General features: G+C 67.1%; 52 protein-coding genes and 1 pseudogene (1 of these 53 running past the window's edge). 18 read left to right on the top strand and 35 right to left on the bottom strand.

Annotated features, from left to right (window positions below; translation table 11 throughout):
• A protein-coding gene (locus IPF36_RS04200) for a response regulator (protein WP_195427380.1) crosses the window boundary here: on the top strand, window positions 1-2,684 show its 3' portion. Its footprint begins 1,162 nt before the window's first position; the window shows 2,684 of its 3,846 coding nt (coding positions 1,163-3,846); its start codon lies off the left edge, out of view; it ends in the stop codon at window positions 2,682-2,684.
• Between the two features lie 16 nt (window positions 2,685-2,700).
• Here IPF36_RS04200 and IPF36_RS04195 read toward each other — a convergent pair whose 3' ends face one another.
• From IPF36_RS04195 to IPF36_RS04165, 7 genes are all read right to left on the bottom strand, one after another.
• On the bottom strand, window positions 2,701-3,036 hold the full coding sequence (locus IPF36_RS04195; RefSeq protein WP_133093184.1) for a cupin domain-containing protein: 336 nt from the start codon (window positions 3,034-3,036) through the stop codon (window positions 2,701-2,703).
• A 122-nt stretch (window positions 3,037-3,158) separates the two neighbouring features.
• On the bottom strand, window positions 3,159-3,353 hold the full coding sequence (locus tag IPF36_RS04190; RefSeq protein ID WP_135702608.1) for a hypothetical protein: 195 nt from the start codon (window positions 3,351-3,353) through the stop codon (window positions 3,159-3,161).
• A gap of 104 nt (window positions 3,354-3,457) precedes the next feature.
• On the bottom strand, window positions 3,458-3,799 hold the full coding sequence (locus IPF36_RS04185) for a hypothetical protein (RefSeq protein WP_135702610.1): 342 nt from the start codon (window positions 3,797-3,799) through the stop codon (window positions 3,458-3,460).
• A gap of 192 nt (window positions 3,800-3,991) precedes the next feature.
• Complete coding sequence (locus IPF36_RS04180) at window positions 3,992-5,467, bottom strand: efflux transporter outer membrane subunit (RefSeq protein WP_135702612.1); 1,476 nt, start codon at window positions 5,465-5,467, stop codon at window positions 3,992-3,994.
• A complete protein-coding gene (locus tag IPF36_RS04175; protein ID WP_195427379.1) occupies window positions 5,464-6,354 on the bottom strand; it encodes an HlyD family secretion protein in 891 nt (296 codons plus the stop codon). Before IPF36_RS04175 ends, IPF36_RS04180 begins: the two co-directional genes overlap by 4 nt.
• On the bottom strand, window positions 6,351-6,569 hold the full coding sequence (locus IPF36_RS04170) for a DUF1656 domain-containing protein (protein ID WP_133093180.1): 219 nt from the start codon (window positions 6,567-6,569) through the stop codon (window positions 6,351-6,353). The genes IPF36_RS04175 and IPF36_RS04170 overlap by 4 nt, the downstream gene beginning before the upstream one ends.
• 28 nt (window positions 6,570-6,597) lie before the next feature.
• On the bottom strand, window positions 6,598-8,577 hold the full coding sequence (locus IPF36_RS04165) for an FUSC family protein (RefSeq protein WP_195427378.1): 1,980 nt from the start codon (window positions 8,575-8,577) through the stop codon (window positions 6,598-6,600).
• A gap of 204 nt (window positions 8,578-8,781) precedes the next feature.
• Between IPF36_RS04165 and IPF36_RS04160 the strand changes: the two genes are divergently transcribed.
• A complete protein-coding gene (locus IPF36_RS04160; protein WP_135702620.1) occupies window positions 8,782-9,687 on the top strand; it encodes a LysR family transcriptional regulator in 906 nt (301 codons plus the stop codon).
• A 28-nt stretch (window positions 9,688-9,715) separates the two neighbouring features.
• Here the strand turns inward: IPF36_RS04160 and IPF36_RS04155 are convergent, their stop codons facing one another.
• From IPF36_RS04155 to IPF36_RS04145, 3 genes are all read right to left on the bottom strand, one after another.
• A complete protein-coding gene (locus IPF36_RS04155; protein WP_135702622.1) occupies window positions 9,716-10,276 on the bottom strand; it encodes a hypothetical protein in 561 nt (186 codons plus the stop codon).
• 148 nt (window positions 10,277-10,424) lie between these two features.
• The gene (locus tag IPF36_RS04150) at window positions 10,425-12,767 is read right to left on the bottom strand and encodes a cytochrome P450/oxidoreductase (RefSeq protein ID WP_195427377.1); all 2,343 of its coding nucleotides are present in this window, start codon (window positions 12,765-12,767) and stop codon (window positions 10,425-10,427) included.
• A gap of 64 nt (window positions 12,768-12,831) precedes the next feature.
• Window positions 12,832-13,830 (bottom strand): tripartite tricarboxylate transporter substrate binding protein, encoded by a 999-nt coding sequence (locus IPF36_RS04145; RefSeq protein ID WP_135702626.1) that lies wholly within the window; start codon window positions 13,828-13,830, stop codon window positions 12,832-12,834.
• Between the two features lie 145 nt (window positions 13,831-13,975).
• Between IPF36_RS04145 and IPF36_RS04140 the strand changes: the two genes are divergently transcribed.
• Window positions 13,976-14,827 carry an IclR family transcriptional regulator gene (locus IPF36_RS04140; RefSeq protein WP_195427376.1) on the top strand — a complete coding sequence of 284 codons (852 nt, stop codon included), beginning with the start codon at window positions 13,976-13,978 and terminating at the stop codon, window positions 14,825-14,827.
• 101 nt (window positions 14,828-14,928) lie between these two features.
• Window positions 14,929-16,114 (top strand): annotated as a pseudogene (gene ampC / locus IPF36_RS04135) (class C beta-lactamase).
• A 79-nt stretch (window positions 16,115-16,193) separates the two neighbouring features.
• Here the strand turns inward: ampC and IPF36_RS04130 are convergent.
• From IPF36_RS04130 to IPF36_RS04120, 3 genes are all read right to left on the bottom strand, one after another.
• Window positions 16,194-17,978, bottom strand: a complete 1,785-nt coding sequence (locus IPF36_RS04130) for an acyl-CoA dehydrogenase (RefSeq protein ID WP_195427375.1) — start codon at window positions 17,976-17,978, stop codon at window positions 16,194-16,196.
• A gap of 229 nt (window positions 17,979-18,207) precedes the next feature.
• Window positions 18,208-19,215 (bottom strand): AraC family transcriptional regulator, encoded by a 1,008-nt coding sequence (locus IPF36_RS04125; RefSeq protein ID WP_167884538.1) that lies wholly within the window; start codon window positions 19,213-19,215, stop codon window positions 18,208-18,210.
• 129 nt (window positions 19,216-19,344) lie between these two features.
• The gene (locus IPF36_RS04120) at window positions 19,345-19,860 is read right to left on the bottom strand and encodes a MarR family winged helix-turn-helix transcriptional regulator (protein WP_135702632.1); all 516 of its coding nucleotides are present in this window, start codon (window positions 19,858-19,860) and stop codon (window positions 19,345-19,347) included.
• Between the two features lie 366 nt (window positions 19,861-20,226).
• On the opposite strand from IPF36_RS04120, the gene IPF36_RS04115 reads away from it, so the two are divergent.
• Entirely contained in the window at window positions 20,227-20,571 is a 345-nt protein-coding gene (locus IPF36_RS04115; protein ID WP_195427374.1) for a hypothetical protein, read from the top strand.
• 90 nt (window positions 20,572-20,661) lie between these two features.
• Here IPF36_RS04115 and IPF36_RS04110 read toward each other — a convergent pair whose 3' ends face one another.
• From IPF36_RS04110 to IPF36_RS04100, 3 genes are all read right to left on the bottom strand, one after another.
• A complete protein-coding gene (locus tag IPF36_RS04110; RefSeq protein WP_135702636.1) occupies window positions 20,662-22,041 on the bottom strand; it encodes an MFS transporter in 1,380 nt (459 codons plus the stop codon).
• A gap of 349 nt (window positions 22,042-22,390) precedes the next feature.
• On the bottom strand, window positions 22,391-22,915 hold the full coding sequence (gene uraD / locus IPF36_RS04105; RefSeq protein ID WP_135702638.1) for a 2-oxo-4-hydroxy-4-carboxy-5-ureidoimidazoline decarboxylase: 525 nt from the start codon (window positions 22,913-22,915) through the stop codon (window positions 22,391-22,393).
• 130 nt (window positions 22,916-23,045) lie between these two features.
• Window positions 23,046-24,002, bottom strand: a complete 957-nt coding sequence (locus IPF36_RS04100; protein ID WP_133094712.1) for a LysR family transcriptional regulator — start codon at window positions 24,000-24,002, stop codon at window positions 23,046-23,048.
• A gap of 411 nt (window positions 24,003-24,413) precedes the next feature.
• Between IPF36_RS04100 and IPF36_RS04095 the strand changes: the two genes are divergently transcribed.
• From IPF36_RS04095 to uraH, 3 genes are read left to right on the top strand one after another with little or no spacing between them, the layout of a single operon-like run.
• Window positions 24,414-25,754, top strand: a complete 1,341-nt coding sequence (locus tag IPF36_RS04095; RefSeq protein WP_195427373.1) for an MFS transporter — start codon at window positions 24,414-24,416, stop codon at window positions 25,752-25,754.
• Between the two features lies 1 nt (window position 25,755).
• Window positions 25,756-26,277 (top strand): hydroxyisourate hydrolase, encoded by a 522-nt coding sequence (locus IPF36_RS04090; RefSeq protein ID WP_135702640.1) that lies wholly within the window; start codon window positions 25,756-25,758, stop codon window positions 26,275-26,277.
• A gap of 27 nt (window positions 26,278-26,304) precedes the next feature.
• Entirely contained in the window at window positions 26,305-26,640 is a 336-nt protein-coding gene (uraH, locus tag IPF36_RS04085) for a hydroxyisourate hydrolase (RefSeq protein WP_135702642.1), read from the top strand.
• An 8-nt stretch (window positions 26,641-26,648) separates the two neighbouring features.
• Here the strand turns inward: uraH and IPF36_RS04080 are convergent, their stop codons facing one another.
• The 3 genes from IPF36_RS04080 to IPF36_RS04070 form a co-directional block, all read right to left on the bottom strand.
• Window positions 26,649-28,037, bottom strand: coding sequence for a hypothetical protein (locus IPF36_RS04080; RefSeq protein WP_195427372.1), 1,389 nt, complete (start codon window positions 28,035-28,037; stop codon window positions 26,649-26,651).
• 11 nt (window positions 28,038-28,048) lie between these two features.
• Entirely contained in the window at window positions 28,049-28,492 is a 444-nt protein-coding gene (locus IPF36_RS04075; RefSeq protein ID WP_135702646.1) for a DUF305 domain-containing protein, read from the bottom strand.
• Window positions 28,493-28,611: 119 nt separating this feature from the next.
• Window positions 28,612-30,138: a Fic family protein gene (locus IPF36_RS04070; RefSeq protein WP_195427371.1), complete on the bottom strand. Its 1,527-nt coding sequence runs from the start codon at window positions 30,136-30,138 to the stop codon at window positions 28,612-28,614.
• Between the two features lie 452 nt (window positions 30,139-30,590).
• Here IPF36_RS04070 and IPF36_RS04065 point away from each other — a divergent pair, with 452 nt between their 5' ends.
• The 3 genes from IPF36_RS04065 (at window position 30,591) to IPF36_RS04055 (ending at window position 32,429) form a co-directional block, all read left to right on the top strand.
• Window positions 30,591-31,397 (top strand): hypothetical protein, encoded by an 807-nt coding sequence (locus tag IPF36_RS04065; protein WP_135702650.1) that lies wholly within the window; start codon window positions 30,591-30,593, stop codon window positions 31,395-31,397.
• A 103-nt stretch (window positions 31,398-31,500) separates the two neighbouring features.
• Complete coding sequence (locus tag IPF36_RS04060) at window positions 31,501-31,956, top strand: antitoxin Xre/MbcA/ParS toxin-binding domain-containing protein (RefSeq protein WP_135702652.1); 456 nt, start codon at window positions 31,501-31,503, stop codon at window positions 31,954-31,956.
• On the top strand, window positions 31,953-32,429 hold the full coding sequence (locus IPF36_RS04055; RefSeq protein WP_195427466.1) for an RES family NAD+ phosphorylase: 477 nt from the start codon (window positions 31,953-31,955) through the stop codon (window positions 32,427-32,429). Before IPF36_RS04060 ends, IPF36_RS04055 begins: the two co-directional genes overlap by 4 nt.
• Before the next feature lie 53 nt (window positions 32,430-32,482).
• On the opposite strand, the gene IPF36_RS04050 is transcribed toward IPF36_RS04055, so the two are convergent.
• Window positions 32,483-33,559: a porin gene (locus IPF36_RS04050; RefSeq protein WP_133094702.1), complete on the bottom strand. Its 1,077-nt coding sequence runs from the start codon at window positions 33,557-33,559 to the stop codon at window positions 32,483-32,485.
• An 89-nt stretch (window positions 33,560-33,648) separates the two neighbouring features.
• Here IPF36_RS04050 and IPF36_RS04045 point away from each other — a divergent pair, with 89 nt between their 5' ends.
• Window positions 33,649-33,849 (top strand): hypothetical protein, encoded by a 201-nt coding sequence (locus IPF36_RS04045; RefSeq protein ID WP_195427370.1) that lies wholly within the window; start codon window positions 33,649-33,651, stop codon window positions 33,847-33,849.
• A 168-nt stretch (window positions 33,850-34,017) separates the two neighbouring features.
• On the opposite strand, the gene IPF36_RS04040 is transcribed toward IPF36_RS04045, so the two are convergent.
• A complete protein-coding gene (locus tag IPF36_RS04040; protein ID WP_133094701.1) occupies window positions 34,018-34,605 on the bottom strand; it encodes a hypothetical protein in 588 nt (195 codons plus the stop codon).
• A 137-nt stretch (window positions 34,606-34,742) separates the two neighbouring features.
• Window positions 34,743-35,012, bottom strand: coding sequence for a hypothetical protein (locus IPF36_RS04035; protein WP_195427369.1), 270 nt, complete (start codon window positions 35,010-35,012; stop codon window positions 34,743-34,745).
• A gap of 382 nt (window positions 35,013-35,394) precedes the next feature.
• Between IPF36_RS04035 and IPF36_RS04030 the strand changes: the two genes are divergently transcribed.
• From IPF36_RS04030 to IPF36_RS04020, 3 genes are all read left to right on the top strand, one after another.
• Window positions 35,395-35,766 carry a PHA-granule associated protein 4 gene (locus tag IPF36_RS04030; protein WP_133094699.1) on the top strand — a complete coding sequence of 124 codons (372 nt, stop codon included), beginning with the start codon at window positions 35,395-35,397 and terminating at the stop codon, window positions 35,764-35,766.
• Between the two features lie 145 nt (window positions 35,767-35,911).
• Window positions 35,912-36,340, top strand: a complete 429-nt coding sequence (locus IPF36_RS04025) for a GNAT family N-acetyltransferase (protein WP_133094698.1) — start codon at window positions 35,912-35,914, stop codon at window positions 36,338-36,340.
• 96 nt (window positions 36,341-36,436) lie between these two features.
• On the top strand, window positions 36,437-37,204 hold the full coding sequence (locus tag IPF36_RS04020; protein ID WP_133094697.1) for a ParA family protein: 768 nt from the start codon (window positions 36,437-36,439) through the stop codon (window positions 37,202-37,204).
• Between the two features lie 33 nt (window positions 37,205-37,237).
• Here the strand turns inward: IPF36_RS04020 and IPF36_RS04015 are convergent, their stop codons facing one another.
• Window positions 37,238-39,277 carry a transcriptional regulator gene (locus tag IPF36_RS04015; protein WP_368671110.1) on the bottom strand — a complete coding sequence of 680 codons (2,040 nt, stop codon included), beginning with the start codon at window positions 39,275-39,277 and terminating at the stop codon, window positions 37,238-37,240.
• Between the two features lie 102 nt (window positions 39,278-39,379).
• Between IPF36_RS04015 and IPF36_RS04010 the strand changes: the two genes are divergently transcribed.
• Both IPF36_RS04010 and IPF36_RS04005 read left to right on the top strand, forming a co-directional pair.
• On the top strand, window positions 39,380-40,621 hold the full coding sequence (locus IPF36_RS04010) for an MFS transporter (RefSeq protein ID WP_195427367.1): 1,242 nt from the start codon (window positions 39,380-39,382) through the stop codon (window positions 40,619-40,621).
• A 10-nt stretch (window positions 40,622-40,631) separates the two neighbouring features.
• A complete protein-coding gene (locus IPF36_RS04005; RefSeq protein WP_133094695.1) occupies window positions 40,632-41,462 on the top strand; it encodes an alpha/beta fold hydrolase in 831 nt (276 codons plus the stop codon).
• A gap of 24 nt (window positions 41,463-41,486) precedes the next feature.
• Here the strand turns inward: IPF36_RS04005 and IPF36_RS04000 are convergent, their stop codons facing one another.
• The 5 genes from IPF36_RS04000 to IPF36_RS03980 all read right to left on the bottom strand — a co-directional run bounded on the left by IPF36_RS04000 (window position 41,487) and on the right by IPF36_RS03980 (window position 47,267).
• Window positions 41,487-42,437 (bottom strand): GntR family transcriptional regulator, encoded by a 951-nt coding sequence (locus tag IPF36_RS04000; protein WP_195427366.1) that lies wholly within the window; start codon window positions 42,435-42,437, stop codon window positions 41,487-41,489.
• A 213-nt stretch (window positions 42,438-42,650) separates the two neighbouring features.
• Entirely contained in the window at window positions 42,651-43,628 is a 978-nt protein-coding gene (locus IPF36_RS03995; protein WP_133094693.1) for a tripartite tricarboxylate transporter substrate binding protein, read from the bottom strand.
• Between the two features lie 125 nt (window positions 43,629-43,753).
• A complete protein-coding gene (locus IPF36_RS03990; protein WP_135702667.1) occupies window positions 43,754-45,001 on the bottom strand; it encodes a CaiB/BaiF CoA-transferase family protein in 1,248 nt (415 codons plus the stop codon).
• A gap of 302 nt (window positions 45,002-45,303) precedes the next feature.
• Window positions 45,304-46,965: a cation acetate symporter gene (locus tag IPF36_RS03985; RefSeq protein WP_133094691.1), complete on the bottom strand. Its 1,662-nt coding sequence runs from the start codon at window positions 46,963-46,965 to the stop codon at window positions 45,304-45,306.
• On the bottom strand, window positions 46,962-47,267 hold the full coding sequence (locus IPF36_RS03980) for a DUF485 domain-containing protein (RefSeq protein WP_133094690.1): 306 nt from the start codon (window positions 47,265-47,267) through the stop codon (window positions 46,962-46,964). The genes IPF36_RS03985 and IPF36_RS03980 overlap by 4 nt, the downstream gene beginning before the upstream one ends.
• Window positions 47,268-47,642: 375 nt before the next feature.
• On the opposite strand from IPF36_RS03980, the gene IPF36_RS03975 reads away from it, so the two are divergent.
• A complete protein-coding gene (locus IPF36_RS03975; RefSeq protein ID WP_135702668.1) occupies window positions 47,643-48,173 on the top strand; it encodes a hypothetical protein in 531 nt (176 codons plus the stop codon).
• Between the two features lie 16 nt (window positions 48,174-48,189).
• On the opposite strand, the gene IPF36_RS03970 is transcribed toward IPF36_RS03975, so the two are convergent.
• The 7 genes from IPF36_RS03970 to IPF36_RS03940 all read right to left on the bottom strand — a co-directional run bounded on the left by IPF36_RS03970 (window position 48,190) and on the right by IPF36_RS03940 (window position 56,030).
• Complete coding sequence (locus tag IPF36_RS03970) at window positions 48,190-50,175, bottom strand: response regulator (protein WP_195427365.1); 1,986 nt, start codon at window positions 50,173-50,175, stop codon at window positions 48,190-48,192.
• Window positions 50,176-50,177: 2 nt separating this feature from the next.
• Entirely contained in the window at window positions 50,178-51,086 is a 909-nt protein-coding gene (locus tag IPF36_RS03965; RefSeq protein WP_195427364.1) for a sensor histidine kinase KdpD, read from the bottom strand.
• A 2-nt stretch (window positions 51,087-51,088) separates the two neighbouring features.
• Window positions 51,089-52,087, bottom strand: a complete 999-nt coding sequence (locus tag IPF36_RS03960; protein ID WP_195427363.1) for an ATP-binding SpoIIE family protein phosphatase — start codon at window positions 52,085-52,087, stop codon at window positions 51,089-51,091.
• Window positions 52,088-52,115: 28 nt separating this feature from the next.
• A complete protein-coding gene (locus tag IPF36_RS03955; RefSeq protein WP_063239230.1) occupies window positions 52,116-52,529 on the bottom strand; it encodes an anti-sigma regulatory factor in 414 nt (137 codons plus the stop codon).
• A complete protein-coding gene (locus tag IPF36_RS03950) occupies window positions 52,526-52,894 on the bottom strand; it encodes an STAS domain-containing protein (protein WP_195427362.1) in 369 nt (122 codons plus the stop codon). Before IPF36_RS03950 ends, IPF36_RS03955 begins: the two co-directional genes overlap by 4 nt.
• Window positions 52,895-52,908: 14 nt before the next feature.
• Window positions 52,909-53,763 (bottom strand): STAS domain-containing protein, encoded by an 855-nt coding sequence (locus tag IPF36_RS03945; RefSeq protein ID WP_195427465.1) that lies wholly within the window; start codon window positions 53,761-53,763, stop codon window positions 52,909-52,911.
• 185 nt (window positions 53,764-53,948) lie between these two features.
• Complete coding sequence (locus IPF36_RS03940) at window positions 53,949-56,030, bottom strand: 3-hydroxyacyl-CoA dehydrogenase NAD-binding domain-containing protein (protein WP_195427361.1); 2,082 nt, start codon at window positions 56,028-56,030, stop codon at window positions 53,949-53,951.
• Between the last annotated feature and the right edge of the window lie 81 nt (window positions 56,031-56,111).

Below are 56,111 nucleotides of genomic sequence, written 5' to 3'. Positions count from 1 at the left end.
CGCCCGCCATCATGCACCTGAAGGACCGCAACCACGCCTTCCTGGCGCTGAACCCGGCCACGCAGGCATTGATCGGACAGCCCGAGCGCGCGGCGCTAGGCCGCACCGACCGCGAATTGCCGGCGATGCCCGATGGCACGCAGGAGCGCTGGGATATCGAAGAGCGGGTGATGGCGAGCGGGCAGGCGGAGGAACACATCTACACGATGCAGGCGGCGGAGGGCGCGCGCGAACTGCAGGTGATGCGCTTCCCGGTGCGCAATCCGGCCACCAACGAAGTGGTCGGCGTGGGTTCGGTCGGCATCGACATCACCAGCCAGGTGCGGGCGCATCGCGAGCTGAAGGAGCTGTCGCAGACGCTGGAGCACAAGGTGTCCGAGCGCACCCGCGAACTCGCCATCGCCAACGCCGAGCTGGCCGAGGCCAAGCACGCCGCGGAATCGGCGGCGCAGGCCAAGGCCAGCTTCCTGGCCAACATGAGCCATGAGATCCGCACGCCGATGAACGCGGTGATCGGCATGGCCCATCTGGCGCTGGGCACGCAGCTCGATCCCAGGCAGCGCGACTATGTCGGGAAGATCGAGCGCTCGGGCCAGCACCTGCTTGGCATCCTCAACGACATCCTCGACCTGTCCAAGATCGAGGCCGGCAAGCTGGAAGTGGAAGAGATCGACTTCTCGCTGGAGCGCGTGCTGCGCACCGTGGGCGACCTCGTGTCGGAGCGGGCCGCGGCAAAGCAGCTCGAGCTGATCGTCGAGGTCGCCCCCGACGTGCCCGACGCGCTGCGCGGCGATCCGCTGCGCATCCGCCAGGTGCTGATCAATTTCACCACCAACGCGGTCAAGTTCACCGAGCGCGGCGAGATCGTGGTGCGCGTGGTGCGCGTGGCGCCCTGTGCCGGCGACGGCGACAGCAATGGCGACGGCAACCCGCCGCGGGTGCGGCTGCATTTCGCGGTGCGCGACACCGGCGTCGGCATCGCGCCCGCGGCGATCGGGCGGTTGTTCCGGAACTTCGAGCAGGCCGACAGCTCGACCACGCGCCGTTACGGCGGCAGCGGCCTGGGCCTGGCGATCAGCCAGCGGCTGGTGCATCTGATGGGGGGCACGCTGGGCGCGGACAGCACGCCTGGCGAGGGCAGCACGTTCTGGTTCGAGCTGTCGCTGCGGCCGGGCAGCCAGCGCGCCCCGGCGCTGCTGGTGCGGCCAGAACTGGCCGGACGCCGCCTGCTGGTGGTCGACGACCACGGCTACGCGCGCCAGGTCATCGCCGCGATGCTGCGCCGCTTCGGCTTCCGCGCCGACCAGGCCGCCTCGGGCGAAGCGGCGCTGGCGGCGATCCAGGCCGCGGATGCCGAGGGCGATCCTTACAACGCCGCCTTTATCGACTGGCGCATGCCCGGCCTGGACGGCATCGAGACCGCGCGCCGGCTGGCCAGGCTGGCGCTGCGCGGGCCGCGCCCGCGGCCGCTGATGGTGACGGCCAACGGCAGCGAGGCGGTGTTGCGCGCCGGCGAGCAGGGCGGCTTCGACGCGCTGCTGCTCAAGCCGGTCAGCCCGTCGGTGCTGTTCGATGCCACGCTGCGGGTGCTCGCCGCCGAACCCGGCATGCCGCCGCCGGCCGAGCCGGAGCGCGCGGCGCCCGGCCCGGGCTGGTCGCTGCCGCAGCGGCGCGTGCTGCTGGTCGAGGACAACGAAATCAATCGCGAGGTCGCGGTACACCTGCTGCAGCAGGCCGGCATTACGCCGGACACCGCCGGCAACGGGCGGGCCGCACTCGAGCGGCTGGCCACGCATGCGTATGACCTGGTGCTGATGGACATGCAGATGCCGGTGATGGACGGCGTCGAGGCCACGCGGCGAATTCGCGCCGATGCGCGGCTTGCCGCGCTGCCGGTGGTCGCCATGACTGCCAACGCCTTGCCCGAGGACCGCGAACGCTGCCTGGCGGCCGGCATGGACGACCATATCGCCAAGCCGATCAGCCCGCCGGTGTTCTTTGCCACCGTGCATCGCTGGCTGACCCGCGACGGCGAGGTGCCGGCCGTGGCGCCGAAGTGGCCGGCATGGCTTGGCGCGCTCGCCGCGACGGGTGTGCTGGATATCGGGGATGCGCTCGAGCGCGCCGGCGGGCAGCCGGAGACTTACCGGGGTCTGCTGGCGCGGCTGCGCGACCGATACGCCGATGCCGGCACGCAGCTCACGAAGCTCACGCATGGCCATACCGGCGAAGCCGCGCAGCTTGTGCACGAGCTGGCCGGCGTGGCGGGCAACCTGGGCGCGATGGCAGTGTCGCGCGCCGCCGCGGCGTTGGAAAGCACGCTGCGCGACGGCGGCGGTGATGAGGGCGGCGTCGCGCTGCAGGCTGCCGCGTTGCAAGCGGCGATGTCGGATCTCCTGGCGGCACTGCGCCTGCACCTGCCGGATGTAACGCCTGCGCCGCCATCCACGGTCCAGCCTTCCGCCGGATCCGCTGCGCGGGCGCTGATCCGGCTGCGGCGGCAGCTGCGCGAAGGCGCCAGCGAAGCCGGATCGACCCTCGCCGCGCAGCGCGCCGCACTGGACGCGGTGGTGCCTGCCGGCATGCTGGCCGAACTGGAAGGCGCGATCGGAGCGTACGACTACGCCACTGCGCTCGCGATCCTCGACGACGTGCTGCCCGTCACGGCATCTGGCCAGGGCTGATACCCGGCCCAGGCCGTCAGCGGCCGGCCGGCAGCACCATCGTCACCAGCACCGATGCATCGGTGTCGGCGGTCAGGTCATAGCGCACGCACGGGCCGACGTAGAGCAGGTCGCCCTGGCGCAGTCCGCGTTCGGCGCCGTCCACGCGCAGGCGGACTTCGCCTTCCAGGCACTGCACCGTCATCGGGCCGTCCACCGCATGGGGCGGCACATGCTTGCCCGCCTTCAGCACCAGCCGCATCACTTCAAGCGGGCCTTCCTTGAACAGGGCTTGGGTGACAGTCTGGTCCAGGCGCGTGCCCAGGGGCAGCACGCTGGCGATCTGTCCGGAAGCTAGGTGAGGGAGGGACATGCGCGGCTCCTCGCTGAAGTGGGGTCGTGGGGTCGTGTGCTATGTGCGTTGTCAGGCGCTGCTGGCTTTTGCCGCCAGCACGCCTTTCCAATCTAGCACCGGAGCGCGCGCCTCAGTAGCGTTCAGCGTGCCGCAGTCGGCGAAGCCGGGGCCGCCGATGCGGGCGCCGCGTGGGCGTTTTGTGCGCACGGAATCGCATGGCGGGCGCGTGCTTCGGCGCGGGCGCGCTCGATCACGGACCAGTCCGGGCCCGCGCTGGCGGGCAGGGATGCGGCAAGGGCGCCAAGGGCGAGCATGGCGATCAGGATGGCTTTCATGGGGATGTCGTCGAAGCGAGTGGGAGGCTTGGGGGGCTGGCCGAAAAGGTCCTTCCGGCCAGCAGTGCCGCCACGGCGAGCGCCGCGGCGGACGGAAGCAAGTTTCAGGCGGCGTGTGCCGGCGGCGCCGAGACGCCGGTGCGGTCCATGCCCGCCAGGTCCATGCCGGCGGCCGGCTGGTTGGCGCCGTCGGTGAACGGGTCGCGCCTGCCGTTGACATGCGCGCCGTCGGTGAACGGATCGCGCTTGCCGTTGACGTGCGCACCCTCGGTGAAGGGATCGCGCTTGCCGTTGTGCTGCAGGTTGTAGCCGTAGCGGGCGGCTTCGTCGGTGCCGTGGTCGCTCAGGCCTTGCGCTGCGGCCGGGCCGCAGGCGAGCATGCCGGCGCCGAGGGCGGCGATGGAGAGTGTCGTGGCAAGGAGGGCTTTGAGATCGTTGTTATGCATGTCTGCTGTGTCTTGGGTAAGGGGACGGCACGGTTTACGCAGCTTGCTGCGGTCCGTGCGGGGTGGGCGGATCTGCCTGCCCGCACGCCGTCCGTTTCGCCTTGTGGGCGGTGCCGGGCGCGCAACGCGCGGGGCACGGGACGAAGTGTAGTCACGCCGATCCATTCCGGTGATGATCTAAAAGGACAAAAGTCAGTCGCTTTTTTCATCGTTATGCGAAGCGCCTTCCGACGGTCCTGGCGAGGCTTTGCGGCCGGCCTGCCAGCCGCCGCCCAACGCGAGGAACAGGTCCACCTGGCGGTATGACACCTGTGCTTCGGCCGCGGCCAGCGCGGCCTCGGCATCGGCCAGCGCCAGCTCGGCGTCGAGGCGGTCGAGGAAGGGGATGCGCCCGGCCTGCTGCAGCCGCACCTGCTGGCGCGCGGCTTCGCCGGCCTGCTCGCGCGCGGCATGCAGCGCCTCGCGCCGCTCCAGCGCGCGGATATAGGCGGACAGCGCCGTCTCCGTTTCCTGCAGCGCGCGCAGCACTGTGCCGTCGAAGCGGGCCAGCGCGGCGTCGGCGGCCGCCTCATGGCCGTGGATGCGGTGGCGCACGCCGTTGGTCGGCAGCGACCAGCTCAGCAGCGGACCCAGGCTCCAGCGCGCCGTCGGGCCGCTGCCGAGGTCGCTGAGCACGCCGGTCAGGCCGGCGCTGGCGCCGATGCGGATCGACGGATACAGGTCCGCGGTGGCGACGCCGATGCGCGCGGTCGCCGCGGCCAGTTCGCGCTCGGCCTGGCGGATATCGGGACGGCGCCGCAGCAGCGCGGCACCGTCGCCTACTGGCAGCGGCGCGTGCAGTTCCGGCTCGGCATGGCACTCGACCTCGTCCGGCGCCAGCGCCGACGGCGCCTTGCCCAGCAGCAGCGCCAGGCGGTGATGTGCGGCGGCGCGCTCCGCCGCGAAGGCCGGCAAGGCGGCGCGCAGCGCTTCGGTGCGGGCGCGTTCGCGTGCCACGTGGGGCGGCTGCGCGCGGCCGGCGGCGACCAGCCGGCGGGTAGCGTCCAGTGTTTGCTCCTGCACCGCAAGCTGCTGCGTGGCCACGGCCAGTTCATGAGTGGCGGCGCAACCCTGCACGTAGGCGCGCACGGTCTGCGCGGCAACGCTGACGCGCACCAGGTCGAGGGTGGCTTCGCTGGCTTCGGCGCTGGCGAGCGCGGCCTCGTCGGCACGCGCCAGCTTGCCGAAGAAATCGACCATGTAAGACACGCCGAAGCCGAAATCGCCCAGGTTGAACACCGGCGGCTTGACCGTCTGCAGGAAGCTCTGGGCCGACAGCTGCGCGCGCGCCACGCTGGCGTCGACGCCGCCTTGCGGCAGGTTCTCGGACTCGACTTCATGCAGCAGCGCCACCGCGCGCCGCAGGTTGGCCGAGGCGGCGCGGATGTCGGTGTTGGCCGCCAGCGCCTGCCGCACCAGCTGGTCGAGCCGCGCGTCGTCATAGAGGCGCCACCAGTCGTCCGGGACCGGGCCGATGTCGACGCCATGCGCATTGCCGCCTTGCAGCGCGCCGTTGGCCTGCGGCGCCTTGAACGCGGCCTGCCCGGGCACGTGGTAGTCGGGGCCCACGGTGGTGCAGGCGCACAGGCACGCGGCCGCGCACGCCAGCCAGCGACGGCGCGCGCTCATGATCGTGCGGCGGCCTGGCGCCGGGGTTCGCGCACCGACACCGTCGCGGTACGGCCCGACACCAGCCTGACGTCGGCCGGAACGTCTTCCAGCACGATCCGCACCGGCACGCGCTGCGCCAGCCGCACCCAGTTGAAGGTCGGGTTGACGTTGGGCAGCAGGTTGGAGCCGGCACTGCGGTCGCGGTCCTCGATGCCGGCGGCGATGCTCTGCACATGCCCGCGCAGGTGCCGCGGCTCGCCCATGATATGGACGTCCACCGGGCTGCCGATATGGATGCGGTGCAGCTTGGTTTCCTCGAAATACCCTTCCACATGGAACGACGCCGCGTCGACCATCGACAGCACCGGGCGGCCGGTGGAGACGTAGTCGCCCAGCCGCGGCAGGCGGTCGTTGAGGTAGCCGGCCACCGGGCTGCGCACGCTGGTGCGCTCAAGGTTCAGCCGCGCCAGCCGCACCGTGGCCTCGGCCTGCGCCAGCGCGGCCTCGCCTTGCTCCACGCGGGCGCGGCCCTGTTCGGCGACTTCGCCCGCCACCAGCCCGTCGAGCGCCCGGTTGCGCGTGGCTTCGCGCCGCGCCTGGGCCAGCGTCGCGCGCAGCGTGGCGGCGGTGGCCAGCGACTGCTGCAGCGCCAGCGCGTAGCGGTCGCGGTCGATCTCGAACAGCACCTCGCCGCGCCGCACGTACTGGTTGTCGCGCACCAGCACGCGCGTGACCAGCCCGGAAACGTCGGGCGCGACCTGGACGATATCGGCGCGCACATGGCCGTCGCGGGTCCACGGGGCGGCCGTGTAGTAGTCCCACAGGTGGCGCAGCACCAGCACGGCGGCCAGCACGGCCAGCAGCGTCGGCAGCAAGGGAAGCAGGGGGCGGAGTCGGAGTTTCATGACGGCAGTCCCGGCACCGCGGCGAAGACTGCCGCCACGGCGCCCAGGACGATCACATAGAGGGAAAGGTTGAACAGCGAGCGGTGCCAGATATGCCGGTAGCAGCCCAGCGCCGCCAGCGCCATGCGGATCGCGGTAGCGACGGCGAAGGCCAGCACCATCAGCACCAGCACGCCTGGCACGAATACGCCATAGAGATCGATTTCACTGAGCATCGGGGAGCGGCAAGAGCGATGAGTGGGATCAGGCTGCGCGCGCCGGCGGGCACGCGGGCTGCAGCGTTACCTGCAGCACCACCAGCGCGCCCAGCGCACCGCTGTCCTGGCGTGGCAGCGCGGCGATGGCATCGGCGACCCAGCGCTGCAGCGCCGCCGGCGCCGCCACGGCATGGCCGCTGCGCAGCCGTGACCGGTAATGCCGCGCGACTGCCGCCAGCACCCGGCGCACCGGCTTGCGTGCCGCAAGCGGGAGGTCCGGCAGCGCCTTGTGCAGCGCCAGCGCGCAATAGCCGACCTGCAGCGCATGGAAGCCGTCGGCAGAGAGCGGGTCGCCAGCGACCCCCAGGCGCGGCACCAGCTGGCCGAGCCGGTCGAGCATGCGTGCGCCGAGCCCTGCGTCGCCATCAGCCGCGCGCAGCGTGGCCGCCCGCGCCAGGTCCTGCCAGCTCGCGCGCACCAGCCGGTGCGCTGCCGCGCGCGCGCCGAACGGGCGCACCGCCATCGCCCACAGCGGTGCGAACAGCATCGAGGCGGCACTCGCCAGGCAGGCATTGAAGGTGCCGAGGAAATCCGCGTCGAAGACTGCCTGCACATTGGCGAACGAGGCGGTGTTGACCGACAGCAGCATCGCGATCAGCTGGAAGCCCGGCCGCGCCACCAGCAGGCCGATGCCGAGGTAGGGCAGCGCCAGCATCGCCGCCAGCACCTCGAAGGTATGCGCGTGCGGGACCACCACGAAGAGGTAGCCCGAGGCCACCAGCAGGCACACCAGGCTCCAGCGCAGGAAGGGTGCAGCCATGCGGCGCGGTTCGTCGATGGCGGCAAAGAAGCAGCACGCGATCGACGCCACCGCCACCGCGCCGGCGCCGTCTTCCCAGCCCGAGAAAATCCACAGCAATCCGGCACAGAACACCGCCAGCCCGCTGGACACTGCGCCGAACAGCAGCATGCCGTGGTCATGGTGATGGCCGGCGCCGTCGGGTGCCTCAGGTGCCGGACAGCTGGTGGCGGCCGGCGCCTCGGGGCCGCGTTCTCCAATGCCGCGTTGCAGCGCCAGGCATTCCGCGTACAGCGGGCACAGGCGTTGCAGCTGGCCGGCGGCGGTCGTGGCGAGTTGCGCGGGCCAGCCGCCGTCCCCTGCGTCCAGGCGCCAGTCGTGCAGTGTCGGAGCCGGCTGCGCGGCACCGCTGTCCAGCCACGCGGCGGTCGCATCCAGTGCCTGCCGCAGCGGCGCCGGCAGGCCGCCGGGCAGGCCACGCAACGCCTGCAGCACGCTTTCCAGCGACGACAGCAACGGCATCAGCATGGTCATGCGCTGGCGCAGCGCGCGCGCATGGCGCAGCGTGCGGCTGCCTTCGGTGTCATAGGCGAGCTGGGTGATCAGCAGGTCCAGCGCCAGGATGTCGCTCGCAAGCCGATGGCGGCCATCGTCGGCGCGCGGACTGCCGCGCAGGATCGCCGCGGCCCAGCCGCTGGCGTCGGCAAGCCAGCTCTGCGCACGCGCGCGCAGCGCGGGCGCCACCTTGGCCGGGAACACGATCGACCCGACCAGCCCGGCGCAGACGATGCCGATCACGATCTCCTCGATGCGCGCCACGGCAATATCGAAGATCCCGGCCGGCTGGCTGACAGCCGGCAGCGCCACGATCGGCAGCGTGTACGCCGCCAGCAGGAACACATAGCTGCGCGGCGAGCGCTGCAGCAGCGACAGGTACACCAGCACGGTGATCCACAGTGCGATCGCACCCATCAGCACGATCGGCATGTTGACCAGCTGCGGCACGGTCGCGACCGCGGCGGTCGCGCCGAGCACCGTGCCGGCGACGCGATAGGCAGCCTTCGAGCGGGTCGCGCCGGTCAGCGGGTGCGAGACGAAATACACCGTGGCCATGGCCCAGTACGGGCGCGGCAGGCCCAGCGCCAGCGCGATATAGAGCGCCAGCATCGCGGCGGCGAATGCCTTCAGCGAGAACAGCCACTGTCGTGCATTCGGCCAGCTAGCCATGGAACAGGGTCTTGAAGACAAGGAGTTTGGGGGCGCGCAGCGCCGCCTGCCACTCCACGCTTCATGGCGGCGCAGTCGGGCAGGGGCGATGTGTGGAAGCGAAGTGTAGCCAAACCCTTGGCATTCCATTCATGATTTAATATTGGCTTCACCATTCGCTTTGTTCATGGATGCGGTGCCGCCACGGTCCAGCCTCAGATCCACATGCCTATCGATATCCGCGCGCTGCGCTATTTCGTCGAGACCGCGCGCCTGCACAGCTTCACGCAGGCGGCGGGTTCGCTGTTCGTCACCCAGTCGACCATCAGCAAGATGGTGAAGCAGCTCGAGGACGAGGTCGGGCAGCCGCTGCTGATCCGCGAAGGCAAGAGCGTGCGCCTGACCGACGTGGGGCGCGTGGTCTACGAACGCGGGCAGGAAGCGCTCGGCGTGGTCCACCGGCTGACGCTGGAGGTGGCCGACCTGTCATCGCTGGGCCGCGGACAGCTGACGGTCGGCATCCCGCCGATGGTCAACCTGTTTTTTTCGCCGGCGGTCAGCGCGTTCCGGCAGCGCTATCCCAACCTGCAGCTGACGCTGGACGAGCACGGCGGGCAGGTGGTCGAGCAACTGGTCGCCAGCGGCGAACTGGAGGTCGGCGCCACGGTGCTGCCCGGAGACAGCGGCCTCGCGCTGGAGACAAGGCAGTTCGGCCGGCACCCGATCTGGGCGGTCGGGCCGCGCAAGGCGAAGTGGGCGCGCGGGCGCACGGTCACGCTGGGCGCGCTGCGCGACGAGCCGCTGGTGATGCTGACCGACGACTTTTCGCTGACGCGCAAGCTCAAACAGGCCTTTGTGGAAGCGCGCATCGAGCCGCGCATCGTGGCGCGCAGCGGCCACTGGGATTTCCTGGCGTCGATGGCGGCGGCAGGACTTGGCACCACCTTCCTGCCGCAGCCGCTCGCCGAGCGGCTGCAGGGCCAGGACACGCTCGCCATGGCGCGCCTGACTGAACCGGCGATGGACTGGACCATGGCGCACATCTGGTCGCCGGGACGCTACCTGTCGCACGCGGCGCGCGCGTGGCTGGCGGTCTGCGATGAAGTCCTCGGGGAAGGAGGAAAGCGGTAGCGGCGCCAGTGTGTGCCTCAGTGCGCGCCTATTTGCGCCGGCACTGGTCCGGCGCGATATTCAGCCGCACCAGCGACTGCCGCCCCGCGGTGTAGTGGTACAGCAGCGTCACGCCAAGCTTGCCCAGCACCGGCACGTCCGGATTGCGGCAGATACCGCGCTCAAGGATCGGCTTGGCCGATGCCATGTATTCGCGCGTGCCGTCGCGCGTGGCATCCACGCCCGACACCTTGAGCTGGAACTCGACGATCTTGCCAGGCCGGGTCACGCAGCCCTCGAAGCGCGTGGTGTCGTCCAGGTCCAGCGGGCCGGCGCGCATCAGCTCCTGGCAGGCCATCCGCAATTCGCGGTCGGCATTGCCGGCCGTCAGCCGCGTGACGCCGGTCATGCCGGTCGGCTTGCCGCGCACGGTGCCGAGCAGCAGGGTGGCGAGGCCGGAAAGCTGCTGGCCCTCCACCGGCGGCGCTGCCGGCGCGGCGGTGGCGGCCAGGGATGTGGCCAGGAATGTGGCCAACGCGGCGGCCACGGAAACAAGGACCGGCAGGGAGCGGTGGGGCGTCGCCGTCGAGGCGGCTGGGGTAAAGCGCATAAAGGGGCAGGGTGGGTTAGTTTTTTTGTAGCCTGCTACTTTAGCCCCTGCCCCCTGTTGCCGTTGTCAGGCATTGTCCTACGCGCCACGGCGTTGGCGTCGTGCGACGGGCTGTCGGAAGCACTTTGTGCCGATGCGGTCGCCGCCGTCACAGCTCCAGCACCAGCCGGCATCCGCCGGCCGCACGCGAGCAGCACGCCATCATCCGGTCGTTGGCATCGCGTTCGGTGCGGGTCAGGACCACGTCGCGGTGATCGACCTGGCCGGCCAGCACGCGCACTTCGCACGAGCCGCACAGGCCTTCCTCGCAATCGCTCTGCACGTCGATATTGGCGCCGCGCAGCGCCGCCAGCAGGGTCTGGCCGGCGGGCACCTCCATGACCAGTCCGGAGTCCTTCAGCTCGACGGTGAAAGGCTGTTCCTTCGACGCGTCCAGCGTGCCCAGCCGCGACACGAAATGCTCGACCCGCAGCGCGTCCTCCGGCCACGCCGCGCAGGCATCGGCGAGCGCATCGAGCAGCCGTTGCGGGCCGCAGGCGTAGACGTGGGTGCGCGGCTGCGGCGTGGCCAGCATGGCGGCGAAGTCGGCGCGGCGGCCTTCGTCGCCGGCGTAGACATGCAGGCGCTCGCCATGCAGGGCCTGCAGCGCGTCCAGCATCGCCATCGAGCCGCGCGAACGGCCGCAGTAATGGATCTCGTAATCGATGCCGAGCTGGCGCGCGCGGCGCGCCATCGCGCTGACCGGCGTGATGCCGATGCCGCCGGCGATGAAGATGGCGCGCGCGCAGCCCTCGTCGAAGCGGAAATGGTTGCGCGGGCCGCGGATGCGCAAGCGGTCGCCCGCCGTAACGCTGCTGTGCACCCAGGCCGAGCCGCCGCGGCTGTCGGGCTCGCGCAGCACGGCGATTTCCAGCGCGGCGGCATCGTCGGGGTCGCCGCACAGCGAATACTGGCGCGACAGCCCGGTATCGCCACACTCCACGTCGATATGCGAGCCCGGTGCCCAGCGCGGCAGCGGCTTGCCGTCCGGCGCCGCCAGCCGCAGCCGTACCACGCCGGCGGCGGCGGGGGCGATGCTTTCCACCACCACGGTGCGCGCGCTGGTGTGCGCCGACGGCTCGCCGATGCGCACGGGCTGGCGCTGCGCCAGCAGCGCGGGGTCGCGGCGCTCCGGGTTCTGCGCCGGGTCCCATTCGACCAGCAGGTGCTCGGGGCCGCGGAACGACGTGTTGGGCACGTAGGTGAAGGACTGTTCCGCCAGCCGCATATGCGGGAGCCGGCGCGTCAGCTCTTCCAGGAAGATCTGCATCTCCATGCGCGCCAGGTTCTTGCCCATGCACTGGTGCGAGCCGTAGCCGAAGGTCAGCTGCTCGCTGGCGTTGTCGCGGCGGATGTCGAACAGGTCGGCATCGGCGAAGTGGCGCTCGTCATGGTTGGCCGAAGAGGTCACGATCAGCAGCTTGCTGCCGGTGGCCAGGCTGATGCCGCCTACCTCCGTATCGCGCGTGACCAGCCGGCGCCACGCCGCCACCGAGCCGTTGTGGCGCAGGCATTCTTCCACCGCGTTGGGGATCAGCGACGGATCCTCGCAGATCTCACGCCATGTGTCGGGATGCTGCAGCAGCAGCTTGATCGCGTTGGCCGAGGCATTGGCGGTGGTCTCGTGCGCGGCGACGATGCCGGCCATCATCATCGAATGCAGGTAGGAGTCGGTGACGACCTCGGGCAGTGCCTTCTGCTTGCGCAGGCCGTACTGCATCCAGCCCGGACCCGACGGGTCCTCGCGCATCTTGTCGAGGATGCGCCCCGCCAGCTGCCAGAAGTTGCCGACCGCATGCGCGACCGCGACCTGTTCATCTGGCCGGGGCCGTCCCCACGTGTTGACGGTATGGGCAATGGAGTACTGGCGCAGCAGGTCCATGTCTTCTTCGGGCACGCCGAGGAAATGCAGTGCCACCGTCAGCGGCACTTCCCACAGCATCTGGTCGACCAGGTCGGCGCGGCCGTCGTCGATAAATTGGTCGACGTATTCGCGCGCCAGGCGCCGCACCATCGGCTCGTGATGCGCCAGCTCGGCAGGCGTGAACGGATCCATCAGCGCGCGCCGGCGCGGCATGTGGGCCGGCTCGTCCTCGTTGACCAGCGTGCGGTTCATGGCATAGCCGTACGAGGCCAGCACCGCGTTGGCTTCATCGCCGGTGGGCGTGATCTTCTCCAGCGCGATCGACGGGCTGAAGGTGATGTTGTCGCGGAAGATCGCCTTGATGTCGTCGTAGCGCGTGACCACCCAGTAGCCCAGTTTGGGGCTGTAGAACACCGGTTCTTGCTCGCGCGACCAGCGCACGTATTCGGGCGGATCCTGCTGGTAGCCGTCGCCGAACGGATCGAACTCAGCCGCCTTGTGGCTGACCGGGCAGCCATTGGGGGCGGTGAAGTCGGAATGGTCGACGGGACAGCCGCCGCGCGCGGTATCGGGGGAGGGGATGGCCATGCTGCGTACTCCTGCAAAAACATTGCCGTCCGGGCGGGCCGGACGGCCTCAAAACGATACCCGCTCAGTTGTCCAGCGTGATCTTCAGGTCGCGGATCAGCTTGGTCCAGCGTGCCGACTCGGTGCGCAGCAGTTCGCTGAACTGCGCCGGCGTATTGCCCACCGGCTCCACGCCGAAGTCCACCAGCCGCTTGTTCACCGCCGGCTCGCGGATCGCCGCGACCACGTCCTTGTTCAGCGTGTTGATGACCTCCGGCGGCGTGGCGGCCGGCACCACCATGCCGACCAGCGCGGCAGCTTCGACGCGCGGATAGCCCAGTTCGGCGAAGGTCGGCACGTCGGGCAGCTGCGGCAGCCGGGTGGCATTGGCCACTGCCAGCGGCCGCACCTTGCCGCCCTTGATAAAGCCGGCGCCGGCGGCGTAGTCCACCATCATCGCGGCGACCTGGCCGGCGGCCACGTCGGACAGCGCGGGCGCGGCGCCGCGGTACGGCGCGTGCGTCATCGGCAGGCCACCGGCTTCGACCTTCAGCAGTTCCATCGCCAGGTGGTGCGGGCTGCCGGCGCCGGCGGAGCCATAGTTGACGCCGCCTTGCGTGGACTTCGCCTGCGCGATGAATTCCCTGGCGCTTTTCACCGGGCTGTTGGCGCCGACCACCAGGATCATCGGGAAGCGGCCCAGCAGCGTGACCGGCGCGAGGTCCTTGCCCGGGTGGTAGGAAAGCGTCTTGTACAGGACCGGGTTGAACACCAGCGTGCCGTTGTCGGCGGACAGCACGGTATAGCCGTCTGCGGCCGAGCGCGCCGTCTCGGCCGCGCCGATCGCCGTGTTGCCGCCGGGCTTGTTGTCCACCACGACCGGCTGCCCGACCTTGGCCGACAGGCCCTGGCCGATGGTGCGCGCGAGGAAGTCGGAGCCGCCGCCGGCGGCGTACGGCACGATCCAGCGGATCGGCTTGGCCGGGTAGCTGTCGGCGGCGTGCGCCGGCAGCGTGGACAGCAGGGGCAGGACGAGCGCGCCGAAAGCGGCGATAGCCAGGCGCGGCAGCAGGGGGCGGGGCATGTGGTTGTCTCCGATGAATTTCTGTTTTGCGTAAATCTTATACGCATTGCGTAATCATTGAATGAGGGTTAACCTGCAAGCGACCGCCCTACCGCCGCCAGACGAGGCGTGGCCTAATCTGCCTGCCTATGCCAACACCACTGCCATGCCCGCATCCCGCTCCAAGCCCGCCGCCCCCGAAACGCCTGCCGACGCCGCCTCGCCCCGCGCACGGGAGCGCCGCCAGCGCGTGCAGTCCGCTGTCACGGGCATGGCGGTGCTCAAGGGGCTGGCCAGATTGGGCGGGCGCGCCAGCCTGACCGCGCTGGCCGCGCATATCGACGAAAGCCCGGCCAAGGTGCATCGCTACCTGGTCAGCCTGCTGGAAGAGGGGCTGGTTGCGCAGGAATCCGGCACGCAGCAGTACCACCTGGGCTACGAGGCGCTGCAGATCGGCATGGCGGCGATGCGCCAGGCCGACCCGATCCGGCTGGCCGAAGCCTCGCTGGTGCGGCTGCGCGAGGCGCTGGAAGTGACGTGCTTTGTCGCGGTGATGGGCAACAAGGGCCCGACCATCATGCGTTTTGAAGAACCGGGCTTGCCGGTCACGGTGAACGTGCGCGCGGGGTCGGTGATGCCGCTGCTGTGGTCAGCCACCGGGCGCGTATTCCTGGGCCTGCTCGACGAAACCCGGGTGCAGGCGCAAGCGGCGGAAGAACTGGCAGAGGCTAGCCCGGCGCGGCTGGCATCGCTCGACCGGGACGACCCGATCGGCGCGCTGCGCCGCGCCGTGCAGGCCGACGACTGCGCCTGGGTGCGCGACACCAACCTGACCGGCATCAGCGCCGTGGCCGCGCCGGTACGCGACTACACCGACCGCGTGTGCGCGGTGCTGACAGCGCTGGGCGCCACCGGCGGCTTCGATCCGTCGATCGACGGGCCGGTCGGCACCGCCGTGCGGCACGAGGCCCGCGTGGTCAGCGCCGCGCTCGGCTTCAACCCCGAAGCGGCGTCCTAACGTCCGGCTTAAGCGCCGGACCAGCCTGCACGGCATTGTGCGGTCCGCGCTCAAACGCGTATATTCCTCGCGGATTGCCGACATTCCTGCCACTGCCTGACATGAAGACCCTTGCCCCCACGCGCCTCGCGGCGCTTGCCGCCGGCGGCCTCCTGTGCACGCCAGCCACGTACGCCGCCGACAAGGCCGACCCGCGCCAGCTCGAACGCGCCGTCAACGAGGCGATCGCGCCGATGATGAAGGCGCACAACGTGCCGGGCATGGCCATCGCGGTGACGGCCGGCGGCAAGCAGTACTTCTTCAACTATGGCGTGACGGCGAAGCGGAGCGGCAAGCCCGTCACCGAGTCGACCCTGTTCGAGATCGGCTCGGTCAGCAAGACCTTCACGGCGACGCTGGCGGGCTACGCGCAGGCGCGCGGTCTCATGTCGCTGTCGGATCCCGCCGGCAAGTACCTGCCTGCGCTTGCCGGCAGCGCGCTGGGCACCACCAGCCTGCTCGACCTTGGCACCTATGCGGCCGGCGGCCTGCCGCTGCAGTTTCCGGAGACGGTCAACAGCCCGCAGGCAATGACCGATTACTTCAAGGCCTGGCGACCGGCATACGCGGCCGGTACCCACCGGCGTTACTCGAACCCCAGCATCGGCCTGTTCGGCTACCTCGCCGCGCGCAGCCTGGGCGAGCCGTTCGACGACCTGATGGAGAAGACCCTGTTTCCGGCGTTCGGCCTGAAGCGCACCTATATCCGGGTGCCGAAGCCGCTGATGGCGGACTACGCGTGGGGCTATACCAAGGACGACAAGCCGATGCGCGTGACGCCGGGCGTGCTGGATTCCGAGGCCTACGGCGTGAAGACCACGTCTGCCGACATGATCCGCTTCGTCGAGGCCAACATGGCGCCGGCGGGGCTTGACGGCAGCATGCAGCGCGCCATTGCCACCACGCGTACCGGCTACTTCAAGGTCGGCGGCATGGTGCAGGGGCTGGGATTGGGAGATGTATGCCTATCCGACGCCGGTCAGCGCCATCCTGGCGGGCAGCTCGCCGCAGATGGTGTTCGAGGCCAACAAGGTCGACAGGCTGGAGCCGCCGCAGGCGCCGGGCGCCGATGTGCTCGTCAACAAGACCGGGTCGACCAACGGGTTTGGCGCATACGTCGTGTTCGTGCCGGCAAAGCGCATCGGACTGGTCATGCTCGGCAACAAGAACATGCCGGTGCCGGCGCGGGTGGAGGCCGCGTACCACATCCTGACAGTGCTGGACGGCGAGCTGGCAGCAAAGCGCTAGGGGAACGACCTCCAGTCGCGCAATAAAAAAAGCGGCCCGAAGGCCGCCTGTGTCTACTACGCTACGCGCTGAAGCGCGGTCAGAACTGCTCCGGCGTCAACGCATTGACCGGCGCGGCACCGCCGACGACGGCATCGCGCAGCGCCGTTGCCTGCGACAGGATGTGCTGTGCGAAGAAATGCGCCGTGGCGATCTTGGCGTCGTGGAAGTTCGGATCCTCGGCGCGCTTCGCATCCGCGGCCAGCATGGCCCGGCCCAGCTGCCAGCCCGAGAACACGATGCCGCACAGCTTCAGGTACGGCACGCTGCCGGCGAACACGGCATTCGGGTCCGACTTGGCATTGGCCACCACAAACTCGACCACCGCTTCCAGCGCCGCGCGGCCATTGGCCAGCTGCGCCTGGACCGCGGTAAAGGCCGCGCCGCCATGCTTGCCCAGCGCGGCCTCGGTCTCGGCGATCTGCGCGCAGATCGCGCGCGCCACCGCGCCGCCGTCGCGCAGGGTCTTGCGGCCGACCAGGTCGTTGGCCTGGATGGCCGTGGTGCCTTCGTAGATCGGCAGGATGCGGGCGTCGCGATAATGCTGCGCGGCGCCGGTTTCCTCGATAAAGCCCATGCCGCCGTGCACCTGCACGCCGAGGCTGGTGACGTCGATCGACAGCTCCGTGCTCCAGCCCTTGACCACCGGCACCAGGAATTCATAGAACGCCTGGTTCTGCTTGCGCACGGCTGCGTCCGGATGCTGGTGCGCGGTGTCGCTGGCGGCCGCGGCCACATAGGCGACGGCGCGGGCGCCTTCGGTCAGCGCGCGCATCGTCATCAGCATGCGCTTGACGTCGGGGTGATGGATGATGGTGACGCCTTCACGCGCCGAGCCGTCGACCGGGCGGCTCTGCACGCGCTCGCGCGCATACGCCACGGCCTGCTGGTAGGCGCGCTCGGACACCGCGACGCCCTGCATGCCGACGGCGAAGCGGGCCGAGTTCATCATGATGAACATGTACTCCAGGCCACGGTTCTCTTCGCCCACCAGCGTGCCGATGGCGCCGCCGTGGTCGCCGAACTGCAGCACGGCGGTCGGGCTGGCCTTGATGCCGAGCTTGTGTTCGATCGACACGCAGTGCACGTCATTGCGCTCGCCCAGGCTGCCGTCGGCGTTGACCAGGTACTTGGGCACGATGAACAGCGAGATGCCCTTGACGCCTTCGGGCGCGTCGGGCGTGCGGGCCAGCACCAGATGGACGATGTTCTTCGCCATGTCGTGCTCGCCGTAGGTGATGAAGATCTTGGTGCCGAAGATCTTGTAGGTGCCGTCGCCCTGCGGCTCGGCGCGGGTGCGCACCGCGGCCAGGTCCGAGCCCGCCTGCGGCTCGGTCAGGTTCATGGTGCCGGTCCACTCGCCGCTGATCAGCCTGGGCAGGATGTTGGCCTTCTGTTCGTCCGAGCCGGCGGTCAGCAGCGCTTCGATGGCGCCGTCGGTCAGCAGCGGGCACAGCGCGAACGACAGGTTGGCGCTGTTCAGCATTTCGATGCAGGCGGTAGAAATCAGCTTGGGCAGGCCCTGGCCGCCAAATTCCTGCGGATGCAGCACGCCTTGCCAGCCGCCTTCGCCGAACTGGCGGAAGGCATCCTTGAAGCCGGGGGTCGTGGTGACCACGCCATCCTTCCAGCTGCTCGGATCCAGGTCGCCGGTGCGGTTGAGCGGCGCCAATACCTGTTCGTTGAACTTGGCGGCTTCGTCGAGCACGGCCCCGGCCGTTTCCGGCGTGGCTTCCTCGAAGCCGGGCAGCTGGCTGACAGCTTCAAGACCTGCGAGCTCGTTCATCACGAACAGCATGTCTTTGAGCGGGGCACGGTAGGTCATGGATGTCTCCTGTCTGTACGTAGTACGTCTTTGTTCCTGGGTGGCTCGCAAGCCATGGCGCCTGGCCGCAATGCGGGCCGTGATGGGTGATTAACGAGATCGTAACGCGGGAAGCGCCGGCCGCGGCTATCCAAAGCTGCCCATTCATTGACGAAACCTGCCGCCCTATGCAAACCGGCGCGCGGGAATGCGCGCTGGCCGGCGGGCCCCGGCCGGGTGGCAGGATTTGTCAGGCGCTCGCGGGCATGGTCCGGTAGGCCTTGGGCGTGCTGCCGGTCCAGTTGCGGAAGGCGCGATGGAAGGCGGTCGGGTTGTCAAAGCCGATATCGAAGGCGATCTCCGCGATCGCGTCCGTGGTGCGCGTCAGCCGCTGGATGGCGATGTCCCGGCGGACCTCGTCCTTGATCGCCTGGAAGGTGGTGCCCTCGGCGGTAAGCCGCCGGCATAGCGTGCGCACGGAGAAGTGCAGGTCCTGCGCCACCGCTTCGATGGTCGGCGTCGCCGGCAGGCAGTCGGCCAGGTACTGGCGCACGTGGTGGCACACCATCTGTTCCTCGAACGAGACGAAGATCCAGTCCTCCGGCGCGCGCGCCAGGAACTTCTGCAGGTCGGCCTTGCGTCGGCGCACCGGCATGTCCAGGTAGGCGTGGTCGAACCTGAGCAGCGTCTGGCGGCCGCCGAACTGCACGGGGCCGGGAAACAGGTAAAGCGAATCGCTGGCGCGCGGCGGCCGCGGGAAATCGAACTCCACCCGGGCCAGCGGGATGCGCTTGCCGATCAGCCAGGAGGCGACGCCGTGGACCAGCTTGAGCATCAGCTCGCTGCCCAGCGCGCTGACGCCGGGGCCGGCCGGGTCGGCCTGCAGCACGACCTCGCCGAAGCCGTCCTCGCGCCCGGACTCGAGCCGGAAATCGTCCAGGATCAGGTGGAAGAACTGGCCGAAGCGGTGCAGCGCCACCTCCAGCCGCGGCGCATCGAGCAGGCTCAGGCACAGGAACTTGAGCGTGCCGTTGCGCAGCGGCCGGCTGAAGATGCCGGGCATCTCGTCGTCCAGCTCCATCGCGAGTTCGCGGTAGAGCGTGGAAAACTGTTCCTCGGTCACGCGCGCGGCGGGGGCCTGCAACAGGCCACGCGGGATCCCGGCGCGCTCCGCCAGCCGCGCCATGGCGGCAGGGTCGGCACCGGACAGGAAGCCGTTGACCAGTGAAATCGGGACGGTGGCGGTGAACTGGGTCAATGTCGCGGGACGGGCAAGGCGGTACGGAAGCGGGGCGGTGCGTGGCTTATTTTGTCATAGCCCGGCGGGTGTCGGCGGCGCTACGGATGTCGTTGCTGGCCGTGTCGAGCGTCGCGACTGTGGCCGGTCCTACGCGGACCGTGCCGGTTCCTCCGGCGCGCGCGCGCCGGGGTCCGCCTCCATATGTACGCTGGCCAGGCCGGCGTTGAGCTGGTTCAGGAAATGGACCAGCGAAACCTTGTCGTCGAAGCCGAAACTCGCCAGTGCCTGGCGGTAGAACTCATAGATCCTGGGTTGCAGGCCGTTCCAGAACTCCCGCCCCTTTGGCGTCAGCACAACCTTCTTGGCGCGGCGGTCCACCGTGTCGGCCACACGCTGGACATGCTTTTCCCGCTCCAGCCGCTTGAGCACGCCATCGAGGCTTTGCCGGCTCACCACAAGGTATTCCGTCAGCTCGGAGAACGACATGCCTTCCGATACCTGCGGCCGCGACAGCGCCCCCAGCACGGACCACTGCACGGTAGTGATGCCGAGCGACTTGCTGGTCTGCCGGTCCAGCGTATTGCCGGCCTGGAACAGCCGGAAGAACAGCCGGTTATGGACGGATGCGTCGGACGGGTCGTACGTGGAATCTGGTTTGGTCATGGTGTGGGTTGGACACTGGCGCGCCGTGCGCTTGCCATGGGTGTGCCTATTCTAAGGCGGCGGGGAGCACACACGTGCGCGGGGCGAAGGGTGGGGCGGCGCGGGCCTGGTCCTACCTCAATCGGTCCGGATGTGTGTTGTCGTCCTCTTCTTCTGCATTTGCGCAAGGATCTTGATTATTATTTCTGCCGTTTGACAGGCAGAACCTGGCCTGGTGTCGGATATTTCAGTAAATATGAGTAATGATATTGACGTATAGCCGGCGCATACCTAGTATTCTCCGGACTCTTGCTACAAAGGCTCGCTGGAACACAAGACATGGAAGTGGCACAAGCCGCGCGAACCCACCGGTCCACCCAACCGGAAATGGGCATCGCCGACATGCTCCATCGCATCCGCGCCGCGGCCCGGACCATCCCGGCCGAGGCAAGGCGCCAATGGCCCGGCGACGCCAATGCGGTGACACGCCGCCTCAGCCGACTGCTGTCGCTGGCCATGCGCCAGCAATCCGCGCTGGACATTGCGGTGATCCTGGGCAGTGCCGCCGAGCTTCGCTATTTCCCGGACGATGCGGCGCTGGAGCGGTGTACGCGCATGGTCGAGTCCCACGGTGGCAAGGCCATGCGTGCGGTCGTCTGGGCGGTCCGGCATCGCCGCGTGCGGGCCGGCGTAACTATTACCCGCCGTTTTATCGTCGACGCGGTCGACTGACCTCAAAGAAGAAGCGGGCCCTGGCATTGTGCCGGGCCCGCCCTCTATTTCCAGCGGCGCACCGTCGCGCCGCTCGCCAGCAAGACTTTCTCAGGTTCGCGCTTCAGCCACGCCCGGCACCACCGATGCCGGGGCCACGCTTGCCGCCGCATCGGCATGCTGCGCCGATGCCGACAGCCGATGGTTGATGCACGCCAGGGCCAGCGCACCCACGATCCCCGCGGCGCCGATGACCAGGAAGTTCTGCGCCAGCGGCAGCTGCAGCGAAACGATCAGCCCGATCAGCACCGGCGCCGCGATGGCGCCGAGCCGTCCGATGCCCGAGGCCATGCCTACGCCGGTCGAACGGATCGACACCGGATAGAACTGGCCGCTATATGCATAGGCGACGATTTGCGCGCCGGTAGTGCAGGCACCCACCGCGCCGATCAGCAGGTAGAGCATCTCGGTCGAGGTCTTGAACGTCATCAGGTACAGGAACCCGCCGCCCAGCAGGTACATCACCACCAGCACCCACTTGATATGGAACCGGTCGGCCAGCCAGCCGCCGCCGATCGCACCGACCACCGCGCCCACGTTCAGCGCGATCACGAAGCTGAGCGCCGAGCCCAGGCTGTAGCCCGACATCGCCATCAGCTTGGTCAGCCAGGTGCTGAGCGCATAGACCATGAACAGGCCGGTGAAGAAGGCGATCCAGAACATGACCGTGCTGAAGCCGCGCCCGTCCTGGAACAGGCGGGCCACCGGCACACCGGTGGCGCGGTCCTGCTGCGGTACGCGGAAGGTAGCGCCGGCATCCAGACGCAGTTGCGGGTCGATGCGCTGCGCGAGGGTGCGCAGGTCCTTTTCGTTCTGGCGCGACACCAGGAACGACAGCGACTCCGGCATCGTCTTCAGGATGAACGGGATCAGGAGCACCGGCACGCCGGCCGCGAAGAACACGATCTGCCAGCCAAATCCGGCAATGAACTGCTTGCCGATCACCGCGGCCAGGATGCCGCCGATGGCGTAGCCGGAGAACATCACCGTGGTCATGAAGCTGCGGATCCTGCGCGGCGAGTATTCCGTCATCTGCGCGACGATATTCGGCATGACGCCGCCGATGCCAAGGCCGGCGATAAACCGCATCACGCTGAACGTGACCGGATCGCTGGTCAGGCCTGCGGCCGCGGTGAACACGCTGAACAGGAACACGCACAGCGAGATCGTCCAGCGCCGGCCGATCCGGTCTGACAGGGCGCCCAGGAAGATGGCGCCGAACATCATGCCGAACAGCGCCGAGCTCGCCATGAAGCCGGCCGTCGACGCGGTGACGCCCATCTCCTTCATGATCGAAGGCAACGCGGCACCCGCAACGGCGATGTCATAGCCGTCGATGATGATCACCAGCAGGCACCAGGCCAGGACGCGCGCATGGAATCGGTTAAAGCGGGCGTTGTCGGCCAGCTTTTGTACATCAATGTGCTGCATTGTATGTCTCCTTCACCAATCTTCTTTTGAATGCTCAACAAGCGGCGAGGGCCTTGAAGCCGGCTCCCGGCCTGGGCTGGACGGAATATGGTTGAAGCGAGGTTATACGTCAAGATCATTACTTATATATAGACGAAAACCTAGGGTAATTCCGGTAAAAAAGTGCGGAATTGTCGGTTATTCGGTCAATAAGTTGATTTATCAAGGTATGCGGGTGGACGCCAATAGGTCCGGTCGCCGATTGATGCAATGCGCGCACCTGCAAGGGCCCGGCGCGCAGCGCTGAAAGCCGGGACGCGCGGCTGGCCTGGATCGCCTGATGGCCTGCGTCCCGCACCCGTCACGGCATTCAGGCCAGCGTACTGAGCCGTGCCTGCAGCCGCCCGCGCGTGATCGCGCCGATCTGCGCCAGCGCCTCGTCCAGCTCCAGCTGCGTGCTGCGGTCGATACGGCGTTCCAGCGCGGCGAAGATGCCGTCGCGCGTGTAGTGCCGCACGCAGATGATGAACGGAAAGCCGTGCCGCGCGTGGTAAGCGGCATTCATGCGGTCGAGCGTGGCTTCCTGCTGCGCCGACATCGCGTCCAGCCCCGCGCTCTTCTGCTCGGCATTGGAATCCGCCGTCATGGTGCCGGAGCGGATATTGCCGGCGGACAGCATCGGGTGCAGGTTCAGGAAATCGCACTGGGCTTTCGCATCCAGCTTGCGGATGACATCCATCATCGCATCGTGCAGCGCGCTGGCCGAGGCAAAGGGCCGCTGCGCCCAGGCGCGTTCGGCGGCCAGCGGAAAATGTTCGAACACACTGCCGAACGCTTGCGTAAAGCCGGACTGGTCCAGCGCATTGACCGGCGCCAGATCGAGTGACTGTGACATGGACTGCTCTCCCGTAAGGCCCGCCGCAGTGGGCCGGGCATGGAAACCGAATACGGGCCGAGTATAGAAAGCAGGCATGGCCGCGGCGAGGGGCCCGGCCGTATAGGACGCATAACAGAATCCGATACCGCTAGGCGCGTCCGGCAGCGCCCAGGTCACGCAGGTCACGCAGCGCCTGCGACGCCGCCGTCAGCATGCCGCGCAGCCACGCATGCGCGGCCGAGCGGTGGCGCGCGGGATGCCACAGCTGGTAGAAGCGCATGAACGGGAACTCGATCGGCGGCCTGAGCACCGCCACCGGCACGTGCTGCGCGTGATAGTTGGCAAAGTGGCGGCCCGTGGTCAGGATCAGGTCAGTATCCGGGATCAGGCTCGGCGCGAGGTTGAAGTAGGGGCAGCTCACGCGGTTGTCGCGGTGCACGCGCATTGTGCTCAGGCCCGTGTCGACCAGCCCGCGCTGGTCGCGCGAGTAGGGCGTGGGCACGATATGCGCAGCGCCCAGGTAGGCCTGCGCGGTGAACTTGCCCGGCTGGTTATGCACGCTGTCCCGCGCCACCATGCAGACCACTTCGTCTTCCAGCAATACCGACAGGTGCAGGTGTTCCGGCGGATTAGGCCAGTTGCCGATCACGATATCGATGGCGCCCTCGGACAGCGCCTGCTCATAGTCGAAAGTGGCGGTCAGCGGAATCGCCGCGAGCCGCGCGTGCGGCGCCACGCGGCGGAACTCCCGCACCACGTGGGCAAAGAACGGCGGCGCGAGGTAGTCCGGCATGGCTACGGTAAAGCTCTGCTCGGTGGTGGCGGGGTCGAAGCGGTCGTCCGACACCAGCAGGTTGTCCAGCGCGCTCAGCGCCGCCTGCGCGTTGCGGGCGATCTGCAGGGCGCGCTCGGTCGGCACCATCACGTTCTTCTCACGCGTGAGCAGCGGGTCGTTGAAGATTGCGCGCAGCCGCTTGAGCGCCGAGCTGATGGCCGGCTGCGACTGGTTCAGGCGGATGGCGGTGCGCGAGACGCTCTGCTCGGCAATCAGGATGCACAGCACGCGCAGCAGGTAGGTATCAAAGGGGTCGTCGGCGCGGATCATGCGGAGTCTCGGGCGTTTTGGTCGGTAAGTAGGCGTGGGCAGCCGGCGGCGCAACCGTCGCATGTTACGTGCTGCCCATGGCGGCTTTGTAGCCTTTTGCGCACCGCACGGCAACGCGGTCGAACCCGCACGCGGGCGGGAGTGCTGCCCACCGGTGCCCCGTGCAGGGTGGCAAAGCCGGCGCCCTAGGGTAATCCATAGGTCTGCCAAGGGACCCGACAAATGACCGGAAACCCGCGCCAGGCAAGGCTTTCCGGGCCATATCCAAGCTGATATAGGGCCTATACCAGCCCCCCCGTTCCGCATTCCGGGCCCGTTCCTATACTTGCACCCAATCCAGACGGAAGGCCGACGCCGCAGCATCCCCGCGGCAGCGGCCGCACCACACAAACCGACAAGACAGGAGACTCCATGTCCATTACAAAACAGGGCGTTCCGCTGTTCGCCGGCACGGCGGACGATGCGGAAGCCAGCGTCTTCCGCAAGGTGTCGTGGCGCCTGCTGCCATTTCTTGGCGTGCTGTGGGTGCTGGCGTGGCTGGACCGCGTCAACATCGGCTTCGCCAAGCTGCAGATGCTGGATTCGCTGCGATTCAGCGAAGCGGTGTATGGCCTGGGCGCCGGCATCTTCTTCCTCGGGTATTTCTTCTTCGAAGTGCCGTCGAACATGCTGCTGCAGAAGATCGGCGCCAAGAAGACCATCATGCGCATCACCATCTGCTGGGGCGTGATCTGCATGCTGCAGACCTATGTCACCACGCCAACGCAGTTCTATATCCTGCGCTTCCTGCTGGGGGCGTTCGAGGCGGGCTTCTATCCCGGCGTGATCCTCTACCTGACCTACTGGTATCCGTCCGAGCGGCGCGCCCGCGCCTTCGGCACCTTCATGTCGGCATCGGCCATCGCTGGTGTGCTCGGCGGCCCGCTGGCCGGCTGGATCATGACCTCGATGGGCGGCGTGCACGGCATGCATGGCTGGCAATGGCTGTTTATCCTCGAAGGCATCCCGTCCGTGCTGGCCGGCATCTTTGCGTGGTTCTACATGACCGACAAGCCGGAGCAGGCCAGCTGGCTGAGCGACCACGAGAAGCGCGTGGTGCTCGATGCCCTGAAGCGCGACAACGCCGCCATGGGCGAGCGTGGGCACGACTGGCGCACGCTGTTCACCAACCGCAAGGTGTGGCTGCTGATCGCCATCTTCTTCTGCCTGCTGTGCGCCAATTCCACGCTGACCTTCTGGATCCCGACCATCATCAAGGAAGTGGGCTTCACCACGCCGATGGCGGTGGGCTGGATCGCGGCGGTGGCCTACCTCTGCGGCGCGATCGGCATGATCGCCAACGGCGCCCACTCCGACCGCCGCAACGAGGTGCGCTGGCACTTCAGCGGCGCCGCGCTGACCGGCGGGGCAGCGATGGCCGTGCTGGCCGTGATGCTGGGCGCGCAGGCGCTGTCGCCGGTGATCACCTTGCTGGCCATGACCGCCGCGCTGGTCGGCACCATGAGCGCCATCCCCGTGTTCTGGCAACTGCCCAACCGCTACCTGGCGGGCAGCGCCGCCGCGGTGGGCGTGGCCCTGATCAACTCCGTCTCTAACCTCGCCGGCTTTGGCGCGCCCTATATGATGGGCCTGATCAAGACCGCGACCGGCACGGTCAGCAGCGGCCTGTACCTGGTGGCCGCCATCGAAATCCTGGCTGCGGTGCTGGTTGTGTTCGGCATCCGCCGTCTCCATCACAAGCGCGAGGCCTGACATGCACGACGATCACGATCCCGGCTTCAATGCCGCCCGCCGCCGCTTTGGCCTGCAATCGATCACGCTGGGAGGCAGTGCGCTGCTGGCCGGCAACGCACTGGCCACCGGCCCGGCAACGGCGCCCGCACCCAACCAGACCGCGGGCCCGGTGCAGCAGGGCGGCCTCGGCCCCCGGCTGACCATGCACGCGCTCGACACCTGGCACGGCACGCCCGCCTCCGGCATGCGCGTGGACATGTACCGCGTCGAGAACGGACAGCCACGCCTGCTGCAGACGGTGACGCTCGCCGCCAACGGCCGCAGCGAACCGCCGTTGCTGCTCGGCGATGCCTACCGCACCGGCACCTACGAACTGGTGCTGCACGTGGACGAGTATTTCGCGGCCCGCAAGGCCAGCCTGCCGCAGCCGCTGTTCCTGTCGAAGATCCCGCTGCGCCTGCGCGTGACCGACGCCAGCCAGCGCATCCACCTGCCCGTGCTGTTCGGGCCGTGGAGTTACAACTACTACCGCGGCAGCTGATGCCGTCGCACTGAAAGGAGACAGACCATGGCAGGCATCAGCACCCACGTGCTCGACGTATCGCTCGGCAAGCCGATTGCCGGCATGCACATCGAACTGTTCGACGTCGGCACGCAGCCCCCGAAACTGATCGCAAAGGCGCGCACCAACAACGACGGCCGCACTGACTCGCCCATGCTGCCCGCCGCCCAGGCCCGCACCGGCGACTTCGAGCTGCGTTTCTGGGTGGCGGACTATTTCAAGACGCCGGACACGTTCGCCGACATCGTGCCCGTGCGCTTCACCATCGCGGACGCCGCGCAGCACTACCACGTGCCGCTGCTGTGCTCGCCGTGGAGCTTCGGCACCTACCGGGGCAGCTGAAGCGCAAGCTACTGCGTGCCCGTCAGCACCGCATGGGAGGTGGTCGGCGGCGCGTTGCCCTCGACCACCAGCAGCGTGGCGGCGTCGGGCTGCTTCCCGGACAAGGCGGGCACCACCTCGCGCAACGGCCCGATGGCCGTGCCATTGGCGGCGCCTGCGGCATTGGTCCTGAAGCTTGCAACGGGCGTCCGGTGGCCGGACACGTAGACGTCGTAGACAGTCTGCGGCTTGAGCTGGAACAGGAACACTTCCAGCGCATCGACCAGGCCGAGGTTGCGTGCCACGACGAAGCCGCGCCCCGAGCCGGCGGTAGCCTTGAGCGGAATGTTGATGGGATCGCTGTTTGCCCGCGGCGTGAGGTTTGCCTTGCCATCGCCGGCCGGCACGGCGTTGGAGACATAGACCAGGGCCTGCGGTGCCTGTCCCACCGGGGTGCGGGCGATGACGCGCTGGGTGGCGGTGTCGATCACGTCGACGCCGTCGCCGTTTTCCAGGCCGACATACATGCGGCTGCCGTCATCGGACGGCCAGATGCCATGCGGCAGCGCGCCGACGGGGATGGTCGCGACGAGGCGCGGCTCGGCGTCGGTGGTGTAGACCTTGACCGCATTCTCGCCGCCGACCGTCACGTAGGCGAGCGTGCCGCGCGCGGTCCTGGCGAAGCCGAGATGGTTGGTGATAAAGCCGGTATCGAACACGCCCCTGACGCTGAGGTTTTTCGTGTCGATGCGGGTGACCTTGCCCACGTCCTTGTGCGTCATCCACACTTCGCTGAAGTCCGGGGTGAACTGCAGGAAGGGCGAAAACGGGCTGGCGACCGGAATGCGCTTGACCACCTGGTGCGTGGCGACGTCGATCACATCGACCTCGGGCGTAAAGCTGGACACGACGAAGGCGAGCTTGCCGTCGGGATGGAACAGCACCATGCCGGGCCCCGGCGCGGTCGGGATGCGGCGGATCTCCTTGTAGCTGGCCGGGTCGATCACCGAGATATAGTCCTCGCCGCGCACGACCACCCACGCTTCCTTGCCGTCGGCGGTAAAGAAGCCCTCGTGCGGCGAGCGGCCGATATAGGCAACGCCCTTGACCCGGTTCGTGGCGGTATCGATGAACGTTGCCGAGTTCGAGCCGTTGGAGACGACAAGCAGCGTCTTGTGATCCGGCGAGAAGCCCAGGCCATGCACGTTGATCTCGCCCTTGTAGAGCGGCGAAAGGATATCGGGCCGCGCGTTGCCAAGGCGGATCTGGCCGAGCAGCGTATTGGTGGCAGGGTTGATGACCGACACGGTGTTGCTGTTCTGGTCCGCCGTGTAGACGCGGTCGCTGGCGGCCGGTGCCGCGGCGGCAAGCGACGACGCCGTGGCCAGGACCAGCGCAAGCTGCGAGGTCTGCTTCATGTGGGCTTCCTTTAGTGAGAATGGGCAGGTGCCGGGTTGAGGCTCGGCGCGGCCTTCGGATGGCGGGCAAGCCAGGCTTGCATCAGGCGGATCTCGTTCTGCTGGTCGGTGATGATGCCCTGCGCCAGGTTGCGCAGTTCAGGATCCCTGGTGTCGAGCAGCAACGCCTTGGCCATGTCGATGGCGCCCTGGTGATGCGGGATCATCATCGCGACGAAGTCGTGGTCGGGGTCGCCGTTCATGGCGGCGGCGCGCATGCCGGCATCCATGACGGCCATTGCGTCGTCCATCCGTTGTGCGAACGGCTTTGCGGTGCTGGCGACAAAGGGTTCCGGCTGCCGCACCACTGGTGTCTGGCCATGACTATGCGACACCTCGACACCGCCTGCCAGGCAGTTCGATCCGGCCGTCGCCGCAAGGGCGGCGAGCATGAAAGCGGGCAGGGGGAGCTTCATGTGGCGTTCTCCAGGTTGTCGTTGGGCGGGCTACGTTGAAGTAAACACACCTGGAGCCGGCTTTATTCCACGTTGCCGGATTTTTTTTCGCCGTCGTCGAGACACCACCTCAGCCGAGGTCAGTCCGCCTTCACCGTGGCTTCGAAGTAGTCGGCGAATTCGTCGCGCACCACCTCTTCGATCCGCGCGATTTCTTCATCGGACAATTCCGTGAATCTGGCGCGCTTGCGGTTCGACAGCTCGCCGTGGTTCTGGACCACCAGGTCGATCAGGTTGGTGAGGCGCGGCTGGCGCAGGTCCAGCCATCCTTCGATCCGCGCCACGCTGGCGTCGAACGCCTTCAGGTACCGGATCTCCAGCGCGAGGTCTTCCTCGACGCACTGCTGGATGCATTCAAAGACAAACTCGCAAAGGGCGGTCGCATCGAACGACGCATACAGCCAGTTGGGCTGCGGCGACTTGATCAGGATGGTGTCGCTGTCCGAGTCCAGGACATAGTTCAGCAGCCCCGTGCGGGGCGCCGAGTAGTCCTTGAGCAAGCCGGCGTAGACCTGCAGGTTCTTCAGCATGCTCGCCGAAACCGGCAATACGACACCCTCCGGCGTCACGCCGGCCTGGCGCAACAGATGGTGGATCAGGAAGCGGTGGATCCGCCCGTTGCCGTCATAGAATGGGTGGATATAGACGAAGCCGAACGAAACGCATGCCGCGATGATCAGCGGGTGCGCCGCCTTCGTCCTGATCAGGTCCGCAACCTGTGCCAGGCCTTCCATCATCGGCTCGACCTGCTGCGGGGGCGGGGGGATGTAGTCGGCAATGTTGCGCAGCCGTCCGCCGCGCGAGAGCCAGTTCTGGCGGTCGCGATAGGCGTACTCCGCCCGGATCGATGCAATGATTTCGTTCTGCCATTCGCAGAACTGCGCCTCGTCGAGCCGCACCGGGGCGCCGGCAAATTCCAGCAGGCGCCTGAACCTGGCGACACGCTGGTTGTCGGGCAGTTCCTTCTCGATCGAATACGTCGATCGGGTTTCAGCGAGATAGAGATAGTCCACCGCGCGGGCGAGCACTTCCGGTTCGAGCCGGTTGATCGCGGCGGCGATTTTTCCCGGCAGGTCGGCGCCGATCAATGCCTCAAGGCGCTCGGTGCGGCGTACCAGGGGGCAGAATGTCGCCGGGCCGAGGTGGTTGTTCAGGATCCCGAACTGTGCGTCGATCTGGCTTGTGCCGGTTACATAGTCCGCTTCGTCAAGCGCTGGAACCCGCGCGGTTCCGGCTGGCAGCTTGTAGTCGAATTCAGCGCCGGCAAGCCACTTCGCGTAGAAGCCGCCCAGCCGTGCATAGCGCGACCCGGGCGAGGACGCCAGCCACTGGGCGACCTCGTCAATCGCCGGCTGGTGCTCGAACAGGGCGGCGAGCACGGTCAGGTTCAACGGCTCCTTGCGCAACGCAAAGGTGAGGTGGTCAACTGTCGTGTCGCCGCCGCGGTAGCGGTTCCTGGGATAGACCGTCTTCACGCTGCCGTCCGCACCGGTATGCGTGCTCAGGACCCCCGTCTTGTCTGAAAGCTCGGAGGTGGAATGCAGGGGCGGTACGCGAAGCCTGAACTTCGCGATCAGGGCGCTGTAGCCGAGTGGAGCGTGAGCCATAGACGGACTGCGGTGTGAATTAATGGATGCATGGGCGGTTACCAGAGTTTATATGCCGCTTACCGATTCGTCTATTTTGGCTGGGTCATCTTACTAAATTGCCTATGCTGGCCGGGCACCCCGGTTTGCGAATTTGCCTATACGACTTACCGATGCAACTATCCTTCGCGATGATGGTTACCAGTTTGCATATAATCAACGGCCGTTTTGCGATTGACGGTGCACGTCAGTACCCGGGAAAAGATCGAGCAGGACGATCTCCACGGTCGCCGAAACCGCATCGTTTGGTTTCGGCGAAACTACAAGCGCTCGCTCGTCGGGCTGGCCGAGCAGGCAATCGGGGGGCAGCGGCGAATGCCGCCGCGTCCCGGTAAAATGATGATGTTTTGACAGGCAGTGATGGACAGTGCACAGCTGAAGGCTGTGGGCTGCGTTGTTCGTAGGGGAGTAAAGTGGTTTTCCTGGATTTGTTCCGCACCAAGAAAAAGGCAATCGCGCCGCGGCCCGCAGCGCTGCGCATGCCGTCTGCGCCGACAGCGCTTGTTCCTGTGCGCGCTTACGACCGGGTTTTCGCGCAAGTCATGGAAACGGTCGAGGGCATTTCCGCTGAAGAGAAATCCCAACTGCGGGACCTGGTGACGGAGACGGGTAGCGATGGGCTCAATCTCGGAGGCTACTTCGAGAAAGGTTATGAAGTCTTCTTCAAGGGCCGCCAGTGGAAGTGGGGCGAATATGAAGAATGGCGCGACACATTCGAGCGGCTGGGGTCCTTCCCGTCCAACTGGATCGATGTCGATCAAATCGCCAGACTCGGCACGCGAAGTACTTCTGACAAGCTGCTGGAGCTAAGGATATTCGAGCTCAGGGAATTCCTGGCCGCCGAGGGAATTTCTTTCGACCCTGACGCCCCCAAGGCTCAACTCGCGTCCCTGGCGGAGCACGCACCAGGTTTGACCGCGTCGTCCCTGTGGGCGCGCCTGCATCGGAACGAAGAAGAGGCGCGGCAGAGGGCAGAAGCGCGTCGGCCAAAGGCGCTCTACGACTTGTTGATGCGGACCATCGCCTATCGGGCCAAGAGTGTTCGCGACCTCGAGCGAGCGCACTCCAACGGAATCCACCGGCACGAAGTCATGCTCGTCCTGGAAGCGGACCGCAAGTTCATCGATCTCGCGCGCAAGAAAAATCCCCAGGCCGTGCCGCCGTACTATCCCAACGACTTCACGCAGCTCAGGCCTATCGTCGACTTCACCAAACAGTAACCTGCGGGGCGCCTGTTTATGTGCCTCAAGGACGATATTGCGTGTCGCGGCACGACTTTGGCAAAATGCCTATAATCGAATGGCAAATTGCCAAGGTACAGATATGCAGACGATAGAGTTCAAGCCCTCGGGTAGCGTGGCGCCGCGGAACCGCTATCTTGACAGCCTGAGTGACGTTCTCAACGCAGACATTCGCTCAGGCGCCGATCTTGTCGCGCTCGCCGTGGAGCGGCTGCCCGCCGACACTATGGAGCGTTTACTGCATGCAGGCCTGGTGTGGGACGAGATCAGCTTCATTATCCCGCGCCGCACGCTCAGCCACAGGCGCGAGCGCGGCGAGTCGCTCACGGTGGACGAATCGGACAAGGCCATTCGGCTGGCGCGGATTCTCGCGCAAGCCATCTCCACCTTCGGCGAAGCCGATCGGGCACTGGCCTGGCTGAGAGCCGGCCAGCAACGCTTTGCTGGCAAGTCGCCGCTTGAACTGGCGGGCACGGAACAGGGCGCACGCCTGGTCGAGGAAGAACTGCTTCAGATCGATGAAGGGTATTTCGCCTGATGTACCTGTGGCGGATCAGCAATTACGCCGACCTGAAAGGGTTGGGCGGACTTCGGGCGGGCGGCCGGTGGCATTTTCCAGGCCAGCCAGTCGTCTACCTCGCCGAGCATCCGGCGCTGGCATTCCTGGAGATCCTCGTCCATCACGAGGTGGCGAGGATCGAGGACCTGCCGAAGCAATACCAGCTGCTCCAGGTAGAAGTCCCCGAGTCGGTGGCCGTGGCCGAAATTGCGGCATTGCCCGAAGACTGGAAAACCGACAGCCAGTGGTCCAGAAGCGCCGGCACGGAATGGCTTGCCGCTCGCACCAGCTTGCTGCTGACGGTGCCGAGCGTGCTGGTGCCATACGCCTCCAACTACGTCCTCAATCCCGAACATCCGGATGCGACCGCCGTCAGGATTGTCCTGGCCACGCGCGTCGATCACGATCCCAGGATTCTGTCGCTGCTGACGGAGCCGAAAGCGCAGGCCTAGAAGCCAGGGCACAAGCAACGCGCCCGGCGGTTCCCGGCACTACAGGCAGGGAGTCAGAACCGGTGGCGGATGCCCATCACCGCACCCAGCTGGTTCTGGCCGGGCTGGACGTTAATGACCGCTGTCGACCCGCTGCCGCTGTTGTAGCCGTTGACGCCCAGGTACGACTGGTCCTTGTTCAGGGCGTAGGCCACGGACGCGTACAGATCGGTGCGCTTGCTGAACGTATAGTCGCCCGTCACAACGAACTGCCACGGGTCCGACCCGGTGTGGCGGAAGTCCTGGTAATAGGTTGCACCCATCAGCGAGAAAGCGGGGGTCAGCTTGTAAGTCAGGCCAAGCCAGTAGAGGTTCGCACCGGCATTGGGAGCTTGCGCACCTGGCAGCATGGCGCCGTCGAAAGCCTTGGCCAGGCGATACCCGGCAAAGATCTTGGCCGCGCCCGCCGTGTACGTGCCGGCGATCGCATAGCGCCGCAGCGAGGGCGCCTGGTTGGCCGGCGTGCCGACGTGCACATCGTCATAGCCCACGCCCACCGCAACGGGACCGCTGGCGTAGCTCAGGTAGGCGCCGTAATCGCGGCCGAAGACGTTGCTGCCCGCCACCTCATTGCCATTGTTCTGGAACGAATAAAAGGCTGCGCCGGATAACGCGCCAAAGGTGCCTGCATATTTCACGGCGTTGTCCGCGCGCGCGCCAAACTCCGGCGCGATCCCCAGGATGCCGTAGCGGTCGGCAGTCGCGGCGGGATCATAAAAGGCATTGAAGTCGCGCAGGGCGGTCTGTTGCCGACCGAACAGAAGTGCGCCATATCGGCTTTCCACTCCGACGTATGCATTGCGCCCGAACAGGCGCCCGCCCTGGGCCGAGTTGCCGGTGTCCAGGTCGAAACCGCTTTCCAGCAGGAAGACTGCCTTCAGGCCCGTGCCCAGGTCCTCGGTGCCGCGCAGGCCCCAGCGTGAGCCGGACTGGTTGCCGGAGCTCAGCCTGAACAGGTTGTCGCCCTCGGGACCAACGTGGTTGTTGTATTCGACGCCAATATCGGCAATGCCAAACAGGGCCACGCTGGATTGGGCGTGGGCAGTGCCGGCAGCCAAGGATGCGGCAAGCAGGGCGATTGTCTGTTTCATGGCTCCTCCGGTTTTCTGTTTTTACTCACGGGTCCCTCCGCCCCGACGGCAGGCGGAACGAAGCAGGCCTGCTAAGGCAAGCATAGGCCATGCCCTCGCACCTGGGCACGGTGCGAGACCTGACGGTCGAAGAGGGAAGGTGCGCCGCCGAACTGGCCGCCCTCGACTTGCTGGCGCAGAACCCGGCCGGTACGCCCGCCATAAACGGCCAGTTCACAAACATGTCACTCGATGGACATATCGTCCGAGTGCCCGGAGCCACAGGTCAATATGGGAAGGAAGGGACATGAACCGAAAAGCAAAATTGCTCCCGCTCGTGCAGTCGCGTTCAGGGCTCAGGCGCTATGCGGTTTCACCATAATGCGCCCCGCGATTGTGTTTCGCATAATAAACCTTATGTTAAATGCAGGTGAGCCTGACATGCCTCAGGTGGCTGATTTCCCGGCCATGTCCGCCCTTCAGCGGCTCGTCTTCGGCGCCATCGACACGGCAATCGCTTCTGTGTAGACCGCCTGCACCTGGTCGCCGCGATGGATGGCCTTGAGCTGCTGCGCATCGCTGACATGCACGTCGACCGTTTTCCCCTTTGGGCCCTTGAGCGTCACCATGCCGGTCTTGCGGTCGACGTTCACGACATCCGCGGTCACGGTCACCTCGCGGCCTATGCTGCCGCCGGGCTTGGCTCCGGGCGGCGCGCGTTCGATCGTCTCGCGCTCGATGGCCGAGCGCATGCCGGTCTGACGGGTCATGCTGACGGACAGCGCTCGCTTGTACTCGACGGCCACCACGTCGCCAATGCGGACCTGGTCGAAGTTCCGCACGTCGTCGCCGACCTGCAACTCGGTAACCTTGCCTTGCTTGTCCTTTAACGAGACTGTGCGCGTGGCACTGTCGATGGCCACCACGGTCGCGGTGGTCTTGACTGTCTCGGTCGCCATCATTGCCCCGACGCCGGACGCGACGTGCACGCTGGATTCTGGCTGGGCTGGCGTTGCACCACTGGCTGCGGCCAGCGCGCAGGCTACGAGTAGCTTGTTGAAATGCATGCTCGCCTCCATGGCGCGGAGAAACTTTCGGTTACGTGAGGTTTAGTTCATCCACGCCAAAGTACAAGCCGCGCTGCAAACCTGGACTTGGGGGCGCGAAGCCACAGGACCCTACCAGGCTGTCTTGTTCACCTAGACTAATGGACAGCGGCAAACATAGCGCGCGGTAAGGGAGGAGACATGGAAGCAACCTTCTTTCCCGCCATTCTGGTGGCGGCGGCATTGGCTTGTTTCGTTTGGCAATTGCGAAACCGGTTCCTGCTGTACTGCAAATGGTCCGGTGCGGTCTCGCGACGCGAAAGCCGGTTCATGACCTGCAGCTTCGCTGGGTGGAGTGAAAACATCGGACGGCGCACAGCATACTCGCAATCATTTTTCCCGCTATCGGCCAAAAGGATTAGCTGCATATATACCTTCTCCTCGTTGCCAAGTCCTGGTTTGCGCTGAAGAATTCAGTCATGGACCACGGGAGGCTGACGATGGAAATGCGTTGGGAGAAACTCTACTCAGGCGGCCTGGCCGAATTCCACAAGTCCGAATCCGGGGCCTGCCGCGCGGCGCGGCGCGCAAGCGCGTTGGACGCAGTGTGGCTGGGGGCGCTGTTGACGGTATTGATAATCGGTAGCGCCCTCCTCTTCAAATGACACCGACACGGGGACGCCCGGCCTCATGTCGTCTCCAGTCGGGTGCCAGGCAAGATGGCCACGCCATGCGCTTCGCATCCGCTTGCGTCATGCCCCGCCTCATAGGTATAGTCACCCGCGATGACTCCATCGCGGAGACTTGCCGATGAGCGCCTTCATTGCACGCAGCCGGGCCAGCGCAGTGGCGTACATCAACGCCTGCGCGAAAGGTACTGTCGAGCTGGACTATGAGACAGCGTGGGAGGATGCGATCGAGCTCGGGCGGCTGGGCCAGAAGCTGGGCGTCGATGTCCAGTACCGGACAGTCGAGCATATCTGCGTCGAATCTGCCGACGCCCTGACACGCGGACTGCGTGAAGAGAAGCGGACCTTCCGGCAGCGATACCTCTATTGCAGGTTCGACATGGTTGCACTGCCTGAGACGATCCTGTGCGAACTCGAGTCGCTTGCCATCGAGCATGGCGACTACATCTTGCCCGGCCATTTGCTCGGGGAAACCACCCTGGTCTGGCGCTAGTAATATCCGCGGGATCACTGCGCCCTGCAGTGTGGCGTCGTGGCCTGAGGTGGCGATAGGCAAATTCACCTAAGGATCAATCCCTACAGGCATTATGTCCCCTCGAAAGTAGGATAAGAGGACGAACTATGCGAGGGTTTCCGCTATGCGTCCTCACTATGCTACCGAGGCGGACTGGCCGGACATTAAGGCGCTCCTGCACGCCTCATCATTATCCGTGGCGGGGGTTCAGGACCGGATCGGCCAATATATGGTAATCCGGGATAACGCCGGCCTGCTCGGCTGCGCAGGGCTGGAGCGCTATGAGAATACGGGCGTCCTAAGGGGCCTCGCCGTTGCACAGCGCGCCCGCTCATCCGGCCTCGGCGAACTCCTCATTTCCGCCATTGTCGCGGACGTGCGTCGCGACGGCGTCGAATCTATCGTGCTGCAGACCAGCAATGCCTCCGGCTACTTCGCGCGAATGGGCTTTACGCCTATCAGCTACGCGGAACTCGCTCCGGCGGTTCTTGCCTCCCCGGCCATGCGCCGCGACCAGGTCGAAGCCGGGACACTGATGCAAATCGCGCTGTGAACATAGCGCTGTGAAAATCGCCACCTGTGCCGTGGCCGCGCCCTCCCTCGCTAAGGTATGCTTTCGCCTTCAAAACGGTCTTCGGCAGGGGAAGAAATGCGGCGCGTCGTATTCAATCAAAAAGGCGGAGTTGGCAAGTCAACAATCGTATGCAATCTCGCGGCGATCAGCGCCAGCGAAGGCTTGCGCACTTTGGTCGTTGACCTGGATGCCCAGGGCAATTCGACCCAGTACCTGATGGGCGCGCGCGCCGGCGACGCAAGCCCGAGCGCGGCAAACTTCTTCGAGGCGTCCCTGACCTACAGCTTCAAGCCGGTGGACCTGGCGTCATTTATCCACCCGACGCCTTTTGAGAATCTCGATGTGATGCCCGCGCATGCCGACCTCGACGCGCTGCATGGCAAGCTTGAATCCCGCTACAAGATCTACAAGCTGCGCGATGCCCTGGTCGAGCTGGAGGCGACCTACGACGCGATTTACATCGATACTCCGCCAGCCCTGAATTTCTATACCCGTTCGGCGCTGATTGCCGTGGAGCGGTGCCTGATCCCGTTCGACTGCGATGATTTTTCGCGGCGAGCGCTTTACACGCTGCTCGATAACGTGAAGGAAATCCAGCAAGACCATAACGATGCGCTGGAGGTCGAGGGCATCGTCATCAACCAGTTCCAGCCGCGTGCCAGCTTGCCGGCAAAGCTGGTGGAAGAACTGGTCACCGAGGGACTGCCGGTACTCGAGTCGCGGCTGTCTTCGTCGGTAAAGATCCGGGAATCGCATCAGCACGCCATGCCGATGATCCACCTTGACCCGCGGCACAAGCTGTCGCAGGAGTACCTGGCGCTGCACCGGGAACTGGCGGGCTGAAGGCCGTCATTCCAGCACCTGCACCGGAACCCGTCACCGGAACCCGATGCGCCGCGCTCCCTCCCGGAACAGCGCCTCCCCGTCGGCATCGAACGGGAACGTCATCAGGAAATCCTCGAGCGAGTAGCGCGGCGCGACCTTGTAGATCGCCGCGGCCTGGGCCCGCGCCTGCTCCAGCGAGTCGGCCAGCGCCAGCGTGCAGGCGGCGATGGCGTGGATATGCGGGAAGACGTTGGGCCGCGCGGCGGCCTTGACGGCCCAGCCGGCGGCTTCCTCGAAGCGCCCGAGCCGGACCAGCGCCATCGCCCGCGTGGCCAGCATGCCGAACAGCATCGGGTCGAACGGACTCAACTGGCGCGACAGGTCCGATGAATCGATCGCCGCCTGCGGGTCGCCGGAGATCGAGCGGACGAACGACAGGTTGTAGTGCCCCAGCGCGAAGTTGGGGCTCAGGTCGATGGATTGCTCCAGCTCGCCGACGGACTCTTCCGGACGCCCCCGCAGCCACAGCGCCCGACCCATCGCCCAGTGCACCGCGGGGTCGCGGTCATCCGCCATCATGCCCTGTACCGCGGCTTCGTAGGCCTTGTCGATTTCCGGGCCGCGCTTCTCCCAGTTCTGGAACGCGTCCTGGAAATGCGTGAAGGACAGGCCGGCGTAGGCGCGCGAGAAGGTGGGGTCCAGCCGCAGCGCCGCCTGGAAGAAATGCCGGGCCATCTCGTTGTCGGCGCGGCGATACCGGTACATGTGCCACAGGCCGCAGTGGTAGGCTTCCCACGCATCGAGCGAGCCCGGTGGCTTCAGGATGGCGCGGTTGCGCTCCAGCGTCTCGATCTCGCCAGCGATGGAGGCGACGATGCGGTTGCCGACTTCCTCCAGCACAAGGAACGCATCGTCCAGCTTGTGGTGGAAAGTGTCCGCCCAGACGATCCGGGCGCTGCGTGTCTCGGCCAGTTCGACAGTCACGGTCAGGCGCCCTTCCCGCGTGCTGACGGTGCCGCCCACGACGTAGTCGACATTCAGCGTCCGGCCTGCGGCTTCCGCGCCGACATGGCGCTCATGCAGCGCGAACACGGTGCCCTGCGCGATGACAAACAGGCTGCGCAGCTTGGCAAGCCGCGTGATGATGTCGTGCGCCAGTGCATCGGCAGCGCCGCCGCGCGCCGGCACCGCGGTGGACGGGTCGACGAAAGGCATCACCGCGATGGAGCCGTGCCGGGGACCTGCCGGCGAGGCCTCGGGGGCCTCAGCGGCCTCAGCGGCCTCAGAGGCGCTTGCGACCGCGGTGACTTCGACCACCGCATTGCGCCCCACTGCCCCGCCCGCCGGCGTGGCCATGGCCGCGCGCCAGGCATTGCGGATCGGCCGGCTGTCCAACCCTTCGGCCTCGAACAGCCTGGTGGTTGCGGCGACGTGCTCTTCCCCTTCGCGAAGGCGGCCCTGGCGGGCGAGCGCAGCGAGGATGGTGGCGTGCACCTGCTGGTCGAATGGCGCCAGCTCGCGCCACTTGTCCAGGTAGCCGAACGTCTCCTCCTCGGCAGCGCCCTGCGCGAGCTGCTCCAGCAGCGCGGCGTGGCAGGCCCGGAAGCGCCGCCGTTGCGCGGTGAGCCACGTGCTGAACGCCGGGCACCGCGCAAGCTCGAGGCCTTCGAGAAAATCCCCTTCGAACAGCATCGCCAGGGCGCGCTGCCGCTCCGGCGCGAGGGCGGCGACGCCTGCCTCCATGGCCTGCGAGACCGCCAGCGCATCGACAAACCCGTCTGCCAGGTCCAGCCAGATCGTGTCGCCGCTGGTGCGCAGCCGCTGCCGTGCTGCGGAATCGACCAGCTTGCGGATCCGGCTCAGGCACCAGCGCAGTTCGCCACGTGGATCGTTGGGCACCTCCCACAGCAGCTCGCAGAGCTGGCTGCGCAACACAGGCCGCGGCGCAAGCGACAGGTACGCGAGCAGCGCGCGAACTTTCCTCGACGCCGGCAGCGATAGCGCAACGCCCTGCTGCCGGACGCGGACCGGACCAAGTAGCTGGATCTGCACAGGCGGGACGCCGGCTGCGGGCGGCAGGTTCGATTCCACGGCAATTTCCACGGCGGCTACCACGCCATCTTCCACGCACGCGGCAAAAGATCGGCACCTGAACGACCTGAACGACCTGAACACAGGAAAGGAGACGGGATCATGGACACCACCGTGCATGTGCGCAGCCGCGGTCATCTCACCATCGCGCTCGCGGCCGGAGCGGTTTTCGCGCTGGGGCTGGGCCTGCGCCAGTCGCTGCCGCTCTTCATCAGCTTACTCAACTCTCATACCGGCGTCGGCTATGCCACCGTCAGCCTGGCCTTCGGCGTGTCGCAGCTGATGTGGGGGGTGGCGCAGCCGGTGGCAGGCGCGATCGCGGACCGCTGGGGGCCGCGGCCGGTGATGATCGCCGGCGCCACGCTGTTTGCCGCCGCGGTCGCGGCCACGCCGGCCGCGGACAGTGCCATCGCGCTGATGCTGCTGATCGGGGTGGCCGCCGCTGCGGGCTCTGGCGCGATCGGGCCAGCCATGCTGATGTCGGCGGCGAACCGGCTGATCCCCGAGGCACATCGCGCCCTGGCGAGCGGCATTGTCAACGCGGGCGGCTCGGTCGGCCAGTTCACGATCCTGCCCCTGACCCAGTTGCTGATCGGCTCCGCGGGCTGGCAGCCGGCCCTGGTGCTGCTCGGGGCGGCGGGCCTGGCCGCGATCCCGGCAATCCGGGCCATCACCCGCGCGGCGCCGGCCCATGCCGTCGCCCACACCGGAACCGCTGCCGGCGGCTCGGTTGGCACGGCACTGAAAGGCGCGGTGCGCGATCCCAGCTTCCTGCTGCTCAACGCGGGCTTTTTCGCCTGCGGCTTCCACATTGCGTTCATTTCGACGCACCTGCCCGGCGTGGTGGCGCTTTGTGGAATGCCCGCCACAGTCAGCGCGTGGTCGCTGTCGCTGATCGGCCTGTGCAACATCCTGGGGAGCCTGTTCATCGGCAAGGCCATCCAGACCGTGTCGATGAAATACGCGCTGACCGCCCTTTACTTCGCACGGGGGCTGCTGATCCTGGCGTTCTTCATGGCGCCCAAGACGCCGGTGACCTTCGCGCTGTTCGCTGCCGGACTCGGCTTCACGTACCTGTCGACGGTCCCGCCGACCGTTGGGCTGGTCGCCAGGTTGCGAGGTGCCCGCTACCTGGCCACGCTGTTCGGCGTCGTCATGCTGTCGCACCAGCTTGGTGGATTCCTGGGCGCCTGGCTTGGTGGCAAGGCCTTCGAGATGACCGGCCGCTACGACTGGATGTGGCTCGCCGACATCGCGCTTTGTCTGCTTGCCGCCATGCTGCATCTGCCGATCCGCGAGGCACGCCCCCTGCCCCTCGCTGCCGCGCAGATCCAACCCACCTGAGGAGACTGTCATGCGTTCATTCCACTCGGCATCCTTGCCTGTGCCCTCCCAGACCTTCTGCCGCGAGGCCGGAGCCGGACCCGGCGTCGTCTGCATCCATGCCAATGCCGGCACCTCCGGACAATGGCGTGCGTTGATGGAACAGCTCGCCCCGCGCTTCCACGTGCTGGCGCCGGATTCCTATGACGCGGGCCAGGGTCCGCGCTGGCCCTCGGACCGGGTCATTTCGCTGCGCGACGAGGTGGCGCTGATCGAGCCGGTGCTTGGCAAGGCTGGCGCATCGCCGGCGCTGGTGGGGCATTCGTATGGCGCCGCGGTGGCACTGGTCGCCGCGCTGGCGCAGCCCGGCCGCGTGCGCGCGCTCGTGCTGTACGAGCCCACGCTGTTCTCGCTGCTCGATGCGCAGCAGCCCGCGCCGAATGACGCCGATGGCATTCGCCATACCGTCGCCGCCGCGGCGGCCGCGCTCGACGCCGGCAACGAGGACGCCGCCGCCGAACACTTTATCGACTACTGGATGGGAGCGGGAGCGTGGCGGCAGACCCCCGCGCAACGCAAGGCACCGATTGCCGCGTCGGTGAAGAATGTCCGCCGCTGGGCGCACGCGCTGTTCACCGAGCCCACGCCGCTGCAGGCATTCCGGTCACTCGACGTACCGGTGCTCTGCCTGGTGGGCAAGCGCTCGACGCGGTCAGCGCATGCCGTGGCGCGGCTGCTGGCGGCGGCATTGCCGCGGGTGGAAGTGGTGGAGTTCGCGCAGCTCGGGCACATGGGCCCGTTGACGCATCCGGAGACGGTCAACCCGGTGATCGCGGAGTTCCTCGAACGCCACCGGCAATGAGCCTCGTCCGTTCATCCATCGCGGCTACAAGGCGAGCGTAAACGGCAGCAACAGTGCATTCACCAGCAGCAAGCCGAAGAAAAGGATCGCGATGGCTGCGGAGATGCTGCGAGACCGTGCGCGCCCTGGTCCCGCCGTTCGCCGTGTCCACAGGAAACCTGCCCCCATGCCGAGCACCGCCAGCCCGGAAAACACACTCTCCGCGGTCAGCGCGGCCGGGTAGGACACGGCGGGGGTGGTGTTGAAGCTTTCGATGAACGGGAGCGATTCCATTTCCCGGGCTGCCGGCGCTGGCGCAGCCGCGGGAGCCGGCTGTGCCATCACCTGCGCGATCAGGACCGCTTGCGGAGCAGGCAATGCTGCCGCCGGTGATGGATCCGGCACGGGCTGCGCAGTCGTCTCTTCATGAGCGGCGGTCAGTGCCTGGGGCGGCACCGGGGTCGGCGGGATAGGCGAGATAGGCGAGATAGGCGAGATAGGCGAGATGACTGCGGTGGCCGGCGTAGCTGGTGTGGACGAGGCCTTCGGCACCTTGGCCCGGGGCGGCGTGGGGACAGGCCGCTCCGAAGCAGTTTTCATCGAGTCCCGTTCCCGCCAGAACTTTGCGAACAGGCTTTCCAGGCAGCGCGCCGAGTCGCACGCATCACGCCGCGCACGCCACGCCGAGATGTCGCCATCGTCGATCCTGCCCTTGCGCAACATCCGCTGCTGCTCGGCGTAGATTTTCTCGTAGCGGTCGGACAACCGGGACGAATCGCAGATCAGCCCGTGGCGCTGGCGCGGCCTGGGCTCGTCAGTGGCAACAATCGTGCATCGCACGCCGGAACCGTCCGGATTGAAGCAGCGGACCGTGGATTCGCCCGGCGGCGACTTGCATGCGATGTCGGAGGCCCATGCACCGCCGACGCAGAAAAGGCACGCAGCAACACCTGCTGCAACCACCGAAACCAGGCGCCCAAGGATCCTTTCCATCATGTTGCCCCATCGTGAATCGGCCCAAGGCTTTCAAGCTAGTCGCTAGTTGGTGGGTCATACAAGTGTCGGTTTTCGCAAGGCTGCACAAGCGCACATGGTGCCTGGCTACGTGGGCTTTCATGTGGGTGTACGAACACTTTGCGTGGATGGCACCGGTGATTCAGGCCGGGCGCGCCATCGCGGCGGTTCCGGCCTGCGGGCACTGCCCGGCCGTTATTCGACCGCGATACCCTTGTCGCGGATGACCTTGCCCCACTTGGCATAGTCCGCGCGGATGCGCTGGCTCATCTGCGCCGGCGCCTGGTAGCTGGCGATGGCGCCCGCCTTCAGCAGTTTGTCCTGCACGTCCTTGTCGGCCAGGATCTTGCCGACTTCGCCGGAGATGCGGTCGACCACGTCCTTGGGCGTGCCCGGGGGCGCCAGCAGGCCGCCCCACGACACTGCGTCATAACCCTTGAAGCCCTGCTCCGCAATGGTCTTGACGTCGGGCAGCATGGCGACGCGCTGAGGCGAGCCGACGGCGATGGCGCGCAGCTTGCCGGCCTGGATGTGCGGCAGCGCCGCGACCAGGTCGGCATACATGATGGGCACTTGCCCGCCGATGGTGTCGCTGATCGCCGGCACGCCGCCCTTATAGGGCACGTGCTGCATCTCGAAGCCGCCCATCTGCTTGAGCAGTTCCATGCTCAGGTGGCCGAAGCTGCCGGCGCCCGAACTGGTGTAGTTGAGCTTGCCCGGCTGCGCCTTGGCCTGCGCGATCAGCTTGGACAGGTCGGTCACGTTGGGCAGCAGCGTCGGGTTGACCACCACTACGATGGGCAGGTCATAGACCGTGGCCACCGGCGTGAAATCCTTGGTGGTGTCGTATCCCGCCTTCTTGTACAGGAACGGCGCCAGCAGCGTCGGCGTGGCCAGCATCATCAGCGTGTAGCCGTCCGGCGCGCTCTTGGCGACCTGGGCCGCGGCGATGGAGCCCGACGCGCCGGCGCGGTTTTCCACCACCACCGGCTGCTTGAGGGCTTCGCCCAGCTTCTGGCCGACGATGCGCGATGCGGTATCCGTGGGCCCGCCCGGCGGGAACGGCACGACCAGCTTGATGGGCTTGGCCGGCCACGATTGGGCGAAGGCGCCGCTGGCCAGCAGCGGTGCGGCGGCCAGCGCCAGGAGCGCGCGGCGGCGGGAGTGAACCATACGGGTAATGTCTCGAATACGCACTTTCATGTTCCAGTTGAATCAGCGCAAGGCAATCCAGCCCCCTTGCCGGGCGCGCTGCGCGTGGGCCATGGCCTGCATGGCACGACGCGCGGCGCGAATGCTCAGGCGGACGCGGGCGCGTCCGGCAGCGTCAGCACGCCGCTGGCCTGCAGCGCCTGCAGCTGCTCATCGCTCATCTGCAGCAGGTTTTGCAGCACGGCACGCGTGCCTTCGCCCAGCGTGGGCGGCGCGCTGCGGATCGGCAGGCGCTGGCCATCGAGCCGGTAAGGCGGCGCGAACACATGGGTGGTGCCGGCGACCGGGTGCGGCATCTCGCGCAGCAGGCCGCCCTGGCGCGTGCGCTCGCTGGTGAGGGCCTCGTGCAGCCCGGCCACCTTGCCGCACGGAATGCCGCAGGCGCTCATGCGTTCGAGCAGCAGGTCGCGCGCAAAGCTGCGGATCAGGCCCGTGATCAGCGGGGTCAGCGTCTCGCGGTTCCTGGCGCGCTCCACATTGGTGGCATAGCGCGGATCCTCGACGATGTCCGGACGCTCGATCACCTGGCGGCAGAACTTGTCGAACTGGCTGTTGTTGCCGACCGCAATGATCAGCGGGCCATCGGCGGCCTCGAACATGCCGTAGGGCACGATCGACGGGTGGGCATTGCCGTAGCGGGCCGGATCGCGGCCCAGCAGCATGGCGTCCAGGCCGTAGTAGCCGGTCACCATCAGGCCGCAGTCGTAGAGCGCCATCTCGATCAGCTGGCCCTTGCCCTTGCGTTCGCGGCGGAACAGTGCCGCCAGCACGGCCTGCGCGGCGTACATGCCGGTCATCAGGTCCACCACGGCCACGCCAAACTTCAGTGGCGGCGTGTCCGCTTCGCCGTTGAGCGCCATCAGCCCGGCTTCGCCCTGGATCACCAGGTCGTAGCCGGGGCGCTTGGCCTCGGGGCCGCTGCTGTTGTAGCCGGAGACCGCGCAATAGATCAGCTCGGGTTTGATGGCCTTGAGCTGCTCGTAGCCCAGGCCCAGCTTCTCGGCGCCGCCGGTCTTGAAGTTGTGGATGACCACGTCGAACTGCGGCAACAGGTCATAGACGATCTGCACGCCTTCCTTGCTCTGCAGGTCCAGCGTGATCGACCGCTTGTTGCGGTTCATGCTGTTGAAGTACGTGGTCTCGGTCTTGCCGATGCGCATGCCCCAGTCGCGCGTATCGTCGCCGCGGCCCGGGTGCTCGACCTTGACGACTTCGGCGCCGAAGTCGGCCAGGACCTGGCCGCACAGCGGGCCGGCGAACACACGCGACAGATCGAGTACGCGCACGCCCTCAAGCGGGAAGTCGATGCCTTGGGATGATTCGGGCGTCTGCAAGTCTGTCTCCTTGGGCTGTTTCGGGGTACGAGCCGTCTTTGGGAAATCGTAGCCCATGCCGGGCTGGCGGCACGCATGGCAGGCGTGGCCGTGGTGTGGCGCCATGGTGTGGCGCGGTCAGCCCATCATTCTTGCTTGGATAAATAGCCTATACAATCCCAATCGACATTGACAAAATGTTCAATGGAATTTGACAACGCGCCGAGCCAGGGTCCCAAATGCATGGCGCCCGGGCATCCGACGATGGTCGAATGCCCGGGCGCCATGCTTGCTTCACATTTGCCGGTAGTTACCTGCCTGCTTCAGTGGCTGGCTCCCTCCACCGCGCCGATGCCGGTCTCGGAGCGCAGCTCCTGCGCCTCGAAGCCGGCCTTGTCCACGCGGGCCCGCGTGGACTTGTCGGTCACCGAGAAGAACCAGATCCCCAGGAAACCGGCCGTCATCGAGAACAGCGCCGGCGACGTGTACGGGAACGGCGCGCTGCTGAAGTGGAACACGTCCACCCACACCGCCTGCGACAGGATGGTCAGCACCACCGCCGACAACAGCCCGATAAAGCCGCCAACCGTGGCGCCGCGCGTGGTGCAGCCCCTCCACAGCACCGACATGAACAGCACCGGGAAGTTGGCCGACGCCGCCACGGCAAACGCCAGCGACACCATGAAGGCGATGTTCTGCTTCTCGAACACGATGCCAAGCACCACCGCGACCAGGCCGAGGATGATGGTGGTGATGCGCGACACGCGCAGTTCGACCGAACTCGTTGCCTGTCCCTTCTTGAAGACCGTGGCATAGAGATCGTGCGAGACGGCCGAGGCGCCGGCAAGCGTCAGGCCCGCGACCACCGCGAGGATGGTGGCAAAGGCCACGGCGGAGATGAAGCCGAGGAACACGTTGCCGCCCACCGCGCTGGCCAGGTGCACCGCCGCCATGTTGATGCCGCCCAGCAACTTGCCACTGCCGTCCTGGAAGCTCGCGTTGGTGCCCACCAGCACGATCGCGCCGAAGCCGATGATAAAGGTCAGGATGTAGAAGTATCCGATCCACGTGGTGGCCCAGAACACCGACTTGCGCGCCTCCTTGGCATTGGGCACGGTAAAGAAGCGCATCAGCACGTGCGGCAGGCCGGCGGTGCCGAACATCAGCGCAATGCCGAACGAGATCGCGGAGATCGGGTCCTTGATAAAGTTGCCCGGGCTCATGATCGATTCCTGCTTGGCATGGACCTCCACCGCCTTGGCGAACAGCGCCTCGGGGCTGAAGTGATACTGCGCCAGCACCATGAATGCCATGAACGAGGCCCCGCCCAGCAGCAGGCACGCCTTGATGATCTGCACCCAGGTGGTCGCGGTCATGCCGCCGAACAGCACGTACACCATCATCAGCGCGCCGACGATGACCACGGCGACCCAGTATTCCAGCCCGAACAGCAGCTTGATCAGCTGCCCCGCGCCGACCATCTGCGCGATCAGGTAGAACGCCACCACCACCAGCGTGCCCGATGCCGCGAACGCGCGCACCGGCGCCTGCTTGAAGCGGTATGCGGCGACGTCGGCAAAGGTGAAGCGGCCCAGGTTGCGCAGCCGTTCGGCCATCAGGAACGTAATCACCGGCCAGCCCACCAGGAAGCCGATCGAATAGATCAGGCCGTCATAGCCGTTGGCATACACCGCAGCGGAGATGCCCAGGAACGACGCCGCCGACATGAAGTCGCCGGCGATCGCCAGGCCGTTCTGGAAGCCGGTGATGCCGCCGCCGCCCGTGTAGAACGCAGCGGCCGACTTGGTCTTGGACGCGGCCCACTTGGTGATGTACAGCGTGCCGAGCACGAACACCACGAACATGCCGATGGCGGTCCAGTTGGTCGGCTGGCGCACGGCCTGCCCCATGTCGCCGCCGGCGGCGAACACGCCCGCCGACAGCAGCAGCGCCGCGGCGCCGAGAATTGCGTGGCGGGCGTTCATGCGACCTCCCGCTTGATACGTTCGGTCAGCTCGTCGTAGGTGCGGTTGGCATGCTGCACATACAGCCCGGTGATGAGCACCGTGAACACGATCACGAACAGCCCGATCGGCATGCCCCACGTCATCACGCCCTCGCCCATCTTCCTGGCCAGCAGTTCCTTGTCGAAGGCGATCAACAGCACGTAGCCGTAGTAGATCACCAGCATTGCCGCGGTCAGCAGCCAGCCTAGGCGCGAACGCCTGCGCACCAGCTGCAGATAATTGGGATTGGCCTTCAGTCGCCTGACCAGATCTTCATGCATTCCTGTCTCCTGCCATCTATGCGTGGTCTTGCCGGACGCACCCGCGGCGGGACGCCGCGAGTCCGTGCTGCATAAGGTAATGGCCGCCCCTTACCTGCTTCTTACACGGGACGGAAATCGGCACCGGGTAAACGCTGAGTGAGGCGCGGGACAGGAGGCTCCGTGGCGATGCAGGTTGTTGGTTGGCATGGGCGAAGCATGCGCCGCAAGTCGGGCCGCGCCCAACACTCTTGTCATGGACGAACGGCATTTCCCCGGGTAGCGGGACGTCGGCGGCATTTTCTTCCCGCTGCATCCGGTGGCATGGCTCCTGCGTAAATGCAAGCGGACGCTGCAGCGTTCTGCCCTCTTGTTACCGTTCATCGGAGTACCGCCATGATTCGACAGTTCGCTCACACGTTCCTTGCCACCGCCGCGATCGCAGTGGCCTGCACCGCCAGCATCGCCCATGCCGCCACGCCGCGCGACAGCGGGCACGCCGGCGACAAGTACGGCTATTCCTTCCGGGTCGACATGCGTGATGCATATAGCGACAGCGCACGCGCCGGCCGCTTCGACGTGTTCGCCGAAGGCGCCAGCACCGAGGCTCCGTCCGCCAATGCGCAGTCTCTCTATGGCATGGACCGCAGCGGTGTATCTGCTGATCCGGCGCGCAAGTTCGACGTCCATTCCGACGGTGCACTGGCAGGCATGGACCGCAGCGGTGTATCTGCTGATCCGGCGCGCAAGTTCGACGTCCATTCCGACGGTGCACTGGCAGGCATGGACCGCAGCGGTGTATCTGCTGACCCGGCGCGCAAGTTCGACGTCTATTCCGACGGTGCACTGGCAGGCATGGACCGCAGTGGTGTATCGGCTGACCCGGCGCGCAAGTTCAACATCTATTCCGATGGGGCATTGGCGTAAGCAATGCCAGTATGGCCTAGCCGTACTTTCCGCCCGGCAGCGCCATCTCGATTGCGCTGATCAGTTCCTGCAGGCGCAGCGGCTTCGCGCACACCGCATCGAAGCCGCTTTCCATTGCCAGGCGCCGGTCCTGCTGGCGCGTGAAGGCAGTCAGGGCGATGGCCGGCACGCGCGCACGCGAGCCGATCACCTCCTGCGCGCGCACTTCGCGGATCAGTTCATTGCCGTCGCGGCCAGGCAAGCCGATGTCGCTGATGATCAGGTCCGGCGTGGCGTTCGCCATCTGCGCCAGGGCGTCGTCGCTGTCGCGCGCGCTGCGGACATGGGCGCCAAAGCCGGCCAGGATGGCAGTGAGGGCGGCGGCCGCATCGCTGTCGTCTTCCACCAGCACGATATCGAGTCCGTCCAGCCGCGTTGCGCTCTCGGGTGCGCCGTGGTCAGTGCCGCCGGCAGCTTCTGCCTCCACTGGCTCGGTGCCCGGCGCCAGCAGCGGGATGGCAATTTCAAAGGTGGCGCCGCGGCCGACCCCCTCGCTGCAGGCCTGCACGATGCCGCCATGCATCTCGGCCAGGCGCTTGACGATCGCCAGCCCGAGGCCCAGCCCGCCCTGCACGCGACGATCGGGGCCGTCGCTCTGGGTAAAGCGGTTGAACAGGAACGGCAGGAATTCCGGATCGATGCCGCGGCCCGCGTCGACCACGGACACGCTCAGCGTTTCCGCATCGGACTTCGCGATCACGCGGACGGTGGCGCCTTCAGGCGAGAATTTGATCGCGTTGGAGATGAGGTTCCACAGGATCTGCTGGAAGCGCGCCGGATCGAGCCACGCAGCCTGCGCCAGGTCCGGGGCGATCTGCGCCTCCAGCGACAACCGCTTCTCGCTGGCCATCAGTTGCATGCTGTCGAGTGCGGCGCGGATGAGGGTGGCCGGGTTCGCCATCTCGCGTTCCAGCTTCATCTTGCCGACATTGAGCAGCGACACGTCGACCAGGTCGGCCACCAGCCGCTGCTGGATGGCGACATTGCGCTCGATCGCGGCCAGCCCGCGGCGTCCTTCGTCCGTGCTCACGTGGCGGCCCAGCACATGGGTCCAGACGGAGATCACATTGAGCGGGTTGCGCAGCTCGTGTGAGAGGATGGCGATGAACTCGTCCTTCATGCGGTTCACGCGTTCGACGCCGGCACGCGCCGCCTGTTCGCGCTCGATCAGCTGCTCCTGCTGGCGTTCAAGGTGCAGCCGAGCGGTAGCATCAGCCACGACCGCGACCCGGTCGCCCGATGGCGTGGTAGGGGAAATGCTCCAGTCGAGGTGGACCGGCGCGCCCTCCGCGTCGAGCAGCGGGAACGATCCCTGCCAGCCCTCGTCCGCGGACACAGTGGCTTCGGCGGCGCGCGCGGCGAAGTCGCCGGGCGCGAGCGCGGTGACGGGCCGCCCGAGCAGGTCAGAGGCGGGCCTGCGCAGGAGCGTCAGCATGGCGGGATTGACGTCGACCAGCTGGCCGCGAGAGTCAAGCACGCAGATGCCGCTGGTGGCCTGCTGGTAGATCGCGCGCAGGCGTGCCTCGCTCTCGCGCAACGAGCGCTCGGCCGCGGCGGCGCGGGCCAGCGCCGAGACCGTGGCAATCAGCACCTCCGGCTCGGCGGGATGGATCAGGTAGGCCGTGGCGCCGGCATTCAGCCCGCGCGCCTTGTCGTAATCCTGCACGTAGGTGGCTGACAAATGGATCACCGGCAGCGTCGCGGTATCCGGGTCGGCACGCAGCTGTTCGCACACCTGGATGCCGTCGATATCGGGCAGGTTGACGTCGAGCACCATCACGGAAATGCCCGGCGTCCGCGCCAGGCGCAATGCGTCCAGCCCGCAATCGGCCTCGATTGTGTGGAACCCGGCGTTCTTGAGCACGCGTACGGTTGAATAGCGAGTGACCGGATTGTCGTCGACGACCAGTACGCGCGGAGGCGACGCGGAGGGTGCTGCCTGCTGCGTGGATAGCGGGTCCATGATCATGCCTTTGCCGCGCCCGCCGCCGGTGCCGCCGGATAGGTGAGCGGCAGCGTGACATAGAAGCGCGAGCCCACATCGACTTCGCTCTCGAAACCGACCCGCCCCCCGAGCACCTCGGCCAGCCGCTTGCTGAGCGCAAGGCCAAGCCCGGAGCCGCGCAGGCGGCGCTGCAGCGGCGAATCGATCTGGATGAAATCCTGGAACACCGCGCCGTGCATCGCCACCGGGATGCCGATGCCGGTGTCCTTGACCGAGAACATGACCTCGCCCTCGCCCACCAGCCTCGCGGAAACGCGGACTTCGCCGCGCGGCGTGAACTTGAGCGCGTTGGAGATGAAGTTGCGCAGGATCTGCGACAGCTTGCGGTCGTCGCTGTAGAGGTTCGGCACCTCGTGCGGCTCCTCGAAGATCAGCGACACCTCGGGATTGGTCAGCACCGGCTTGAACATGCCGCGCAGCGTATCGAACAGCGCGACCATGTCGAACCATGCCGGCGACACGTCGACCCTGCCCGCTTCGAGCTTGGCCAGGTCGAGCAGGTCGTTGACCATGTCGGCAAACTCCGCGGCGGTCTCGCGCACGAACATTACCTGCCGTTCCTGCTCGGTGGTGAGCGGACCGTCCACGCGATCGATCAGCAGGCGGGTGATGCTCTGGATCGCGACGATGGGGGTGCGGAACTCATGGCTCATGTAGGCCAGGAAGCGGCTTTTCAGTTCGGTTGCCTGGCGCAGCTGTTCCGCCTGGATGTCCAGTTCCGCATACAGCGCCAGCACGCCGCGGTTGGTTTCCTCCAGTTCCGCGCGCAGGCCCTCGCATTCGCGGGTCTTGACGTCCAGTGCCTCGCGCAGTTCGTCCGGGCTCAGCGGGGTGTCCGGCGGCAAGCGGGAGTAGTCGTGGCTGGCCATGCTCAGTCCTCGGCGCGGCGGATCACGAGCACGGTGGCGTCATCCCGGCCCCGGCCGAACTTCCACACGATAAACGCGGCGATCACCGTGGGGTCGTGCCGCAACAGGCTGGCATCGTCCAGTTGCCAGCGCGACTGCACGCCATCCGAGAACAGGATCACCAGCGCATGGGCCGGCCAATCCATCACCTGTTCCTGGATGGCACGCACCTGGATTCCGGGGGTGCCGTGCTGCGGCAGCAGCGTGCGGTCGGCAGTGCCGGAGACAACGCGGCCCATCACATTGCCGGCCCCGGCGAAATGGATCTGGTTGCCGCGCAGGTCCAGCCGCGCCGCGCTGACCGCCGCGCCGCGGGTGCTGCGCAGTGCCGCGTGGGCGCGTTCGACGACCTGGGACGGGCTGGCGCAGGGCATTTCGGCAAACGCCGCCAGCGCGGCCCTGGCTGCGTCGGCGGCCAGCGGGCCATGACCGAGGCCGTCGGCAAGCACCACGTCGGCGCCGCCATCGTGCTGAGCGATGGCCCAGCCGTCGCCGCTGACCTGCTCGCCGGGTGCGGCCAGGTACACCGCCCCGACCGTGCAGCCGCGCACCGGCGCCGCGCGCACCGGGCACCCGCCCGGCTCGCGGTCGCGGTAGAACCGCGCCAGGATGACACTGCCCTGGCCGAAGCGGCTGACGATATCGAAGTCGTCGGCCATGCGCTGGACGGCGCCCAGCCCCTGCCCGGCGCTGCCTGCGCTGGAATAGCCGTCGCGCATGCAGGCCTGCGGATCTCGCATGCCGGGCCCGTTGTCCAGCGAGATCAGCTCGATCAGCATGCTGTCGCCAGCGGCGCGGGCGCCAATCAACATCCGGCCGCCGACGGCATGGCGTACCAGGTTGCTGGAAAGCTCATTCGCCACCACGGCGATCCGGCCCGCCAGCACGCTGTCAAAGGCCAGCCGCGCGCACAGGTCGGCTGCGAGCCGGCGGGCTTCGCCAACCCGGCTGGCGTCGTCCATGGGCAGCACGGCGGCGGGACCCTGTTCGCTACTTCCACCGAGTGACACTGACACAGGTTCCCTCCCCGACTTGGGTGCGGATGGAGAAATCGTTGACCAGCCGGCGGCTGCCGGACAGGCCCATGCCCAGGCCATTGCCGGTGGTCCAGCCATCGGTCAGCGCCAGGTCTACGTCACGGATGCCGGGGCCCTTGTCCTCGAAATGCAGCCGCAGGCCGCGGCGGCCGCCTTCGTCGATGAATTCCCAGCGCATTTCGCCGCCATGGCCGTGCACCACGGCATTGCGGGCCAGTTCGCTGGCCGCCGTAATCATCTTAGTCTGCTCGACCAGAGAGAACTGCAACTGGCCGGTCAGCGTACGCACGACGGAACGGGCCTGCACGACATCGCGCTCGTCGCGCAGCGGGATCGTTCCGGTGGTACCGAGCGCGGATTGCGTCACCTGAGCTCACCTCGCTGCGCCTTGTCCAGCAACGCCATGCCGCGCTCGACGTTGAGCGCGGTCCTGACGCCGCCCAGGGGCAGTCCCAGTTCCACCAGCGTGATCGCCACGGCCGGGCGGATGCCAACCACGACCGTGGCCGCGCCCAGGATGCGGGCGATGTCGGAAATGCCGATGAACATGCGGCCGATAAACGAATCGACCATTTCCAGCGCCGACACGTCGATCAGCACGCCGCGCGCCGTGTTCTGCTCGATGCTGGCCGCCAGGTCTTCCTGCAGCCGCAGCGCGGTCTGGTCCTGCATGTCGATCTGGATCGTGACCAGCAGGTAGGACCCCATCCGCAGGATCGGAATGCGCTCCATGCGTGTGCCTCCGGTCAGGGGACCGGCTGGCGGGACACGGTGTGCCCCGTCAGCCGCATGGCGGTGGCCAGCGCGTCGGCCAGCGTCGCCTTGGTCACGATGTCCTGCAGGTCGATGCCCAGATGCACGATGGTCTGCGCAATCTGCGGCCGGATCCCGCTGATGATGCTCTCCGCGCCCATCAGCCGGATCGCGGTCACCGTCTTCAGCAGGTGCTGGGCCACCAGCGTGTCGACCGTCGGCACGCCGGTGATGTCGATGATGGCCAGCGTGGAGCCGGTTTCGACGATGCGCTGCAGCAGGGTTTCCAGCACCAGCTGGGCACGGCTGCTGTCCAGCGTGCCGATCAGCGGTACCGCCAGCACCCCTTCCCACAGCTTGATCACCGGCGTCGACAGCTCGAGCAGTTCCTGCTGCTGGCGCCGGATCATGTCCTCGCGGCTGCGCTGGTAGGTGGACATGGTCCACTGCGCCATCCGATCGACGATGGCGGACGCTGCCCAGATCACTTCGATCTGCGCTTCCAGGTTGCTGCGGTCGCGCTGCAGCGCCTCGAAGATCGGCCGTTTGAGCGACAGCACGAAGCCGCTGGTCACGTCCGCGGTCTCGCCTTGCGCGGCACGCGAGGCCGACAGGTCGGCGAGCGCCTTGCGCAGGTCGGCGAACGGCGCCTGCTCGAAGCCGCCCGCATCGCCATTGGCGTGCAAGGCTGCCTGGAGGCTTCGCAGGATGGAGCGCTGCTCGCTGGCAAGATTGCCGGTGAAGCCGCGGCCGCCGGACAACGACTGGTATTCGGTAGCCCAGCTATCGGCCAGGTTCTCGGCTTCGGCGTGCAACAGGTCGGCAAGGCGCTGGTTTTCTGGACGCATGGGCATGGCGAAAGTTGTAAGCGATGCACAGGAGACAAAGGACTCGGTGTCAGTGCATTCTAGGAGGGATTGATAGCTCACTCCACGTTACATCGCGCCCTGCAAAACAAAGACGGGCGCAGCCGTGTGCACTGCCGTGCACGGCTGCGCCCGTCCGGGCCTGTCCTATGCCCGATGGCTGATGGCTACTTCAGATCGGCAAACCGCTTGCCGCGCGCCGCCAGGTCCGCCAGCAACGGCGCGGGCCGGAACTCCTCGCCGAGCATTTCCTCGTACTGCCGCAGCGTGCGCACCACCTTGTCCAGCCCGATGGTGTCGGCATAGAACATCGGGCCGCCCCGGTATACCGGCCAGCCATAGCCGTTGTTCCAGATCACATCGATATCGGACGCCCGCAGCGCCTTGCCCTCCTGCAGGATCTTCGCGCCCTCGTTGATCATCGGGAAAACGCAGCGCTCCAGGATTTCCTGGTCGGATACCGCGCGGCGGGTGCGGCCCTGGCGCGCGGCAAAGTCGCGGATCACCCGCTCCACCACCGGCGACGGCCGCGCGTTGCGCTGCGCGTCGTAGTCATAGTAGCCCGCGCCGGTCTTCTGGCCGCGCCGGTCCATCTCGCAAAGGATCTCGCGCAGCGTCGAGCCGGTCGAACGCTCGCGCACCCAGCCCAGGTCCAGTCCCGCCAGGTCGCTCATCGCGAACGGGCCCATCGGGAAGCCGAAGTCATACAGCACACGGTCGATGTCCCACGGCAGCGCGCCCTCCAGCGCCAGCCGTTGCGCCTCGCGCTGCCGCTGCGCCAGCATCCGGTTGCCGACGAAGCCGGGGCAGACGCCTACCAGCGCCGCGACCTTGCCGATCTTGCGGGCCAGTTCCATCGACGTGCGCACCACGGGCTTCGCGGTCTTCTCGCCGCGCACCACTTCCAGCAGCTTCATCACATTGGCCGGCGAGAAGAAATGCAGCCCGATCACGGCTTCGGGACGCGACGTGGCCGCGGCGATCTCGTCGACATCCAGCGCCGAGGTATTGGTGGCCAGGATGGCGCCCGGCTTCACGATCCGGTCGAGCCGGCCGAACAGCTCCTTCTTGACTTCCATGTTCTCGAACACGGCTTCGATCACCAGGTCGGCTTCGGCCAGTTGCTGCAGGTCCAGCGTGGGCGTCAGCAGCGCCATGCGTGCCTCGACCTCGGCGGCGCCCAGGCGCCCCTTCTTCATGGTGTTGTCGTAGTTCGCGCGGATGGTGCGCAGCCCGCGGTCGAGCGCCTGCTGCGTGGTCTCGACGATGGTGACCGGCATGCCTGCGTTGAGGAAGTTCATGGCGATGCCGCCGCCCATGGTGCCTGCGCCGACGATGCCGACCCTGGCCACGGGGGTAGCCGGCACATCGGCGCCGATGTCGGGCACGTTCCAGACCTGGCGCGAGGCAAAGAAGACGTAGCGCTGCGCGGCGGACTGCGTGCCCCCCATCAACGCCTGGAACAGCTCGCGCTCGCGCCGCAGCCCTTCGTCAAAGGGCAGTTCGACCGCCGCCTCGATGCAGCGGATATTGGCCTCGGGCGCCTCGAAGCCGCGGAAGCGGCGCGCGTTGGCCTTGCGGAAGGCGGCGAACAGTTCGCCCTGGCCGCGCGCGGGGGCGATCCTGTCGTCAAGGTCGCGCACCTTGCGCAGCGGCCGCTGCTCCTCGACGATCCGGCGCGCGAAGGCGATCGCATCGGCGCGCAGCGTGGCATCGTCGGCAAGCGTGTCGAGCAGGCCCATCTCGGCGGCCTCGGGCGCGGGCACATGGGTGCCGTAGGCGACCATTTCCAGCGCCCTTTCCGCGCCGACCAGCCGGGGCAGCCGCTGCGTGCCGCCTGCGCCTGGCAACAGCCCGAGATGGACTTCGGGCAGGCCGCATTTCGCGCTGCGCGCGGCAATACGGTAATGGCATACCAGCGCCACCTCCAGCCCGCCGCCGAGCGCGGTGCCGTGGATGGCGGCGACCACGGGCTTGGGGCTGTTCTCGATGGCAGCCTGCACCTCGGGCAGCCCGGGCGGCACGAACGGCTCGCCGAACTCGGTGATATCGGCGCCGGCAATGAAGGTCCTGCCGGCACAGGCCAGCACGATGCCCTGCACAGCCGGATCGGCGATGCAGCGCTCGATTCCCTGCAGGATGCCGGCGCGCACCGCGGCGGACAGCGCGTTGACGGGCGGCGAATCGACGGTCAGCACGGCGATATTGCCGTCCACGGCCAGGCTGGTGACTGCGTTGATGGCGGTCATGCAAGCTCCTTGTACTTTCGGGGAAAGGGAAAGGGGACAGGGAAAGGGGACAGGGAAAGGGGACAGGGAAAGGGGACAGGG

Origin of the sequence: Cupriavidus sp. IK-TO18 (assembly GCF_015549295.1) — a bacterium.
Lineage (GTDB): Bacteria > Pseudomonadota > Gammaproteobacteria > Burkholderiales > Burkholderiaceae > Cupriavidus > Cupriavidus oxalaticus_A.
This window is presented reverse-complemented; position numbering and strand designations above follow the sequence as displayed.

Bases quoted from the DNA above. Each gene is read 5' to 3' on its own strand.
- IPF36_RS03980 (WP_133094690.1), bottom strand. From the start codon at position 47,267: ATGCATGAAGATCTGGTCAGGCGACTGAAGGCCAATCCCAATTATCTG.
- IPF36_RS04120 (WP_135702632.1), bottom strand. From the start codon at position 19,860: ATGACCAAACCAGATTCCACGTACGACCCGTCCGACGCATCCGTCCAT.
- IPF36_RS04175 (WP_195427379.1), bottom strand. From the start codon at position 6,354: ATGAAACTCCGACTCCGCCCCCTGCTTCCCTTGCTGCCGACGCTGCTG.
- IPF36_RS03965 (WP_195427364.1), bottom strand. From the start codon at position 51,086: ATGGCCAGCCACGACTACTCCCGCTTGCCGCCGGACACCCCGCTGAGC.
- IPF36_RS03950 (WP_195427362.1), bottom strand. From the start codon at position 52,894: ATGGAGCGCATTCCGATCCTGCGGATGGGGTCCTACCTGCTGGTCACG.
- IPF36_RS04045 (WP_195427370.1), top strand. From the start codon at position 33,649: ATGCCCTCGCACCTGGGCACGGTGCGAGACCTGACGGTCGAAGAGGGA.
- IPF36_RS04070 (WP_195427371.1), bottom strand. From the start codon at position 30,138: ATGGCTCACGCTCCACTCGGCTACAGCGCCCTGATCGCGAAGTTCAGG.
- IPF36_RS04155 (WP_135702622.1), bottom strand. From the start codon at position 10,276: ATGCGCTTTACCCCAGCCGCCTCGACGGCGACGCCCCACCGCTCCCTG.
- uraD (WP_135702638.1), bottom strand. From the start codon at position 22,915: ATGTCACAGTCACTCGATCTGGCGCCGGTCAATGCGCTGGACCAGTCC.
- IPF36_RS04190 (WP_135702608.1), bottom strand. From the start codon at position 3,353: ATGAAAGCCATCCTGATCGCCATGCTCGCCCTTGGCGCCCTTGCCGCA.
- IPF36_RS04195 (WP_133093184.1), bottom strand. From the start codon at position 3,036: ATGTCCCTCCCTCACCTAGCTTCCGGACAGATCGCCAGCGTGCTGCCC.
- IPF36_RS03975 (WP_135702668.1), top strand. From the start codon at position 47,643: ATGATTCGACAGTTCGCTCACACGTTCCTTGCCACCGCCGCGATCGCA.
- IPF36_RS04185 (WP_135702610.1), bottom strand. From the start codon at position 3,799: ATGCATAACAACGATCTCAAAGCCCTCCTTGCCACGACACTCTCCATC.
- IPF36_RS03995 (WP_133094693.1), bottom strand. From the start codon at position 43,628: ATGGTTCACTCCCGCCGCCGCGCGCTCCTGGCGCTGGCCGCCGCACCG.
- IPF36_RS04080 (WP_195427372.1), bottom strand. From the start codon at position 28,037: ATGAAGCAGACCTCGCAGCTTGCGCTGGTCCTGGCCACGGCGTCGTCG.
- IPF36_RS03945 (WP_195427465.1), bottom strand. From the start codon at position 53,763: ATGCGTCCAGAAAACCAGCGCCTTGCCGACCTGTTGCACGCCGAAGCC.
- IPF36_RS04115 (WP_195427374.1), top strand. From the start codon at position 20,227: ATGGGCATCGCCGACATGCTCCATCGCATCCGCGCCGCGGCCCGGACC.
- IPF36_RS04030 (WP_133094699.1), top strand. From the start codon at position 35,395: ATGAGCGCCTTCATTGCACGCAGCCGGGCCAGCGCAGTGGCGTACATC.
- IPF36_RS04020 (WP_133094697.1), top strand. From the start codon at position 36,437: ATGCGGCGCGTCGTATTCAATCAAAAAGGCGGAGTTGGCAAGTCAACA.
- IPF36_RS04010 (WP_195427367.1), top strand. From the start codon at position 39,380: ATGGACACCACCGTGCATGTGCGCAGCCGCGGTCATCTCACCATCGCG.
- IPF36_RS03970 (WP_195427365.1), bottom strand. From the start codon at position 50,175: ATGGACCCGCTATCCACGCAGCAGGCAGCACCCTCCGCGTCGCCTCCG.
- IPF36_RS04110 (WP_135702636.1), bottom strand. From the start codon at position 22,041: ATGCAGCACATTGATGTACAAAAGCTGGCCGACAACGCCCGCTTTAAC.
- IPF36_RS04145 (WP_135702626.1), bottom strand. From the start codon at position 13,830: ATGCCCCGCCCCCTGCTGCCGCGCCTGGCTATCGCCGCTTTCGGCGCG.
- IPF36_RS04095 (WP_195427373.1), top strand. From the start codon at position 24,414: ATGTCCATTACAAAACAGGGCGTTCCGCTGTTCGCCGGCACGGCGGAC.
- IPF36_RS04025 (WP_133094698.1), top strand. From the start codon at position 35,912: ATGCGTCCTCACTATGCTACCGAGGCGGACTGGCCGGACATTAAGGCG.
- IPF36_RS04000 (WP_195427366.1), bottom strand. From the start codon at position 42,437: ATGATGGAAAGGATCCTTGGGCGCCTGGTTTCGGTGGTTGCAGCAGGT.
- IPF36_RS04130 (WP_195427375.1), bottom strand. From the start codon at position 17,978: ATGACCTACCGTGCCCCGCTCAAAGACATGCTGTTCGTGATGAACGAG.
- IPF36_RS04150 (WP_195427377.1), bottom strand. From the start codon at position 12,767: ATGGCCATCCCCTCCCCCGATACCGCGCGCGGCGGCTGTCCCGTCGAC.
- IPF36_RS04050 (WP_133094702.1), bottom strand. From the start codon at position 33,559: ATGAAACAGACAATCGCCCTGCTTGCCGCATCCTTGGCTGCCGGCACT.
- IPF36_RS04170 (WP_133093180.1), bottom strand. From the start codon at position 6,569: ATGCTCAGTGAAATCGATCTCTATGGCGTATTCGTGCCAGGCGTGCTG.
- IPF36_RS04075 (WP_135702646.1), bottom strand. From the start codon at position 28,492: ATGAAGCTCCCCCTGCCCGCTTTCATGCTCGCCGCCCTTGCGGCGACG.
- IPF36_RS04160 (WP_135702620.1), top strand. From the start codon at position 8,782: ATGCCTATCGATATCCGCGCGCTGCGCTATTTCGTCGAGACCGCGCGC.
- IPF36_RS03985 (WP_133094691.1), bottom strand. From the start codon at position 46,965: ATGAACGCCCGCCACGCAATTCTCGGCGCCGCGGCGCTGCTGCTGTCG.
- IPF36_RS03960 (WP_195427363.1), bottom strand. From the start codon at position 52,087: ATGGACGACGCCAGCCGGGTTGGCGAAGCCCGCCGGCTCGCAGCCGAC.
- uraH (WP_135702642.1), top strand. From the start codon at position 26,305: ATGGCAGGCATCAGCACCCACGTGCTCGACGTATCGCTCGGCAAGCCG.
- IPF36_RS04100 (WP_133094712.1), bottom strand. From the start codon at position 24,002: ATGATCCGCGCCGACGACCCCTTTGATACCTACCTGCTGCGCGTGCTG.
- IPF36_RS04090 (WP_135702640.1), top strand. From the start codon at position 25,756: ATGCACGACGATCACGATCCCGGCTTCAATGCCGCCCGCCGCCGCTTT.
- IPF36_RS03940 (WP_195427361.1), bottom strand. From the start codon at position 56,030: ATGACCGCCATCAACGCAGTCACCAGCCTGGCCGTGGACGGCAATATC.
- IPF36_RS04035 (WP_195427369.1), bottom strand. From the start codon at position 35,012: ATGCAGCTAATCCTTTTGGCCGATAGCGGGAAAAATGATTGCGAGTAT.
- IPF36_RS04165 (WP_195427378.1), bottom strand. From the start codon at position 8,577: ATGGCTAGCTGGCCGAATGCACGACAGTGGCTGTTCTCGCTGAAGGCA.
- IPF36_RS04040 (WP_133094701.1), bottom strand. From the start codon at position 34,605: ATGCATTTCAACAAGCTACTCGTAGCCTGCGCGCTGGCCGCAGCCAGT.
- IPF36_RS04005 (WP_133094695.1), top strand. From the start codon at position 40,632: ATGCGTTCATTCCACTCGGCATCCTTGCCTGTGCCCTCCCAGACCTTC.
- IPF36_RS04060 (WP_135702652.1), top strand. From the start codon at position 31,501: ATGCAGACGATAGAGTTCAAGCCCTCGGGTAGCGTGGCGCCGCGGAAC.
- IPF36_RS04140 (WP_195427376.1), top strand. From the start codon at position 13,976: ATGCCCGCATCCCGCTCCAAGCCCGCCGCCCCCGAAACGCCTGCCGAC.
- IPF36_RS04180 (WP_135702612.1), bottom strand. From the start codon at position 5,467: ATGAGCGCGCGCCGTCGCTGGCTGGCGTGCGCGGCCGCGTGCCTGTGC.